We start from the raw sequence: 57,671 nt of genomic DNA on the forward strand, positions 1-57,671 counted from the left end.
AACAGCATGACTCATACTCTAGACCAAGAAAGGAGTCATTGGTTCGATTTTCAATCAAATCCTGATTATAGCGGCCTAAAAGTCGCCAATTATCTTTGATCGGCCAGGCAAAAGCCAGCTCTGCTTCTTCCTGCTTGCGGTCGAGCCGTTCGCGATAGCGATGGCCGAGATTGATAATATGGTTCGGCTCTGGCTCATAGTGCATATTAATGAGGCCATGGGTGGTGTTATTGGTCTGATCATCCCACTCGATAACCGACTTAAATTCGATGGAGTCGGTCCAACGCCAGTTGACCTCAGCCAGCAACCCTGACTGCTTATCCGTTTCGCGGCCAATGGTATCAACAAGCTGTACCTGACGGTCTGATAAATACACAATGCGTCCTAGCGACATGGAGACCTTTTCACGTCCCTGCGAGTCGAGGATACGGCTGGTCAGGGCGCCGCTGATCTGGTTGGCATCACCAATACGGTCAATACCGCTGAATCGGTTGCTGCTGAAAAGCTGAGTAAAGTTGAATGTCGGTAAGCTGGTGTCATAGACGCCAATCTCATTTTGCGCTTCGTAAGGCGTGTAAAGGTAGAACAAACGAGGCTCAAGTGTATGGGTATAACGCTCATCGTCTCCGTCAATGAAGCGTTCAAAGTAAAGACCGGTGTCCAGTGACGCGGTTGGCAGTGTACGAGTCAGGTGCTCCACATTGCCGGTCAGATCTTTCTGCTGATAATGAGTGACTGAATATTTCAGCTGTGGGCGAAAGAAGCTGTACAGCGTTTCGTGACTCCAGCCAATATTGGGCTCGAGGTGATAGCGATTGGAAGTGACCGCATTGTCTTTGTCGAAACGGGTCAACTCGGTATGAATAGTGGCATGAAATCCGTTTTCATCTGGTTCGAAAAAACGGGTCATTTGCATGCGTGGTGCTATCGTATAACGCTCCACGGGGCTGTTCAGCAGTTGCCAATCTTTGTATTCAGTGCGGAAGAACCAGTCCTTGCTGCGATGTTGTACATAGAGGTTCTGCGACAGAATATCCTGATTGCTGTTCTCGAGACTGCCGCCGAAATCCTGATAATAGCCGTCATCACTGACCTTGCGAGCATTAATACCCGTTGTCCAGTCATCCCCCAGATCAGAGAAATGCTTCACATCGTATTGCCAGCGTTTATCGCCCAGAGCATTAGGATCTTTATCATTGGGCAGAGCTTCAAAGAACAGCTCGCCATTACTGGCTTCAGTTAGATAACGAAATTCAGTGCCCAGCATGGAACCGCGTGAGGTCATGTAACGCGGGGTCAGGGTCAGGTCGTAGTTGGGAGCCAGATTAAAATAATAGGGCACACTGACATCGCGACCATTACGGTCTGAATTGCTAAAGGATGGAGGCAGAATTCCGCTTTTGCGGCGGTCATCGATTGGAAATGTAATGTAAGGTAGCCAGAATACCGGCACGTCGGCTACTTTGACTACGCTGTTGTAAGCCTTGCCCCAGCCACTTTCGCGGTCAATGACAATTTCATCAGACTCAAAGGCCCAGCTACGTTGATTGGTCGGACAGGTCGAAAACTCGGAGTTAGATAGTGTCAGAACCTGGTTATTATCAATGCTGATGGTTTCCGCCGAGCCATTGCCATTATTGCTATAAAGGTGAAACCGTGTATTGCTGATTTCAGTGCTGCCCTTTAATGCCTGGTAAGTCAGGTAATCAGCACCTACCACAAAATTTTGATTGGTAAACAGCAGATCGCCTTCGGCCTTGTAGCTTTGGGACAGGTTATCAGCGGTCAGGCTGTTGGCAGTCAGTTGCTGGCCATCCTGAGAGACGACAACATTTCCTGTTAACAGCGCTGTATCGCCTTCACGCACAGCGCTATCGGAGTAGACTCGTATCGGACCGGTTTCTTCACTTTTAACCGCTTGATAACGAATGGGCTCCATTGGCTCGCTGGGGCAGGTATAAAACTCAGGAAACTTAAAGCCAACCTCTTGACTGACCAGATCGTTAACTTCTTTGGTTTCGGTCTGAGTCACGACCTGATTCTCGGCAACTGATTCAGCATTAGTGACTTCTGATTCGCCAACCGGATTTTCAGCAGCCGAAGCAATTGCAGACATGCTTGATGCCGCAATCAGGAAGCCGGTCGCTAAAAAAGGGTGTACCCAGGGAGTTTTCTTGCTTACCATGTATCCGTTATTTTACCTTCCGCTATGCGCCACTATCGCTTTGTTACATAGGTTTCAAGGCGCGGAAAGTGACCAAGTGATAGAATGGCACAATGATAAACGCTTATTTGCAAGAATGAAAACCTATAATGGAAAAAGATAGCCGACAAGAAGCTCTTAAATTCTGGGCATACGCCGAAATTCGCAAGTTAAATCCCCGTGTTGCAACCATGCAATGGAGCATGGTCTCAGGAGATGCCAGTTTTAGGCGCTATTTTCGCTGGGGTAATGAGCAGGAAAGCTGGATCTGCGTTGATGCGCCGCCAGAGCACGAAAACTCCGAACAGTTCATTAAAGTGGCTAATATGCTTAAGCCAGTTAATGCCCCGCAGGTATTGGCTTATGACCTTACTGACGGCTTTATGTTGCTCTCTGATTTGGGCGATCAGCTTTATTTGCCACTGTTACAGAACCCTTCTGAATCAAACCAAGGTGTTGATGCGCTCTACAAAAGAGCCATTGAAAGCCTCGTCAGCATGCAGCTGATCCCAAACGCCAGCACACTGCCAGCCTATGACAGTACCTTATTAAATAACGAGATGGAGCTGTTCCGCGAATGGTTTCTGGGCCGCTATCTGAATTATCGCCTATCTGAAGATGAGCATCAGTTGCTGGATCGGACTTTCGCTCAGTTGACTCAAAGCGCTCTGGAACAGCCGCAGGTTTTTGTTCATCGCGATTACCATTCGCGCAATATCATGTACATTGAAGGCCAGAAGCCGGGTATTATTGATTTTCAGGATGCGGTGTATGGCCCGATTACTTACGACTTATTGTCCTTGCTGCGCGACTGTTATATCCAATGGCCGCAGGACAAAGTGTTGGAATGGGTCGATTACTATATTGAGCAGTCGCCGTTTCCGCTGGAAAAACAGGTCTTTATCAAATGGTTCGACTGGATGGGGTTGCAGCGCCATATCAAGGTAGCGGGTATCTTTTCTCGGCTGAATTTCCGTGACGGCAAATCCGGTTACTTGAAAGACATACCATTAACCCTCAGCTATATACTTCAACAAGCCGAAAACTATCCTGAAATGGCTAACTTTTATCAGTGGTTACAAGGCATCATCATGCCGCTCTATCGCAAACGTATTGAAGAAGATGCGTTGGGAGTTGATGTATGAAGGCCATGATTCTGGCAGCAGGACGCGGCGAGCGGATGCGCCCGCTGACTGACGAGCGCCCCAAGCCACTGCTCAAGGTCAATGGTAAGGCATTGATTGAATGGCACATCGAAGCGCTTAAAGACGCTGGCATTCGCGACATCATTATCAATACCTCATGGCTTGGTGATTTGATCCCGGAATATCTGGGTGACGGAGCCTACTGGGGGGTTAATCTGACTTTTTCACAGGAAGAGCAGGCATTGGAAACTGCCGGAGGAATCCGTAAGGCTTTGCACTTTTTCGAGGAGCAACCTTTTATTGTGGTTAATGGCGATGTCTGGACCGATATGGACTACACCCGTATCGCCAAAGCCCCTGAGAACAGTGCCCATATCGTTTTAGTGCCCAATCCTGAGCATCATCCTGAAGGCGATTTCTGCGTCACCGAAGGCGGCAGGGTAAAGTCAGAAGGCGAGCCGAAGCTAACCTTTTCGGGGATTGGGGTTTATCATCCGCACGTATTTAAAGAGTTGCCAGAAAATGAAGCTGTCCCATTAGGGCCGTTATTGCGAGAACTGATGGCGCAGGAAGAAGTGACTTATGAGTTGCATGAAGGACGTTGGCACGATATTGGCACGCCGGAGCGTTTGCAAAAACTCAACGAAAGTTTTCAGCGTAAATTGAAAACCATTGAATTTAATCTAGAGAACGATAATTAAACATGAGCTGGTTTGGAAAATTATTAGGTGGTGTCATTGGCTTTTCGTTGGGAGGCCCGATTGGTGCCATTCTCGGCGGCGTGGTCGGCCATCAAATCGATAAGAAGGGGCAGGAACATTTAGAGCCGGGTTCGCAGGAACGGGTGCAGGCCGCCTTTTTCACCGCCACGTTTTCTGTGATGGGGCATATTGCTAAAGCGGATGGCCGGGTAACTGAAACCGAGATTCGTCACGCAGAAGAAGTGATGCGCCGTATGGGGCTTGATCAAACTTCTCGCAAACTGGCGATTGATTTATTCAGCCAGGGTAAAGAGCCAGACTTCGATCTGCATGGGGTGCTTGAGCAGTTTAAGCGCGAGTGCCACAGGCGCCGCAACCTGATGCAGATGTTCATGGAAGTTCAGATCAGCATGGCCATGGCCGATGGCATTGTGCATCAACAGGAAAGAACCGTGTTGCATGAGGTGGGTAAGTCACTTGGCTTTCCTACATTTATGATCGACCAGTTAATTAAAATGGTGCAGGCTCAGCAAAGGTTCTATCAACATTCAAGACAACAGGGCGGTGAGCATGGCGGCCCGGGTTATCAGGCCGCCAGCGGGCCCAGTGTCGAACAGGCTTACCAAGTGTTAGGTGTGAAATCGAGCGATGATCAGCAGACCGTAAAAAAGGCGTATCGTCGGCTGATGTCACAGCACCATCCTGATAAACTGGTTGCTAAAGGCTTACCGGAACAGATGATCAAAATGGCCACCGAAAAGACGCAGGAAATTAAAGCCGCTTACGAACTTATTAAACGCCATAAAAATTGGTAAAAATACAGGAATACTCAGGGGTAAATTATGCCAGATAAACACACAATGATTAGACAGATTGCCGTGATGCTGGAAATGCAGAACGCAATGAATTCAAAAGTACATGAGCAATGGTTCGAACAGGGCTTTGAATGGTATCGAGCCATCTGGATCGAATGTGCTGAAATGTTGGAGCACTATGGCTGGAAATGGTGGAAGCATCAGAAGCCAGATGCGGAGCAGGTGAAAATGGAACTGGTGGATATTTTTCACTTCGGATTAAGTTCGCGTATTGATGGTGAAGCTTCTTTCGAAGACATCGCTGAAGAGCTGGCTAACGAGATGCTCGAGCCAACGGTTAAAGATGATTTTAAACAAACGCTTGAAGTGATGGCTGGTCAGGCAGTGATGTATCAGCATTTTGATGGCTCAAGTTTTGCAGGCTGTATGCAACAGATGGAAATGCCATTCGAAGAATTGTTTAAAAGCTATGTTGGTAAAAATACTCTTAATTTCTTCCGCCAGGACAATGGGTACAAAGAAGGTACTTACGTTAAAGAATGGCATGGCCGGGAAGATAATGAAGTGTTAGTGGAAATTCTCGACAAGTTAGATTCAACAGAAGAAGATTTCAGACACATGCTTTATCAGGAACTGGCCGATAACTATCCGCGTCCTGATAGCAAATAAACGTGATAGCAAATCAACTTAGATAGTAAAAAATAACCCAATGCACATCGAACAGGAAGTTATCGACTGCATCCAAAACGCCAGGCGCGTCTGTATCTTAACAGGCGCTGGCGTCTCCGCCGAAAGTGGTATTGCCACTTTTCGCGATGCTAAAGAAGGTAAAGGGCTTTGGAGTCAATACGACCCACAACAACTGGCCAGCATCGATGGCTTCCTCAAAGATCCACAAACCGTCTGGCAGTGGTATCAATGGCGAAGAGACGTCAACAAAGATAAACAACCCAATCCAGCCCACCTCGCCATAGCTCAATGGCAAAAACGCACACAGCAAAACGGCAATCAACTTGTCAGCTTAATTACCCAGAATGTCGATGGACTACATCAGAAAGCAGGCTCCAATCCTGTCACCGAATTACACGGAAATATCTGGCGTAATCATTGTCTGCAATGCGGTCAAACGCATCATGGTTCCGTTGAACGGATAGAGCAGGTTCCCGAGTGCCAGCACTGTGGCGGCCAAGTTAGACCTTCCGTCGTCTGGTTTGGCGAAGCTCTACCCGAACAAGCCTGGCGTGAAGCAGAAAGCGCCGCCTATTCCTGTGACCTCTTTTTATCCGTAGGAACATCCAGTCAGGTTTATCCCGCGGCAGGACTTGCCGCACTGGCCAAAAGCCAGGGTGCGAAAGTGATTGAAATTAATCCTGAGCCAACCAGTAGCCCGGTGGTGGATTACCAGATCGAAGGGAAAGCGGGCATACTATTGCCAATTCTATTTTAGGTTAGATAAATGCAGTATTACAAAGTTTTAAATATTTCAGATAGAGAAATAGATAATATCGAGCCACTTGGTACCAAGTGGAAGTTTTGGTATGACGATCCTGACGGCAGAGCCTATTTGTTTAAAGCTGCAAGAGCAGATGGGCCAGAAGGAAAACCAGTTTTAAGATATGGGGAGGATTGGGCTGAAAAAATTGTTTCAGAGGTTGCTCATAAGTTAGATATACCATGTGTTCAATACGAGTTAGCTACATATGAGGGTTGGAATGGAGTTATAACTCCAATTATGACGTCTGACGGTGAAGAACTAGTACATGGCAATCAGCTAATTAACAATTATCTTAATACGTCAAGTATGGTTCAAGCGGTAGATAATAGCGCTCATACTGTTCAGATTGTGATTGCAACACTAAGTGATGGGAAAATATTAAAGCCAAAGAATTGGAGAAGCTTACCAGGTATTAAGCTACCGCTGGACTTCTTTATTGGTTATTTGCTGCTAGATACGCTTGTTTCGAATCAAGATCGGCACCAACAAAACTGGGGTGTAATTCAAACAGCTGATGCAACCGTGCATTTATCTCCGACTTTTGATCATGCCGCTAGCTTAGGCCGTAATGAAAGTGATGAAAGGCGAGAACAAATATTAAAAGCTGGTGAACGTGGTTTTAATATTGAAAGGTATGTGAGAAGGGCGAAATCTCTTCTATATAGTAATGGAGTTAAACTAAAGACCATAGATGCTTTTCATGAATTTGCTGTAGTTTCAGAAAGTGCAAAAGACTCCTGGTTAGAAAAACTGGACAAATTGAAAGAATCAGAAATAGTAGATATTGTCCAAAAGGTTCCATGTGGTATTATGACTGACATGAGTAAAGATTTTTGCATTTCTCTAATTAAAGCCAATAAATCTAGGCTTTTAGGATAATTCTATGAAGCAGAATACAGTAAATGCCACCTATGACTTAGATACTATCTTTGTCGTTTGGCAAGACTCTGTGACTAGGTTGTGGCATCCGATTGGCAAGTTGACACATAAAAACAACTTGTATCGGTTTAATTACACTAGGGGATGTAAAACATCTCCTAGGTTTAAACCATTCATTCATATGGAACATATTGATTATGTGTATGAATCAGAGTCCTTGTTTCCTTTCTTTGAAAACAGAGTACTTGATCCGAGTAGAGAAGAATTTAGAGAAATAATTCGGTGGAGTGATATTAAAATTGATTCCGGAGACTTCAACCACTTAGAATTCTTAGCTAAAACTGGAGGGGAAAGGAAGACCGACAACTATCGTATCATTCCTTGTCCAAGTAGTGTTGATGGTTACTATGTCATGGATTTTTTTATTCATGGAATAAATTACCTAAATGAAAGTCAAAAAGGGAAGCTGGAAAAATTGGCTGCTGGAGACGAGTTAGACATGATTTTTGAAGATGAAAACCAAGTCGATCCCATGGCTATATTAATAAAAAAGGATGGTAGTAAGCTAGGTTATTGTCCTAAATATTTAGCTCACGACTTCAGAGAGGTTATTAATACAGAACAACTTACTGAGAAACACCTTGTTGTTCATAAGGTGAATATAGCCGCTCCTGCTAAGTATAAGGTTTTATGTCGCTTTATAACAAAATGGCCAAAAGATTTTGCACCTTTTAATAATCAGGATTATTTAGCTGTAAATAATAAGGCACACCTTGTTGCATAAAAAAAGGCGGGTTAACCCGCCTTTCTCTTTTCAGTTTTAAACTTTATTAATCAACCAGTTTAAACTCGTCTTTTAAGATTTTAATAATCTCTGCTTTTGGATTATCAGACAGTTCAATTTTCTTGCCGGTAATCTTTTCAGCAATGCCGATGTAGGTTCTGGAAACGTCCATCAGTGCGTCAACAGGAAGGGCGTTGTCGCGGGCTAGCGCCTGACGTTCGTCCATGCGATCTTTGTTGAGCAGAATATCCGAATCTTCGAAGTGATTTAGCAAGAATTGGCGGAAGCCTTCTTTTGAGTTTTCAACCACTTTTCCTTCTTCGCGGAATGCTTTGCCGTCCCAGATGCGCGATGAATCTGGCGTGCCCACTTCGTCCATGTAGATTAATTTTTCGTTGCCGTCTTTGTCGGTGACATAACCAAATTCAAATTTGGTATCAACGAACATCTGGTCTAATTTTTCCAGTTCGCTACTGATGACGTCGAAACCTTCTTTCAATAGTTTTTCGTACAGGTCAATGTCTTCTTTGTTGCGGAAGTTGAAGGCTTGATAGCTGTCTTCGATATTTTGACGCGTGATGTTGACGTCGTCTGCTTCTGGAACACCTGGGATGCCTTTTAGAATACCTTTGGTTGATGGCGTGATCAGTAGCTCATCAAGTTTCTGATCTTTTTGCAGGCCATCTGGAATACGAATGCCGCAGAATTCACGCTCGCCCTTGGCGTAGGCGCGCCACATGGAACCTGTGATGTATTGGCGGGCAATCGCTTCAATCATGACTGGGCGTGCTTTCTGTACGATCCAGACGAATGGGTGCGGAATTTCCAGAATGTGGCTGTCGGCCAGGCCGTTTTCACGGAATAGCTTGAACCAGTGGTTTGAGATGGCGTTTAGCGCTGCGCCTTTGCCTGGTACGCCGTTCAAGCCGTCTTCGCCGTGCCAGATGGCATCGAAGGCAGAGATACGGTCACTGATAACCATGATTGCCAGTGGCGCGTCAGCAGCCACGTTATAGCCACGTTCCTGAATCAGGCGTTTGCTGTCTTCTTCCGTCAGCCAATATACGGAGCGAACTTTTCCGCTATGGACAGGTTGGTTTGTACGAATGGGAAGGTCGTTATTAACGGCTAAAACTTTTTGTGCAAGGCTCATAACCAGGGTGTCCTATTCCAGAAATTGAAAAGCCACTCCCTGACTGGGATGGCTGGTGAATTTAAAGCGCATATGATACCAGAATCCTGTTGATAGGCTAGTTTTCGAGCAAGTTCACACTCATTTATTAAAACTATGATAAAGCTCGAATAAGCACACATTTTACAAGGCTTTATTTCCAAAATGGGGCCGGTTTGCGTTATAGTGGTGCTCATATAACTGTCTGATTTAACGATCTTTTAATGGATAGGGAGACAAGAATGAGCAACTTAGCGCAAGATTGTAAGCAGCAACTCAAAGTCGGTGGAAAAAGCTTTGATATATGGAGTTTGGCTGCTTTAGACCAGAAAGGTCATGGCATTAAAAAGCTTCCCTTTTCGATTCGAATACTTCTAGAAAATGCCCTGCGTAATCGAGACGGCCTCGGCGTTACAGATGAGCATATTGAAACCTTACTCAGCTGGGAACCGATGCCGAAGCAGGAAGAGATTCCTTTTAAGCCTGCGCGTGTTCTGATGCAGGATTTTACCGGCGTGCCGGCAGTGGTTGACTTGGCATCCTTGCGTCAGGAAGCTAGCCGCCATGGCGTCGATGCCAAGAAAATTAATCCACTGATTCCAGTGGATCTGGTGGTGGATCATTCGGTGCAGGTTGATTTCTTTGGTAGCAAAACATCGCTTGAACAGAATATTGATATGGAATATGAGCGCAACCGCGAGCGCTATCAATTCCTTAAGTGGGCACAAACGGCTTTTAACAATTTTACCGTAGTGCCTCCGGGTATGGGAATTTGCCACCAGGTTAACCTTGAGTATCTGGCTCAGGGCGTTGTTGAGCGTGATGGTGCTTTATTCCCGGATACTTTAGTTGGCACCGATTCGCATACGCCAATGGTGAACGGGATTGGCGTATTGGCCTGGGGGGTTGGCGGTATTGAGGCTGAAGCTTCGATTCTGGGACAGCCGATTTACTTCCTGATGCCAGAAGTGGTTGGCTTGAAGCTGACTGGTAATCTGCCTTTGGGAACAACCGCCACTGACTTGGTGTTAACCATTACAGAATTACTGCGTAAGCACGGTGTGGTTGGCAAATTTGTTGAAGTATTCGGTGATGGTTTGGATGGGCTGGCAGTCACTGATCGCGCAACTATTTCCAATATGTCGCCGGAATTTGGTTGTACCGTGACCTATTTCCCGATTGATAATCGCACCCTGGATTACATGCGTGATACCAATCGTGATGAATCAGTGATTAAGCGCGTTGAAACCTATTGCAAAAATAATATGTTGTGGCGTGCAGATGAAGACCAGATCCGTTATAGCAGTGTGGTTGAGTTGGACTTGAGTTCTGTCGTTCCGACGGTGTCTGGTCCAAAACGTCCGCAAGATAAAATTGAAGTGACCAATTTAAAAACTCAGTTCCAATCATTGATGGAGCTGAATTATGGTCGTAAGTATCAATTGCTGGAAGACCGCTCTACTGCGGATAACAAAAAAGGCTTGATTAAAACGGTTGATGTGCCGGGTGAAGGTTACCAATTGCACGATGGTTCGATTGCGATAGCTGCTATTACTTCCTGTACCAATACGTCCAATCCTAGCGTTATGTTAGGTGCCGGTTTGGTTGCAAAAAAAGCCAATGATTTAGGTTTAAAAGTAAAACCTTGGGTAAAAACTTCGTTAGCACCTGGCTCGAAAGTGGTTACCGACTATCTGGTGCACTCAGGCTTAATGGATGATCTGGAAGCACTTAACTTTTTCTTAGTGGGTTATGGCTGTACTTCCTGTATCGGTAATTCCGGACCTTTACCAGACCCCGTCGCTAAAGCGGTGAAAGAGAATGACCTGATCGTGTCATCGGTATTATCAGGTAACCGTAACTTCGAAGCTCGGGTGCATCCTGATGTCAAAATGAATTTCCTGATGTCGCCCATGTTGGTGGTTATTTACGCCTTAGCCGGGCGTGTCGATATTGATTTCAAAAGCGAACCTGTCACATACACGGTTGATGATAAGCCGGTTTATTTTAAGGATTTATGGCCATCCAATGAAGAAATCGGCGCAGTGATGAGTGAAGTATTAACGCCCGCCGATTATGCCAAAAGTTATGGCGAAATTTTCGAAGGGAATGAGCAATGGAAAAACCTCGAAGTTTCTAAAGACAAAGTCTATCAGTGGGATGACAAGTCGACTTATATCAAACAGGCTCCATTCTTCAAAGGCTTGAAGCCTGAGCTGGACAAAATCAGTAATATTGAAGGTGCAAGAGTGCTCCTTAAATTGGGTGACTCGATTACCACTGACCATATTTCACCAGCCGGTGGTTTTTCTGAGACCTCTCCTGCCGGGAAATACCTGCTTGAAAAAGGTGTAGAAAAGCGACTCTTTAACTCCTACGGCTCTCGTCGTGGTAACGATGAGGTCATGGTGCGCGGTACTTTTGCTAACGTACGCATTAAAAATCAGCTGGTGGATAAAGAGGGCGGCTACACACGTTTTATTCCAACTGGCGAAACCATGACCATATTTGATGCAGCTCAGAAATATCATGAGTCGAATACACCGTTAGTTGTGCTGGCTGGAAAAGAGTATGGCAGCGGTTCCTCGCGTGACTGGGCGGCTAAAGGAACTACTTTGCTTGGGATTAAGGCAGTGATTGCCGAAAGTTATGAGCGAATTCACCGTAGCAACCTGGTTGGCATGGGTGTTTTACCATTGCAATTCAAACTGGGCGAAGATGCCGAAACTTTAGGTCTACGTGGTGATGAAACCTTCAACATCCTTGGTTTGGATAAAGGTATTGAAACCGGACAAACGCTCCAGGTTGAAGCCATTGCCAATGATGAATCGGGCAAACTCATCAAGTTCGAAGTGGTTTCAAGACTCGACTCACGCGTAGAACTCGAATACTACAAAAACGGCGGTATTCTGCATTACGTACTGCGCCAGTTTATTAATCAGGCTTGATTAACTGCGGTTACTTCTAATATAAAAATAGAGACTAGGTGCTAAGATTTAGCACCAAAAACCCCTTTTGATTGAGCTAAGTAGTAGCCAAGGCACAGCAATTCAAATCTGTGACTGAAAGGAATCCCTTTAGGGAGATGATTTGAATAGTAAAATTCGGGTAAGTGACCAAAGGAAATCCCTTTAGGGAGATGGAACGTATTTTACGGTACCCAAGGGGGCAGATCCTGCGTTAAGTGACTTGGCGGATACGAAGGCAGTTGAGCAAAGCGAAACCTCAATCACGGGGTGGTCTTCTTTTATGAAGTACATCCCTGTACTTCACCCTTCGGGCTAGCTACGCTATCCAAAATCGTTCCTGACGATTTTGTGGTTACTTAAAGCAAGACAAATTTGAACAACGGAGTGAAACGACGCTGGCTTCAGCAGAATACAAGGATGTATTCTGTAAAAGTAACTCGCTAAGTAGCGAAAAATAGAAATTGCAATGAATAAGAAAAGTTAATGTGTTACCCAAGGCAGTTATCTTTGGCTAATGAAAAGAATTCATAATATTAATCTATCACAGGAGTTTTATGACTGAGTCATCAAAAGCTCAAGCAAACTCGAATGAAGCCGCCTCCACTCTGGAGGCGGTTTATCAATCCCTCACTTCAGAAGATGATGGGCGCGTCTGTAAAGATATTCCTGACTCGGCTTGTCGTCATCAACCTAAGAATGTTGTTACCCATGTTATCTCGCTAACCTCGACAAAAGTTGCGGATGGGTTGATTGATCCCAAATTGATTTTAAGTTGGTTGATGTCTGCCCTAGGTGCTTCTTCATTTATGATTGGTTTGTTGGTGCCAATTCGCGAGGCGGGCGCTTTGTTGCCGCAGTTGTTTACTGCGGGTGCGCTTCGCCAAATGCCACAACGCAAATGGGCCTGGGCCGCAGGTAGTTTTGTGCAGGGGGCCTGCGCGGCAGGAATGGCGTTAAGCGCTTTGTTTCTGGAAGCGAAAACGGCGGGTTGGGTAATTTTAATATTGCTGGCTATTCTGGCTGTGGCGAGAAGTGTGTGTTCAGTTTCCTACAAAGATGTTTTAGGCAAAACCGTTTCCAAATCCATGCGCGGACGCACTACGGGCTTGGCCGCATCAATTGCCGCCGGTGCTGTAATTGCTTATGCCTTACTGTTAAGTTCGGGCTGGCTGGAAAGACAAAGTCTGGTTATTGGTGGTTTATTGGTGGCCGGAGCTTTATGGATTTTTGCCAGCGTCATCTTCGCCAGTTTGGCCGAAGAAAAAGGTGCGACCGAAGGTGGCGGTAATCCGTTAACGGTAGCGCGTGAAAACTTTTCTCTATTAGCAAAAGATAAACAGCTGATTCGCTTTATTAGTGTACGAGGATTGCTTATTGCGACGGCACTTGCTCCTCCATTTATGGTGACTCTCGGTGGAGAGAGTACGAGAGGAGATAGTTTAGAGCAGAGCGGCATGGGCAATCTGCTGAGTGGTCTGGGGCCGCTGGTACTGGCTTCTGCGCTGGCAAGTTTATTAAGCAGTTATGTTTGGGGACATTTATCGGATCGCTCGAGTCGTAGAGTTTTGATTTACTCCGGACTGTTCGCAGCATTGGCTCTGGCTCTAACCGCCATCTTCCACTGGCAAGATTTATTGCAACAATCCATTATTCTCCCAGCGTTGCTATTCATATTGATGATTGCCTATCACGGAGTTCGACTGGGTCGCTCAACTCATCTGGTGGACATGGCTGACGCAGATAATCGTGCGGCTTATACCGCTTTATCTAATACCATCATTGGTCTATTGCTACTGGCTGGTGCTGTGTTCAGTGTCATTGCAGAATACTTTGGGTTAAGAGCTGTAATGGTTGTCATGACCGCCATGTGCTTACTGTCATCATGGATAGCGCTAGGTCTAAATGAAGTGCAGAAAGAAGTACAAAGTGACGAATCCGATTGATGGATGAATAAATATTAGGGTATAACGAAAGGGTTTATAAATAACAGTAACAGCAAAGGGGGAATAAAGATGAACAGATTACCTATGTGGTTTTGGATTATCGGGATACTGGCTTTAATCTGGAATCTGGTTGGGGTCTATCAATATATTAGTATGCGGCTGATTACACCTGAGCAGTTTGCGCAGATGGATGAGGCTTTGCAGCAGTTGCATAATGCAACACCGGCCTGGGTAGTAGCTGCTTTTGCCACGGCGGTTTTTTCGGGTGCTTTGGCGAGTGTGCTTTTGCTTCTTAAAAAGAGTGTGGCTCAGTTGTTCTTTCTGATCTCGTTGTTGGCAATTCTGGTTCAGGCAAGTTATATCCTGTTTATGAGTGAAAGCATCCAGCTACTTGGAACTCAAGCAGCAGTACTGCCAGCAGTATTGGCGATTGTGGGTATTTTCTTGCTGTGGTTCTCGAATTTCAGTAAAAATCGTGGCTGGCTTTCATAAGCAAGTTAAATAAAAGGCACTATCGGTGCCTTTTTTACTGAGAATGCTTTTGCTCTGTTAGAGATCTGATGTAACTACCTCTATAATACGCGACCACAGTCACTATTGAACTTTGCGTTCATCTTCTATGAATTATCTTCAGTTTGTTAAATCCAACAAATATTTACTGTTATTTGGCTTTCTATGTGTCTTCCTGGGCAACCTGGGGCAAACCTTTTTTATTTCGCTGTTTAATAAGGATTTAATCGCCAACCTGTTGTTAGAGAAGGATAACCTGAGTCTGGTTTATTCGGTGGCAACTTTAATTAGTGGTTTTACGCTGTTTTTTGTTGGCGCCAAGATTGATGATATTCCGGTGAAAAAATTCACTACCCTGGTGGTGATTGGTTTGGTTATCGCCTGTGTGATTTTTGCCAATAGCACAAACCTGTGGATGTTGTTTATAGCTTATCTGGGTATTCGATTATGTGGTCAGGGGCTGATGACGCATATTGCTGTGACCACTTTGATGCGCTATATCCCGAATCATCGCGGCAAAGCGGTGAGTTTAGCGTTGCAGGGTATGGGGGCTGGTGAGATTGTATTGCCGATTATGGCGGTGCATTTATTGCTGAACTATGGGCATACAAGCAGCTGGCATTTGTATGCTTTGGTCAGCAGTATTGTGATGTTCCCATTCATGATGTGGTGTTTGCACAAAGCCAGGCTGGAGCCAATTAAGCGTGACACGGATGGAGTGGAAGCGCTTGCTGAAAATAACGATTGGAGTCGCAGGCAGGTGATGGCTGATTGGCGTTTCTGGCTGATATTGCCAGCTATTATTGCACCGGCTTTTCTGATCACTGGTATTTTTTTCCATCAGACTTTGCTGGTCGATGGTAAAGGCTGGGAGATTGAGTGGCTGTCTATCACTCTGGCCACTTATGGCGTTATTCATGTGGTCGGAGCCTTAGTTACCGGTCCGCTGGTCGATGCCTCTCACCCGCGTAAATTTTTGCGCTGGTATTTACTGCCATTGATATTGGGCGTAGCCTGCCTCTGGTACGGTCAAAGTGATTGGTGGCTGTTGGCCTTTATGATTCTGGCAGGGACCACGGTTGCCGCCAATGGCCCAGTGGTCAATTCCTTTTATGCGGAAGTCTTTGGCAATACACATCTGGGCGCCATTCGCGCGTTAGTTTCAGCCGTTATGATTATTTCTACGGGAATCGCACCTTATCTGTTTTCACTGTTTGATGACATCAATTTATTTTTAGCCTTTGCTTTTGCTTATGGGGCTGTTTGCATGCTGCTGATTCAAAAGAAAATACTGGCGGAGAAGACGTAACAGAGTGGGCATAAAAAAAGCGCTCCAAAGAGCGCTTTTGTTTGTGTGAATTATTTACTGTGAAGCTTGCTGATTAATATACTCTTCAACTCCATCTGAATGGTGCTGGACCTTAGCTATACAAAGCTCGATGTTTTCAACTGCCTGATTGAAAGAGCGTGGAGCCCCCGCCAGTTCCTGCACAATCGGTTCAAAGAAGGCGATAAAGTCTTTCTTCTTTTCCTCGGAACAGAACATGTTGCCAACGACTGGCAAGCGATTTTGTCCAAATGGCGGAATTCTTGATTTCACGCCCTCAAAATTTTCCTTAAACCAGTCCCACATGGCATCCTGTAGATCCGGGTTTTGCATCTGCCCCATCAGAATGTAGTAGATCTCGTTATCACGCAATGAATCGGACACAATAAGTTCACGCAGCTCAGTTGCAAACTCAGCATCCTGTACTGAGCCCAGGCCGATTAACATGCGACCACGCACTGTGCCGTCGTTTGATTCGTTTAGCTGTGTCAACAAATGTTCCGCAAATGGAACGCCAAGCTCTTCGACAGCAACGACCATGGCGGTATTGATGACATTACTGTCAGCTTTATCCGGGTGCAGGCCATTGTCGCTTTGGTAGCCGGTGTAGTCGGTTGCCATCTTGGTCAGGTAATGACGCAGATTTTTATCCTGTCCTTTTTGTGACAGAAAAGCGACCAGCGCATTACGCATCTGAACCTGATCAACGGAATCTTCTTTGCGGGTACTAAGGCCCAACTCTTGAAGTTTATGTTGATATAAGTCGCGATTTAAACTGGCCAGGAGTTGCTTATCTTCATCAGTGCTTACGACTTTTTCATAAACAAAGCTCAACAAATCAGTGGGAGCCATAGCTACTCGAGGCGATTCGGAATCAATGATTTGTGGCGCAATGTTGATTAGATCCAGAAAGCTTAATTTGCCGGCGTTAATCGCTGCAGAGAAGCTGTCATTTACCGAGATCATGTCTTCTGTCGAAAGTTGGTCTTTGTTTTCCAGCAGCTTTTGCCAGTTCTGGCCAGACATCGAGAAGCGGTAATAACCCGCGCCTTCTGAGTTGGGCATAACATAATCAGGGCAGCCTGCTTCTGGAATCTCAAAGCTGTATTCAGCGCTGTCGATCACGCTGCAATATTGGTGCTGATTACCGTCAATGGCATATTCAATACAGGCCGGTACTTCCCAGCTTTGCTGACTGGAGCCTTTTGAGCCAATTGGCAGGTAACGCGACTGAGTGAGATTAACGGTAGCCTGTTCATTGTCGCAGCTCAAATCAACTTCTAAATATGGAATGCCCGGCTGCTCCAGAAAGCTATTGAAGGCGGAGCGAATGGTTTCAACCGGAACCTTGGTCGATTTCTCGCCAATCGCAGTAATGAAGTCATTGGCAGTCGCTACACCAAATTCGTGTTTCTTCATGTAGTGTTGAATGCCTGCCCGGAATTCTTCCGGCGTCATGAAGGACTCAATCATGCTCAGAACGCCACCGCCTTTTGAGTAGGTGATGCTGTCAAAAGCAGACTGAATATCATGGTTGCTGGCAATTGGTTGACGGATCTGACGCGCATGGATCAGGCTGTCCTGGCGCATCGCTCCCAGTGAGCGCTCCAACAAGGTCTGGCGGAATTTCTGTTCTGGATAAACATTGTTGTTGGACACATGAGCCATCCAGGTTGCGAAAGCCTCATTCAGCCAGATGTCGTCCCACCACTCAGGCGTGACCAGGTTGCCGAACCATTGGTGCGCCAACTCGTGAGCATGTACGTTGATGTAGGCACGCTTTTGATCCAGCGAGATAGTGTCGTCGAATAATAGTAGCTGTTCGCGGTAGGTAATCAGGCCAACATTCTCCATGGCCCCAAAGTTGAAGTCCGGTACCGCAACGATATCTAGCTTGGCGTAGGGGTAGGGAATCTGGAAGTAATCCTCAAGACCGTTCAAGATGTCTTTGGTGTTTTCAAGCGCAAAAGTTAACTTCTTGCCTTTACCCTTGGTCGCAATGCCGCGTAGAGGTATCTCGCGATCGCGCACTTCGGTTGGCGGAATGGCTTTCCACTCAACAACATCAAAATCACCAACGGCAAACGCCACCAGATAGGTCGGCATCGGCTTTGAGCGCGCATAGACAATTTTCTTCCAGCCATTACCCAGATCGGTTTCAGACACTGCCGGCGTGCTGGTAAATGCCTTATGGTCGGTGCGAACGGTTATCGTATAGTTGAAAGGAACTTTAAAGGCTGGCTCATCAAAGCCCGGAAATGCCAGACGGGCTGATGTGGCCTCAAACTGAGTAAAGGCATAATTTAAACCGCCATCATTCACGCGGTATAAACCTTCCAGAGACTCATTAAAAGGTGCCTGGTAACTGATAGTCAGATCAAACTGACCAGCAGGAAGTGGATTATCAAAAGTCAGTTTAGCAACGCCCGTTGGATCTACTTCTTCATAGCGGCCATTAATCATGGTGCCATCAGTCAGTTTGGCTGAAACGGCCTGGGCGGTAATATCGCGGCCATGCAGCCAGAGGTGCTGAGAGGGAGTGTCCAGCTCAACATTGATGGTGACTTTACCGCTAAAATTGGGCTGATCCGGATCGACAGTAAGCTCAAGCCAATACATGGTTGGGCGGGCCAGCTCAGGTAAGCGGCCGGTCGGTATTTCGGTTGGGTAATCGCTCTCAAAGGATGCAGTAGCTACATCAGATACCTCTTCCTGAGCTTCGGTTTCCGAATTGGCGATAGGCTTAACCAGGGTTTCATGCTCTGAAACCTGAGTCTTGTGGCTATCATCCTGTTGATTGTCGTCTGGCTGGCAACCTGCTGCCAATAAAGTAGCCAGAAAACAGATAGTGGGCAAATATGCTTTGCTCATTGTTATCCCCTTAAAGTGTGTTTTACCTCTTCATTTAGACTAACCCTCTGTTATTAGGTTTGTTTGAGAAGATAGTCTGACTCTCTTGCAAGCATAATACTCTATAGATGGTAAATTTGGAGAGGTTTCTTAATATCCTGTTACAATTAATGTTTCAGGGTGCCCATCAGATGAACAAGTTTCCAGTAAAATTGCCCCCTAAATTGATAAAGCCCATATCAGTCCTGGTGTTTCACGTTATTTTCATAACGGAGCACTATAGTGAGCTGAGCTAACCATGCACCATTTTTGGAAATTTTTGCCTTATGTCCGAGCCGAAATCATCTAGCAGCAAAGCCAGCACATCAACTATCTGGCTGAAATACATTTTGCCACTGCTTATTCTGGTGGTTGCTATTGTGGTTATCTACCGTATGTTGAACAGCAAGCCCGTTGCGTTTAATCGACCTGCTGTAGAGCAGGTGGAAGTGGTCGATGTTGAAGCATTGGAACTGGTCGATCATCAGATATTTGTTGATTCTTACAGAACCATCGAGCCGACGACTTCCGGTAATCTGATTGCTCAGGCTTCGGGTATAGTGACCTGGGTTGCCCCTAATTTTGAAAGTGGTCGCCCGTTTAGCAAGGGTGATGCATTGCTGCGAATCGACAGCCGCGACTATGAGATCGAAGTGACCATTGCGCGTGCAGAAGTAGCCACGGCTCAGTTGGCCTTGAATGAAGAAGTTGCCCGCTCCGAACAGGCCTTGAAAGACTGGAAAAAAATCAATCCCAACCGTGAGGCAACCGATCTGGTCTTGCGTAAACCACAATTAGCCTCAGCCCAGGCAAAATTGGCGGCTGCTCAGGCGCGCCTTAGTAAAGCACAACTCAATCTTAGCCGCACTGAAGTTAAAGCACCCTATGATGGATATCTGATTGAAAAACTGGCGGATCTGGGACAGCTCATCAGTTCCAATACTCCTGTGGCAAGTATCTTTGCCAGTGACTCACTGGAAGTGCGCTTACCGGTGCCTAGTAACCGAGTTCGTTTTTTGCAGTTGGGCGATGAAGAAGATAAACCGCAGGTGCGTCTGGTGGCTGATTTTGCTGGTGAGCAGAAAGTATGGCTGGCAGAGCTTGATCGCACCGATAGCGTGATTGATAACGCGACACGTCAATGGTTCGTTACGGCAAAACTACCCGGCTCGATTCTGAAAGAAGAAGCCTACTTGAAAGCGGGACAATTCGTCAGCGCACAAATTGAAGGTCGCTTGCTGGAAAATGTGTTTGTCATTCCTTCCAAGTTGATCTCGCAAAATAATGAAGTCTTTATCTTTAGCGAAGGCCGCCTACATCGACAAAAAGTCGCCGTAATCTGGAAAGGGGATGATCGCAGTGTTATTGATCCTGAGAGTTCAGGCGAACTGGTCAAAGAAGGCAGCTTGTTGGTCAGCAATGTTCTGAGTTTTGTGGCTGATGGTGCAAAAGCCAGAGTGCGTGGCGAAGCGGTCAAGAGTTCGTCCAAGGCGGGAGTTGAGAATGGACAGGAGGCGAAACTATGATCGCATGGTTTGCGCGTAATCCAGTGGCGGCCAACCTGTTGATGGTGGTCATTCTTGTCGCTGGCTTCTATACCATTACCAAACGCGTTCCGATTGAAACTTTCCCTACTACAGAACTTCAGTACATCAATGTGGTTGTGCCTTTTCGTGGTGCGACACCAGAAGAAGTAGAGCAGACTATTTCGACCCGAATTGAAGAGGCCATCTATGATCTCGATGGCATCAAACAATTAACTTCACGTTCTTCTGAAAATGTTTCGCGCGTAACGATTGAAGTCGAAGAAGACTTCGAAGTTAAAGAGTTGCTGGATGAAATCAAGAGTCGAGTGGGGGCGCTGAATACGCTTCCTTTAGAAGCTGAAAGACCGATAATTCAGCAGGTTGAAAGACGCCGTGAAACCATCAGTGTGGTAGTTAGTGGCAACCTGCCTGAGAAAGAATTGCGCCAGTACTCTGAAATTATTCAGGAAGAGCTTTCTTCGATACCTGGGCTGACGCAAATTGAAACGTCTGGTGCACGCGCTTTTGAAATTGCCATTGAGGTTAATCAGAGTCTACTCAATGAATATGGCTTAACGCTACAGGATATTGCCAACTCGATTAACAGTCGCTCGCTGGATTTATCCGCCGGACAGGTAAAGTCGGAACGTGGCGAAATTCTGTTAAGACTTAAAGCTCAGTCCTACACTCAGGACGAGTTTGAGCAGGTACCGATTCTGACTCGTGATGATGGCACTATCCTGCTGCTGAAAGATCTGGCAGTGATTAAAGATGGCTTTGAAGAAGAAAGCCTCAATACACGCTTTGATGGAAAACCTTCGGTTGAACTGGAAATATTCCGAACCGGTGATCAGAGTGCGATCGAAGTCGCTCAGCGAGTTAAGGATTATGTTGCAGCGAAGCAGGCGGATTTACCTGCAGGGGTTAACTTGTCCATCTGGCGCGATCGCTCCAAAAGTGTCAATGCTCGCCTGAATACTTTGGTCAGCAGCGCTGTGCAGGGCGGCTTGCTGGTTATTTTGTTGCTGGCATTATTCTTGCGACCCAGCATTGCCATGTGGGTCAGTCTTGGTATTCCGATTGCATTTGCTGGCGGTATGGCGCTGATGCCGGAAATGGGTGTGACGGTAAACCTGATCAGTCTATTTGCCTTTATTCTGGTGCTCGGTATTGTGGTTGATGATGCTATTGTGACGGGCGAAAATATTTATAATCACCTCAATCGTGGTGACAGTCCGTTGGATGCAGCGATTAACGGCACCAAGGAAGTCGCAGTGCCTGTGACCTTTGGTGTGATTACCACAATGGCTGCCTTTGTACCTTTGAGTTTTATCGGTGGCGGCTGGGGAACCTTCTATTCCTCGATTCCATTAATTGTGATTCCAGTTTTGATTTTCTCGCTGATTGAATCCAAGCTGATTTTGCCGGCTCATATCGGTCACATGAAAAAGCTCAATGCAAAAAATGATAATAAGCTGGTTCAGTATCAGCAAAAGTTTGCCAAAGGTTTTGAAGACTTTGTATTAAGGTTCTACAAGCCAGCGCTTAAATTTGCTCTGGCTCATTGGCAGCTGACACTGGCTATCTTTCTGGCCTTTGCCCTGTTTGTCTGGGCTGCGGTCAGTAGCGGACTAACGCGCTTTATCTTCTTCCCTCGGATTCAATCCGAAATTGCTCGCGCTACTCTGGTTATGCCAGAAGGAACACCATTTGAGCTGACCGACAGCTATATTGAGCGGATGACGGAAGCCGCACTAGAGCTTAAGGACAAGTATCGCGAAGAAGACGGTAGCAGTATCGTTGAGCATATTTTCTCGGTCAGTGGCTACGGTGGTGGCGGTGGTGCTGTCAGCTCTAGCAATGGCCTGGTGATGTTCGAAATAACTGCACCAGAAGAACGCGAGAGCGACATTACCAGTGCCGAGCTGGTCAACGAATGGCGTAACTTGATCGGGCCTTTACCAGGCGTGGAAAGCTTAACCTATCGAGCCGAAATTGGCCGAAATCGTGATCCGGTTGATGTGCAGTTGCGTGGTTCCAATATTCAGCGCTTAAGTGGCGCAGCATTGGAAGTCAAAGAAATGCTTGGTGATATTGATGGCGTATTTGATGTTGCTGACAGTTTCTCTAAAGGCAAGCAGGAAATTCAATTTCGCCTCAAGCCACAGGCAGAGACCCTTGGCCTGACCTTGAGCGATCTGGCGCGCCAGGTTCGCAGCTCCTACTTCGGGGTTGAGGTACAGCGTATTCAACGCGGGCGTGAAGATGTTCGTGTGATGTTGCGTTTGGCCAAAGAAGAGCGTAGTACCCTCGATGGCTTGAATAGCTTGCTGATTCAAACACCTTCTGGTGCCAAGGTTCCGTTGGAACAATTGGCAGAGTTATCTTATGGCAATAGCCCTTCAAGTATTACTCGAATCAATCGCCAGCGAACTTTGAATATTACTGCGGACGTGGAAAAAGAGACGGCTGACATTGAAGCGATTAAACGACGCATACACCAGGAAACGACGGAAATTCTTGAGCGTTATCCCGGAGTATCTTATTCGCTTGAAGGAGAAGCCCGTGAGCAGGAAGAGTCCACCAGCAGATTAACCACCAGCCTGTACTTTGTGCTGTTTGCGATCTATATTTTGCTGGCGATTCCATTTAAATCTTATATACAACCGTTCATAGTCATGTCGGTGATTCCATTCGGCGCCTGTATGGCAATTGTCGGTCACTGGATCATGGGTATGTCATTAAGTGTCATGAGTCTGATGGGCATGCTGGCACTGACCGGTGTAGTGGTCAACGACAGTCTGGTGTTGGTGGATTACATTAATCAGCAACGGCGCAAGCATGGCGAAAGTCTGCTTGATGCGGTGTTGCATGCTGGGGTAAGACGCTTACGTCCGGTAATGCTGACATCTCTGACTACTTTTGCTGGTTTGATGCCGTTGATTTTCGAAAAATCGACGCAGGCTCAATTCCTTATCCCAATGGGGGTTTCGCTTGGTTTTGGTATTTTGTTCTCCACCATGATCACTCTGGTACTGGTACCACTGCTTTACTATAAATCTGCGCAGGTAAAACACTTCTTTAAGCGCAAACTGGCTTAATTTCACATTGTTTAAAGTCTGGCTCTAAACCATACATGTTTTAGAGCCAGCACTAACCTATTTATTTATAAGCAAAAAATAGCTTCTTTCTATTCTTAAATTGCTCAAATCTATCAAAATAAATAAATTAATAGCTTTCACGGATATTTCACAAAAAAGGTGACATAGTTCACATCTATTGATTGGTCGGAGCAGAGCTTGAATCTACTCAAGTTCAATCCAACAGCCGATTTGTTGAATTATTAAAGCTGTGTGAGGCAATTATGTCATCCGTAAAAGATTATATGTGGAACACCATCTGCATGCCTGATTTGCATCCTGAATTGAAGGGCATGCTGTTCAAGCTGGAGCAGTGGCCAGATTTCGGAAGGCTAACCTATAACCAGAATTTCATCGATCTGTGTGCCTTACTGTCTACCCGATACGTAAGCCTGGGGCAGCTCAAGGCTTTCGCCGGATCGAATGATGACACTATTCATCATTTGCTCAACACACTTAAGGCTTCCAATCTGCTTAGCATCAGGCCGGGCGAAAATACCAATACGCACGGTAGCAAAGAATTAACCTGGGCAAGTTACAAGCAAAAGCTGATGAGCTTTATTCGCTCTGCGTATCGCAAGACCGAACAGCTCAATGCTAACGCAGCCTGAGGAAATAGCTGTGTATCGCAAGTTAGTGGTTATTGGTGATGTGGGCGCTGGGAAAAGCACCATGATCCGGACATTGAGCGAGATCGAAACGGTGGATACCGACGTTGCCTCAAGTAAAAACATAGGCAAGCCGTTGACCACTGTAGGTATTGATTATGGTCGCATTTCACTTGGCGAAGATGATGCCATTGGCCTTTACGGTGTGCCGGGACAGAAACGTTACTCCTTTATCTGGGACATGGTTAAAGAAGATATCTGGGGATGTGTCTTATTGCTGAAAAGTGGTCAGATGCCAAGCCCTGAGAAAATCCTGGAACTGGTTAATATCTTTATTGATGACCCTAACAAGACTCCATTGGTGATTGGGCTCACCCATACCGACATACAGGATGCAAATATAGGCGGCTTGCACGCTGCGCTAAAAGCTAAGGGTATAAATGCCCCCATTTACTCCGTGGATGCACGTAAAAAACAGAGTTCAACTTTGCTGCTACACACAGTACTAAGCATGCAAAACGCCTTTGAGTATTCACAAAAACAAACATTGTCATGATAAGAGAAACGAGCATGAAAAAAGAGGTTGTTAATCAGCTTTTTGAAGGCTTACTGGATAAGTACTTCGACCTGAAAATGGTGTCGCTGTGTACCAGTGATGGCTTTGGCGTATTACATAAAGCAAGACTGGATGATGAGGTCGAACTGGATCGCGTGTCAGCGATAACAAGCTCATTGGTCTCGTTGGGTAACGCCAGCTCCAAACAAATTATAGGCGGTAATTTACATTCCACCATAGTCGAAACCGATAGCGGAAATTTACTAATCAAAAAATTAAAGCTGGCTGAAAAAGAATTGGTTCTCTCAATAGTGACCAGCAAAAAGATGTTACTGGGAGAAGCGAATTATCTGATCAGCCAATGTGCGAAAAAACTGACGCAGTTATAAATCAACTGCACAAATATTCATTTTTAACTTCAAATCTATGAGGAAATACACATGTCAAATATTCAAGAATCTTTAAACGCATTGATGGGAATTGATGGTGCTGTGGGTACCGCATTGGTGGACTATGAGTCAGGCATGGTACTGGGAACTGAAGGCGGTGGTGTTGATCTGGAGCTAGCAGGCGCAGGTAATACCGAAGTGGTGAAAGCCAAAATGGCGACCATGGAATCATTGGGAATTGACGGCGGAATCGAAGATATTCTGATCACGCTCGACAAGCAGCTGCATATTATCCGCCCAACCGCTAATCCAGCAGGCCTGTTCATTTATCTGGTGCTGGATAAGGCAAAGGCAAACCTTGCGCTTGCCCGTCGTAAAGTACAAAGCATTGAAGCTAGCCTGGAAATTTAGACTAAGCTAAGTTAATAAAGCCGATGGTTGAAACAGCCATCGGCTTTTTTTATGGCTGACTCTAGCGAGGAACTTAATGTAGGCGTAGTATGATTGATTCCCGTCCAAATGGTTTGGGTAAGCTATGGAACGCACTCAGGAACAATCGACAAATCTAATTTTTTCTTCCCTTCCTGCTACTTTACAGCGACGGCTGATGACCAGCATAAAGCGGTCACAGTTACCGGCTGGGAAAGTACTTTTCGATACTCAGGAAGCGATAAACTATCTCTATTTTCCGATGGACTGTGTGATTAACCTGGTTTATGAACTGGATGATGGCGATGAAATTCAGACTGCCTGTCTCGGTGCGAATGAAATGTGTGGTGGTAGTATTTTTTCAGGGAGCAAGAGAGCTCTGCTGAGAGCAGAAGTGCTTTATTCGGGAGAAGCCATGTTGATGCCAGCAAAAGAGGCCCTGTATTGGTTTCACAACGAACGAGAGTTTCGGGAGCCTATATTGAAGTCCTGCGGCAGGATTGAACATCAGGTGATGGCTCGAGTTGCCTGCAACCGCTTCCACACGATTCAGCAGCAGTTGTGCTTTTGGCTTTTAGAAGTGTCAGATCAGATTCAAAACAAAGTCATTGATGTTACTCATGAGCATATAGCCGGATTGTTAGGCGTGCGCAGGGAAGGGGTTTCGGAAGCGGCTCATAAGCTCCAGCTACAGGGAGTTATCGACTATAAACGCGGCCACATCAAAATCTTAAATCGGCAGCGACTTGAGTTACTCAGCTGCGAGTGTTACCACAACCTCTATTCAACAAACTAACACTCCATCCTAACTCTCCGTCCTGGTTCTCAATCTTGGTTCTCCATAAATGAAAACGCCCCGAATTTGGGATTCGAGGCGTTGAATGTTTGAACTATGCTATTGAAAGGGATTATTTCTTGCCGCTGCGGCTAGGAGCACCTTTAGCTGCATTTTGTTTTGGTGCAGCTTGTTTAGGGGCGCTTTTGCTAGCTGGAGCTTGCTTCGCTTTATTACTCATAGGATTCTCCTTAAAGTTCATGAGTTACCAGCCCAACACCATGTTGAAACTGATGGATATACTGTCTTCCTAATTGCATCAATTATCTGTGCGCTAGCGTACACAGCTGATCAATTTTTAGTATTAAGTGGGGAGGGAGCAGGTAAAGGGGAGGGGCTGAGCACGAACTTGTGCTCAGCCCGCTTTCACAATCAAAGGTGGTTCAGATTAAGGCCAGGGGTAGTAGCCGTAGGCTTGTTCAATAAGTGGAGCTAGAGGTTCGACTGGTGTTGTTTGACTGTAACCCCCGAAGGCGTCTTCGTACTTAACTCCAATCAAGTAATCAACAAACCCATCGGGCATTTGATGAGATTCAATTTCTAGACCAATCGCATTGAACATATGGGCATCGGACATTGGGAATGGCGCTGGCAAATAGATAGTTCTTTGGCCATAGCCATGCCAGTTAGTGACTAACTTGAAGCCTTCACCTTCCATTCCTGACTTAGCGCGCTTGAACAGCTGAATAGTCATATTCTCGCCATCTAAAACAATGGTTTCCTGATCGACTAACACATCAGGTGTAACGTCCTCCAGAATTCCGTGCGCATCATAAATCGGTTGTCCATGACTCATGTTGACATCATCCAGTACACCCTCAAACTCAACAACGTTCAAGGAGACATAAATGTCCTTACCAGGTGCCAGCTGGTCTGGTGTCATGACCTCTACATACACCTTACGATAAATCCAGACATCCTCAACAATAGCTCTGTAGGAGCCATTAGTATTCTTGAAGTTGTTTGCTTTAAAGTTGGTAGCGTTTACGAAAACAATCTCAAGCTCATCAATCGCCAACATTGGGTCATAAAGCGAATTAGAAGCTTTGAGCTTAATTTTCTTGGCATAGTTTAAATCAAGGCCAGGATATGGTTGGCTGCTCCCTCCGGCAGGATGGGGAACTTCAAACTCGTAGTTTTCAGCTTGGGTGGTGGTAGAAAAAAGGGTTATTACAGTAAGAAAAGCAATAATAGCTTTCATGGTTTTCTCCTTCAATTATTTGAATAATTAGTCCTGATTGTGAAAGCAAAGGAATGCTAGCATGGATATTATGAGAAGGGGAGTGCATTAAATACACTTTATGCCCTTCACGTAAAATTGATTAGCTATTCTGTAAATACGAGGTGTAATAATTAGACACTTGTACGGTAGTGGTTAGGAGAATTTGGTTTTTGTGTTTAACTGAAAGGTCAAATTGCTAAAACTTGTTCGGTGTGGTAAAAAAACTGAACAGGGATATGAATAGATTGCGCACTGGGGATCACTCTGAAGAAATCACACTTCTTGCTGCTTGCACATCTGATGCTAACAGCCACAGTTAGCCAAGGTACTGAGTCAGCTGATGATTCAGCAAGTTCTCACACTATCATTTTTGTTGGCTCTGAGTATTACCCACCTCTTGAATCTCTTTCTGAAGACAAACTGCCTAAAGGTTTTATAACCGACCTACAATATGCGATGGCTAACTCTGCTGGATCTGGCATAGAAATTAAGCTTATGCGCTGGGAAGATGCTTTGCAGTCGGTACTAGATGGGCGTGCTGATGCGGTTGCTCTGATTGCCTCGAAGGAACGCAGCGAACATTATGACTTCACCGAACCATTCTATTATGTGGCACATGGACTGTTTACTCATAATGACAGCAAGGAATCGGTTACCCTCGCTGATATGCGAAGTCATAAAGTTGCAGTGGTTAAAAGCGCCTACGCAAAGAACACACTAGAAAATTCCGGTTACGACGTTGAGCTGGTTTTAGCGGACACAGAGTTAGAGTGCCTGAAACTCGTTTCAAGCAAGGAAGTGCAAGCCTGCATTGAAGTTATTGTCACATCCAAAAGTCTTGTGGAAAACTATAATCTGGATGTGAAATTGTCTAGCGCTCCTTTCTGGCCAAGACCCTACGCTTTTGGTGTAAAGAAGGGGAATTCGAAACTTCTGGAAGAACTGCAAAGTCAATTAGCGCAGATCATCGTGGATGGTACCTATAGCGATATCTATGCCGCGTGGGAGTCCGAACTGGAGTGGAAGCCACAAAGCTTCTGGAAAAGCTTTGGGCAGCTTTCCTGGTTGGTAGGAAGCTTACTGATCATTATTTCCGCTACATTTGTGCTGAATACTCTACTGAGACGTAAGGTCATGCATAAGACATTTCAGCTAGAAGAAGAGCTGAATAACAGTAGAGCACTGCACAAGAAATTCATGTTTAACGCAACTCATGATAGTACTACGAAGTTGTTAAACCGTAAGGCATTATTTGATCTTCTTGATAACAGAATAGAAAAAACCTCTGATAGTCAGAAAGAGATATTTGTCATTGCTATCAGAATCACCAATATCATTTCAATCATTAGCGTATTTGGATACCGAAAAGCGATAGATATCGTTGTCAGTGTTGCTAAGAAGCTTTCCAAGTTTGAACAGGCTCTTTCTGCACACTTCGGTGACGGAGTTTTTGTCGTTTCTACTGATAATCAGCAAAGTGTCGATGACATTATTCAAATCTTAAGCGATCATTCTGATTTGGATTCTAACCAAATCTACCCGGTACCAGTCATAGGTGTCTATGAGTTTGCAATAGCACCGGAAGAAAAGCCCCCTAGATCATCCGAGTTAGTTCGAAAAGCAATAACGGCGATGAACTATGCCGAGCGAAAGCATATCCTTGTCGCTGACTATAGTCCAGATATAGAACCTGACAGTCGAAACCTGAAACTGCTCAGCGATTTTTATAAAGTCGGTTGTGACCAGTTTGTCTTGCATTACCAGCCGCAAATTGATGTTAAAAGTGGCACCATTACACACGTTGAGGCATTAATCAGGTGGCAGCATCCAACTCTTGGCATGGTTTCTCCTTATCTTTTCATTCCACTACTCGAAGAGTCAGGCAATATTAACAGAGTAACACGATGGGTTATTCAGGAAGTTATCAGCTTTATAAACAGTCATAAACCACAAACTGACAACATCATGTTCAGCGTTAACATTACGACCAGAGACTTGGTCGATGACTCTTTTGTTGAATTTGTCAGAGAGGTAGTCGAAGACGTAGAAACTAACTGTTTGATTTTCGAAGTCACGGAAAGTGAATTGTTAGAAGAAAAAGACAAAGCTAAGTGGGTCATGTTAGAGCTGGAGTCTCTCGGCATCAGCTGCGCAGCTGATGATTTTGGCACAGGATACTCCTCATTATCCTATTTAAATGACTTATCAGTTGATGAAGTCAAACTCGATAGAAGCTTTATTATGTCTCTCCATAAAAATGATCGCACCCACAAAATTGTCAGTTCTACAATAGACTTAGCCCACGCGTTAGGGTTAGTTGTGGTAGCTGAAGGAGTGGAGGATAAAGAGACTTATCAGGTGTTATCAGACTTAAAGTGTGATCGAATTCAGGGGTACTTGATATCTAAGCCAGTACCAGGCAAAGATGTTTTGCCATTGCTGGGAGTTGTGCCCGAGTTTTGAGTTATTGAGTCTAAACTTTGAAACGAATCCTGAAGCTCATTATTGATGTAACCGCTTGAAGGTGACATTATGGCAAAAATTCCGCCCCTAAATTAGAACAGGCAATGCCCAAAATTATAACAAGCGTCTTGTTCATATTGAGCATATCAACAGCACTGGCCAACTCATGAACAATATTGTAAGAGTTGAAAGAGTCATTTTATAAATGAGCAAGCCGATTACGAATTAGTGCTTACTAGAAAGTAGAGTTTGCAATCCTTACTAAGGTGGGCATTTGCAAAACAGCCCCCCACTTATTACTATGACCTGAATAACACGAAGAAATATAGCCTGACAGGCTTTATGGATAATTATTCAGGACTACACATGAAAACTAAATATCTTTTAGCGCTTCTATTGGCTTTGCCGCTTTGCTCTAACGCGACCTCCGTCATTTTTTCAGATGAGGTACGATTCGACAATTGCAGTACACCCGAAAAAGTTCCTATTGTTTATTGCAAAGATGGCGATGATAGGGCGATCATTCAGCTTGATGAAAGTAATGCGCTAATGGGAGTCGTTCTTCGTCTGAGAGAGGCCCGCCCATTCTCTGTTAGGTCTGTAAAGGAAAATGGTACAACAAATTATTACAACCTTCTCAGTGGTGAAATCTACGAAGACATTAATCTTCCTGAATACGAAACACCCACAACTACATTGAATAAGCTTATCAATCATGCCAATAGACTTAGCAGCAATATTGAGGCTGCAAAGCAAGATCAGCCGGAGATTGTCAGTGAACTGACTGCTCTACAAGAGCTGCTTGTTGGTAATGCTCGAAAATTCGCAGGGCAGGTTGCCGGTCCAAGGGAACCTATGTTTTTATTCTCGAAGGGAAATGGTTATCAAGAATGCGAAGAACTTACTTACGACACCTGTCCTTTTATGTCCTGTGGTGACAACCATTATCTTTTATTTGATCGCGAAAAAAAGCTCTTTCTGCCTATAAGCTACACTCGAAACAGTAAGGGAGAAGCAAAGTTCACTAAAAATGACCCGGAAGCCTTGAAGGTTTGGGGCTTGCTTACAACGTTTATACGATATAACGAAGAGTATAAGCATTCTCGCCTTACTAAGGCCCGCAAGGTTCCTGAAAATCTGCAAAATAATGTCACCGCATATTTCACTTTCCAGGATCCAGACTTTAGCGATTACCTTAAAGAGATCATTCCTAACTGCCCAACAAAGTTCAAAGATGACATCATCTCTCTGGGTGTTCAGACCAATGAAGAGCGGGCTGCAATGCAGTTTGTTCACCTGGTTGAGAAAGTAAACGCCAAAATCACCAGCCAGTATATAAATAAGGCATTCCTACCCGCTGGCATTCGTCGTAAAGGGAATTCCTATTACACGCACACCGCCTTGGAAGATATGCCCAAATTTGAACCGGGATCCGTTAAGGCCATATCTGCAAACAAGGCCAAAACGCTTTTCAAAAAAGCTAAGGCAATGAAAAATATGGCCTGGTCACAACCTCAAGATGGTGCTTTTGCACGTACTGAGCTAATGGTGGATATGTTTGAAAAAGAGGGAGTCATTGCTGATAAGGCTTGGGCCTCAGGTTTCCTAAAAAGTAAAAAAAATAAAATTCCCTGGAGTTATCATGTGGCACCTGTCGTCTATGTTGAAGGTAGCAGCGGAAACGTTGATAAAATGGTCATTGACCCTCTAATCGCTGACCGTCCAGTAACAACCCTACAATGGTTATCCTTGATGGGCATTACCAATCCAGACTATCTGGATAATGTTGGATTCCCAGTTCCATTAGATGCCATGAATATAGGAAGGAATACATTATCCATAACCAACCGTGATGCATTCCACCCGACAGTGGTACAGAATTTTTCAAAAGAGGAAAGGCTAGAAGAAGCACGCAGAGTACTGGCTAACCTGGAGAAAGGGTAATAGCCGCACGAGGTAATACATTGCTGTTGCGGCCCATGTATTCTAAAAAGGAGTTTTAAAATGCCATACAAATCCAACGATGAACTTCCGGACAGCGTCCGGAACAATCTGCCCAAACATGCTCAGGAGATTTACCGAAAAGCCTTTAATTCTGCTTGGGAAGAGTACAAGAACCCAGAGGATCGCAGAGGTGATGACAGCCGCGAAGAAGTTGCCCACAAAGTCGCCTGGTCAGCTGTAAAGAAAGAGTATCACAAGGATGATGGCCAGTGGGTAAGAGATTAATCGCAGTGAAAATTATTGAGGCGGAGTAAGTTTGCTGATATCAATAACTTACTCTGACACCATTAACTTCTATTAAGGAAATATATTGGACTGGAAGAAATATCAGGAAAAAACTGCTGAGTATTTTCGATCTCTAGGTTTGGAGGCTAATACTGATATTACTATACAAGGGGTGAGGACTAAGCATGACATTGATGTATTAGTAAAATCTCACCATGCAGGGTTTGAAGTCATCTGGCTTATTGAGTGCAAGTATTGGAAGTCAAAAGTTACTAAGCTTCATGTACTCGCACTACGAGAAATTGTCAATGATACGGGCGCTGATCGTGGAATACTTTTGGCAGAACACGGGTTTCAGAGCGGCGCGAAAGAGGCGGCAGCCCTTACAAACGTCTATGTTACCTCTCTTGACGATGCAGCGAGTAAAGCTGGCCATGAAATCGACTCAATGAAGTTAATAGAAATATATGACAGATTACTTCGGTGCAAAGAAGAATATTGGAAGACTTCTAAGTCAAAGAGAATAGACTGTGGATTACGTCCAAACGTTACTGAAATTGGTTATTCTGGTGATTGGGTAATTAAGATCGGAGAGGAACTCATAACAAAAGGCTTGCGTGGTGATTACCCTATTAAGCCAGATGGAATGCATGTATCAATATCTGAGTCAATAATTGAACATAAGATTCCAAGAGAAATTGAAAACATTAGAAAACTATTGGCTATTTTGGAGTCGCTAGTTAGGAAACTAGAGCAAAAAATTAGTGCATGTAAAAAGGTCTAGCTCAGTGATAACTTACATGTTCAGAGTGCTTTAGTTATTGGATAATCTTTTCAGTATCATAGCCTACTTTTAAGGAACTGCAGGGGGGGCAGGATCAAAAGAATGTTCGTATTTAAGCATCTTGTTAGTTGGTTCTTCTGATATACAGTAAGGTGCTATTCACTAATACAAACGCTATATTGAAAACTAATCCTCACAATAGTATTTCACTTTCTTACGAAAAACGTAAAATAGGAAGAAAGGTACACTAATGATAAAACTACTAAGCATAGACCACGTTATTATATCTGGAGATGCGTCTTCTGGAAGCAGCTTATTTTGAATTTGGATTAAAGTTGCTACAAATAAAGCAGGACAAAGCCATAGAGAAAGGTTTCGTCGAGTTTTATACCAATTGTATTTATTTTTTTCAGAGCGTGAAAACTTTTCAATTAGGTCAGTAGAATCTGAAAAGGTTTGTTCATCCATGAACTTTTCAAGTCTAAATAACCCATTATCGTCAATTTCTTTAAATTTTTTCCTTAGGCTGTTTATTGCTTTACTTTCAAGTTGATTTTTGAAAACGTTCAAAGACAACTTTTTGACAAGTGCATCTCTCCACCATACTGAAGGTTCTCCTTCATCATCAATATATTTACTCTCATACTTTTCACTATTGTAAGAATCATCAATTTCGCCATAAACAGGCATAATGAAAACTTGGCATAGTGGTAAGTAAGGTCTTATATACATCACATTAGGCGTAGAATTTATTAATTCTAGTGGAACATGGCCGGAATATCCGGGGTTTATGAGATCACAATTGCAAGCCGTTGATAAACCTAATCTAGCATAAGAGCTCCTTGTATTGATTTTGCCAACATATTTATCAGGCATTGATATTTTTTCGTGAGTCCTTCCTAGAATCATTTCACCAGGTTTCAGTTTTATATACCCGCTGTCTTCTATAACACGTCTTTTCCACAAGCGAGTTGGCGATATTTCGAAAATATATCTAGAGCTAAGATCAATAGCTCGTGCTTGTTTTGTCATAACCCAGAATATATTACTAACCCTGATATCGATAGAGCATACTTTAATTTGACTATCAGGCTCGAATTTATGTTCAGTGTTTTCTACGTCAGAAATTACTTTCTCAACGACTTTCTTTAGCTCTATGTTTGACAGATACATAATTCGTGAGTAAACCTATATTGGAATAGTTCGATTAAATGTATCATATACTATAATGTTTTCAATTAGTTAAGTTTTTAAAGTTGTGTTTTATTTAAGGTAAGGTGTTATTATTGGATAGGTAGGATAATGATTATAACTATAAGTTTAGGAGGGCAAGTTTGGAACCGCGAATTATATTACCCACAAAGTATGGAGAGTTTGAAGTATTTTATTTTAAAAGATGTGGACAGGAAGGTGCTGTTATATTAAGTCCTTATGATGGAGACTGTCCATTCGTTCGGATACACTCTTCTTGCTTATTTAGTGAATCATTAAGAGCAACAAACTGTGATTGTTCCCGTCAATTAGAATCAGCTCTAAGATATATCGGAAATAATGGAGGTGTTGTTTTTTATTTATATCAAGAAGGTAGAGGGATCGGACTTGAAGATAAAATTAAAGCTATTAGCCTTGAACAAAATGAAGGAGTAAATACGGCTGAGGCTTTCGATAGATTAGGACACCCAAAAGACCCAAGAAATTATGACGCGGTTATTTCTATACTCCAAGAATTAAATATAAAAGAAATTTGTATAGGTACGAGCAACCCAAGAAAGGTTGATGCTTTAACAGATGCTGGCATTTTTATACGAGATCGAGTTCACTTGATGTTTGAGTCTAATGAAGTGATAGACGAGTATTTAACTAATAAAATCAGGTACTTAGGGCATCATGAAAAAAATTGAACAGATTTTGTCAACAGGCAATGCTTTCAAGGTTGATAATATTGCATGTATGCAGCATGCAGAAGTTCTAAAGCACTATCAAAGACCAGCCGAGTTCTTTACGTGGTCTGATAGATCATTAGAACTACAGTTAGCATTTAAGGTTGCTTTCATTTCTATTTGCCACCAATTTAATTGGGATTTTATGCAAGCTACCTTAGCAGCAAAACTTCTTAAGCATGAAACGGATTTTGCTGAATACTTATTATCTGTAAAGTCTACCGACTTAAGTGACTGGCTAAAAAAATACCCTAAACAAGAAAGAGTGAGAGCAAAAGAAAGAGCATTTATTTTAAGAGATGTGGGAAAAACCTTGAGCGAGGTTTATGCTGGAAGTTTAGAACGATTCTATGAGCATTGCTCACGGTCTTTTCTTGATAATTCAAACAATAAACAAGGAGAGAGTTTCCATGAGATTATGGATCAATTTGAGGGCTTTAGAAAAGATTCATTAAAAAAGAAAACTAATGTGCTCTCTCATGATTTAATCAAAGAGAATATTGTAAGCTTTGTGGATGAAGAGAACAGCCAACCCGCTATTGATTATCATATCATGCGTTTATATATCAGGACGGGCAGGGTTATTCCTACTGATCCCTCTCTTTTTAAATTTTTATCAGGAGCGCCTAACCCGCGAGGAACTTTGGTGCGTCTGTTAAGAGAAGCTGTTGCCCAAGCAGAACGTTTAACAGCTTACTATTCAGGCTTAAACGTTGCTGACTTGAATTACATCGAGTGGCAAATAGGCAGAAGCATTTGTAAAAACAAAGCTCCAGTTTGTCAATCTTTAAAATTCCCAAGTGGTTTTCCTGATGACGTTTCTAAGCTATGCGATAATAACTGTCCATACATTGAAATATGTTTATCTTATAATCAAATGTCTGAATTTATCAGCTTTGAAGAACCGCTATATGTATCTACAGATTACTAAAAATAACTAAAGGTTATTTTTCAAAATAAACAACATCTTCGCTAGCTTTCTTCTTTAACTTTTGTTTCTGGTGACTTGGGTTTAGCTGCCGCATATTAATTTTGACTTCACTTTTCTTTAATACATTAGCAGTAAACCCAATAGACTCTAGCATTTCTACTGCTATGCAACTTAAAGGGATATGAAGATCTTTATAGAAGGAATCTTGAAGTACAATTAGCCCCTTGGCATTTCTTTTCATTAACCGATAAATATTGTTAAAAGTTTCGTATAGGGATGAGAAATATTGATAGTAAGTCCAAATGTAATAGCTTTCACTCGCATAGCTATCATGAGATCTTATTTTGTTTAGTATATCTAAACATTTCTTGCCCCATAAAACTTCAAAGTCCCCCTTTTGTACAATTTTTGGAGTTCCGATCATTTTTTTTCGGAGTTCATCGATATTTATTGGAATCAAGCCACTTAAGATAGCAAGGTTTGGTAAATGTTTGACTACATAGTCGATACGAGTTAAATATGGCGGTGAAGTGATGATAAAGTCAGCAATACCTTCTTGTATATTTAAGCTGTTGTCTTTTACATCATAATTAATCAGTTTTACATGACTGTTTCTAGGAGTTATTTGTGTCAAGTCTTCTAATATCTTTTTTGATGCTTGGATAGTTGCTTTGTATAACGCCTCAAAGTTATCCTTTTCTCCTTCTACTGCCTTTCTAAACCAAGTAGGGTTGGAGCCTCTTACTAAATTAGCAGATTCAGAGGCACCTATGCAGAGAGCTACTAAAGCTACAGTTGCTGAGTCAAAGGTACCTTGGGTGTCATTTAGTAATGTGTGAAACACTTTTGATTGCTTAACACCAATAGCCCTGCTTAATCGTGTAAATACGGTTGATGCATAGCACAAACACTCATTATCAAATATGTTATAAGCTTCACTACAAAATGTTTTAAGTGATTTAGTTCTTTTAGAAGCGCGTAACAATTTATGCACTTCTTTGTGATTGGCATTGAGTGATACTTTCGCTTTAGATAAAAGACAAGAGAAAGGGTCTACATCAATTCCAATTGTAGTAACATTTGCTTTATATCCAGATACCACTGTTGTCCCTGAGCCTACAAATGGATCTAGTAGCGTTTGGTCGTGATTTATCCCTAAAGCTTTTATTGCATGATTAACAAATGACTCAGAGAAAGAGGCATAAAAATTAGTCCAAGAATGAACTCCTACTTTATCCTCTTTTTTTACTTTTGCTGATGGCAATGTGTTGAGAGTGTAGTCATCCTGCAAAATTGAAAGTTGTTTTGTCATTTTCCCATAATCTAATGCATGAAATAAAATATATAGTATATGTCTAATAATAGACACCTTATGCTTTTAGGATTATACCGACTATTTTTAAATAGTCATCAAGGGTAGCCTTGCTAAACATCTCAATATATTAAAGAGATATATTGAGCTTTAGACATTAATGTGATTTGTTTCTAATTAAATAGCTTTTCAACCGTAGAATCACTATAAAATGGTGAGCCCGCCGAGACTTGAACTAGGGACCTGCCTGCAAGGAAGTTTTGGGCACTCAAAACCCCAATTCAGCTTACTTGTGGTAATGAGCAGATAAAGTCATAGGGAGTAAAGGCTCATGAGGAAAAATGGTGGGCCTTCCCAGACTTGAACTGGGGACCTACCGATTATGAGTCGGGTGCTCTAACCAACTGAGCTAAAGGCCCATTTTTCCAAGAGTAGTCAATCAGGCGGTGCCTAATTGTTCTACTAATTTAGGATGTGTTTCTTGAAAAAGAACGCGCAGGAGTTTACGAGAAATCTCCTGCGCTTGCAATATTTATGCTTTGTTTTATTCGTTTAGGCTATTCGTCCGCTTATTCGTCTAGACTATTCGTCAAGGTACGTTCTAAGCTTTTCTGAACGGCTTGGGTGGCGTAGTTTACGCAGTGCCTTGGCTTCGATCTGACGAATACGCTCACGGGTTACGTCGAACTGTTTGCCGACTTCTTCGAGAGTGTGGTCTGTGTTCATGTCGATACCGAAACGCATACGCAAGACTTTCGCTTCACGTGCCGTTAGACCCGCCAGGATTTCATCAGTGACTTCTTTCAAGCTTTCGCCTGTTGCTGCGTCGACTGGTGAATCGATGGTGGTGTCTTCGATAAAGTCACCTAAATGCGAATCTTCGTCATCACCAATTGGTGTTTCCATTGAGATTGGCTCTTTGGCGATTTTAAGCACTTTACGAATTTTGTCTTCCGGCATTTCCATACGCTCTGCCAATTCTTCAGGCTGTGGCTCGCGGCCCATTTCCTGTAGCATCTGGCGAGAAATACGGTTTAATTTGTTGATAGTTTCAATCATGTGAACCGGAATACGGATGGTGCGTGCCTGGTCAGCAATCGAACGTGTGATTGCCTGACGAATCCACCAGGTGGCGTAAGTCGAGAACTTATAACCACGACGGTATTCGAACTTGTCTACCGCTTTCATCAGACCGATGTTACCTTCCTGAATCAGATCGAGGAATTGTAAACCGCGATTGGTGTATTTCTTAGCGATAGAGATAACCAGGCGTAGGTTAGCTTCGACCATTTCTTTCTTGGCGCGGCGTGCTTTGGCTTCACCAATCGACATTTCGCGGTTGGCTTCTTTAATTTCCATCACGCTCAGGCTACAGCTTTCTTCGATCAGCTGTAGTTTACGCTGTGCTTTTAGAATCTCTTCGGCGTGTTCGGCCAAAGCTTCTGAGTATTTGCTTTTCTTTTTGACGTGCTGCTCGATCCAGGTTGGATCGGCTTCTGAACCTGAGAAGGTTGAGATAAAGGTTTTACGCGGCATACGCGCACCGTTCACGGCAAGCATCATGATATAACGCTCTTGCTCACGGATACCGTCCATTTTCTCACGCAGGTTAGTCACCAGCTGCTCAAACATTCTTGGAGCAAGACGAAGCTGCATGAACATTTCTTTCATGGCATCCAGCTGCTTGATTGCTGATTTGTGCGTACGGCCATATTTCTCAACGGCTTTAACGGTTTTGTCGTATTGCTTTTTCAGTTCAGCAAAACGGGCTGCCGCTTCTTCTGGATCCGGGCCAGTATCGACTTCGGTTTCTTCTTCGTCGTCGTCATCGTCGTCATCTACATCTTCGTCAGTGTCCAGTTCTTCGCTGGCATTGGCGATTTGCGCTGCTTCGGATTCTTCCTGTACGAACTCGGCTTCTTCGCCGTCAGTGAAACCGGTTACGATCTCGGTCAGACGAACTTGCTCTTCTTCGTAAAGGGCATATTCTTCTAACAGGATACGGATGGTGTCGGGATAGTTGGCGATAGCGCCTAGAACCTGGCGGATGCCTTCTTCGATACGTTTGGCGATATCAATCTCGCCTTCGCGAGTCAGTAGCTCAACGCTACCCATTTCGCGCATGTACATACGAACCGGGTCAGTCGTACGACCAAATTCGCTGTCTACGCTGGCCAATGCAGCAGCAGCCTCTTCAGCGGCTTCTTCATCGGTTACCGATTCGTCATTCATCAACAGCTCATCAGCATCAGGAGTGGTTTCATACACCTGAATGCCCATGTCATTGATCATGCGAATAATGTCTTCGATTTGCTCGGGATCAACGATATCCGGTGGTAAGTGGTCATTCACTTCGGCATAAGTGAGGTAACCTTGTTCTTTACCGCGAGCGATAAGTAACTTTAATTGTGACTGTTGCGAATTCTCTGACATCTAGAATAACCTTTGTAGGGCTCGCAAGACATTTTGCGAGTCAAAAACCAAGCGGCGGCTTGCACATAGCGAACCGCAAATTATACAGAATGTGCCCCGTCTACAGCAAGCGCTACTTATTGGCGCTATTACCGTTGGAGCCTTGTTTGGCCAGCAATAGTAATTGCCGGTATTCAGACTTTTCCTGATTGGTTAGACCGTGTTCCGCTGCTTTCTGTTGCAGATAATCGACCCTAATTTTACGGGCATGCAATAACAGGCGATTCACACAGTCCTGTAATTCCTGCTGCTCCTGACCCTGGATGCGCTCTTCGCGCTCGGTCATGGCTAAACTGGCCAGGCGGTCATACAGCTTGGTATTGTCGCGCCAGTGCTCAAGCAACAGACTTGTATTGATCTTGGGGGTTTTATGAATAATTTCAAGTAATTGGTGCAAAAGTTTTGAGCCTTTATCGGGCAAGGTCAGCAACCAGTCGTAATTTTGAATAGTTAAGGCGAGGCTTGGCTTCTGCAACAGCAGGGTAATCGCCAGTTGCAGGGTTTTATTGGTTTTGTTGTTCTGTGGCTTGCTTTGCAAGGGTTTGCGCGCAGGCTGTGACTGGCTTGGCGTCTCAATAATGGCCGCCAGCTTGCTCTCCGAGAGCTTGGCTTTTTCGGCCAGAGCGCTGCTGAAGAACTCGTGATAGATAGGGTCGGTGATTTTATCAAGATAGGGTTTTGCCAGATGTACCAGCTGGCCGCGCCCTGACACTGAGCCTAAATCGACCTGCGCTGACAGGTGCTCAAGGATGAACTCAAATAAAGGGGTTGCCTTGCCGATCATTTCCTCGAACTGCTCTTTGCCCACTTTGCGAACCATGGAATCCGGATCTTCGCCATCGGGCAGGAACATCAGGCGGATTTCACGGCCTTCGCGCATCTGTTGTAGTCCGTGCTCAATGGCACGCAGGGCCGCATCACGACCGGCGCGGTCGCCATCAAAGCAAAGCACTAGCTCGCGCGTGGCGCGGAAGAGTTGCTGTAAATGGCTGGCGGTGGTCGCTGTACCAAGGGTTGCCACCGCATAGTTGATGCCAAACTGGGCCAGAGCGACAACGTCCATATAGCCTTCGACGATCAGTAATCGACTCAGTTTGCGATTAGCCTGACGTGCCTGATACAGGCCATAGAGCTCATTACTTTTATGGAAAATCGGGGTTTCCGGTGAGTTCAGGTATTTGGGCTCGCCCTGGCCCATCACGCGGCCACCAAAAGCAATCACACGACCACGCTTGTCCTTGATCGGGAACATGATGCGGTCGCGGAAACGGTCATACAGCGAATTGTCTTTGCGGATCATCAGGCCGCAGTCAACCAATTGCTGCTGTAGTTTCTTATCCTGTTGCAGTTTGGGGAAAACGGCTTCCAGATTACGCCATTCACCGGGTACATAGCCGATGGCAAACTGTTTGGCGATTTCGCCGCTCAGACCACGGCCTTTAAGGTAGTCTATGGCGCTTTTGTTGGATTTTAGCTGCTTTTGGTAGTAGTTAGCCGCTTTTTCCATGATGTCGTATAGCGTGGTATCCACTTTCGGCTTGTTGGATACCGTTTCTTCACGCGGCACTTCCATACCCATCATGGCTGCCAGTTCTTCGACCGCATCCGGGAACTCGAGGCGGTCATACTCCATCAAAAAGCCGATGGCATTACCATGCACACCACAACCGAAGCAGTGATAGAACTGCTTATCCTGACTTACCGTAAAAGAGGGGGTCTTCTCACCGTGAAATGGGCAGCAGGCCTTGTAATTGGCTCCCGCTTTTTTCAAAGGCACACGCGAATCAATCAGGTCAACAATATCAACCCGAGCTAATAATTCATGTATAAAGTGTTGCGGGATAAGGCCCATTGAGTATTTATAATTAGGTAAGGCTTAATTGGGCAATCATAGCAGAGCTACCGGTTTTTACATAGTACGCGGATTGGAATAGTTCTTTGCTTGAGGTGGTGGATGGGTAATTAGGTAATGGCAGATCGCACCAATAATCCCCTTTATATTGAGCTAAGCCATGTACAAAATATAGCAATCAAAATCTTGGAGGATTTTGATAAGAATTTTCAGCACAGGGATGTGATGTAAATTCTGGTGCGTTAAGTATTTTGGGAGTGGCGCAGGCAGTCACGCGAAGCGTGGCCTCAATATACGGGTGGTCTTCTTTTGGTTACTTTTCTTGACCACGCAAGAAAAGTAACTCGCTGAGTAGCGAAAACATTAATGTAGGAGTGGTAAAAGTCACTGGATACCGTGGTCAAGCCACGGTATGACGGAACAAAAATAAACAGGGAAAACTAACCCAGACGGCTTTTGATTTTTCCGCTGACTTGTCCCATATCGGCACGGCCTTGTAATTGTGGCTTTAAAATGCCCATTACTTTGCCCATGTCTTTGATGGATTCTGCGCCGGTGCTGCTGATGGCTTGCTCGATAAGTTCGGCAATTTCGTCATCAGTGAGTGGCTTTGGAAGGAATTCCTGGAGAACTTCGATCTCGGCGTGTTCGACGTCGGCTAGTTCTTGGCGGCCTGCATCTTCGTATTGCTTGATCGATTCGCGACGCTGTTTGACCATTTTATCTAGGATGGCAAGGATCGCGGTATCGTCTAACTCGGCTCGAGTATCGACTTCGACTTGTTTGATAGCAGACAGGATTAAACGGATGGTTGACAGGCGGGCCTTATCTTTGGCGCGCATGGCATCTTTCATGGCTTCTTTTATTTGATCATTAAGAGCAGACATGTGTTAATCCTTTATAGCTAATAGAATTTAGGCTCTTCTCTAGCTTCCTAAAGAAAAGCCCAAACAACTATTAATACAAGCGGATACGACGAGCGTTTTCGCGAGATACTTTTTTCGCTGCACGTTTTACTGCCGCAGCTTTTTCGCGCTTACGAACAGATGTTGGCTTCTCGTAGTATTCACGCTTACGAACTTCAGCCAAAATACCTGCTTTCTCGCACGAACGCTTGAAGCGACGTAATGCAACGTCAAATGGCTCGTTTTCTTTAACTCTTACGCTTGGCATTAAAAATCACCTAACCTTAAAATGTATGTTTATTAAAAAGTAAATAAAATCAGTACGTTACCATTGGCGAAACGAGAGAATCACCAAGAGGGCGCAAATTTTAATCATTTTTTGATCAAAAAGCAAAGATAAACCCATTAAATATTGATTTAATCCGGACTTAGAGTCGGTATGAGATATGGGGACGAAACTCGCTAAATAAAGCAAAGTCCATTAAAATTGCCGATTCTTTGGTGACCACTTAAGTCATCCTGGTAATTAATCTGCTTATATAAGGTAGTAACTTCATGAAAATCCTTGGTATTGAAACATCCTGTGATGAAACCGGTATTGCTATTTATGATAGCGAGCAGGGCATTATTGCAGATGCGTTGTTTAGCCAGGTGAAGCTGCATGCTGAATATGGCGGAGTGGTCCCTGAACTGGCTTCCCGTGACCATGTGCGCAAGACGATTCCGTTGATTAAAAAGGTTATGGCTGACTCAGGGTGTACGCCTGCTGATATCGACGCCATTGCCTACACCAAGGGCCCAGGCCTGATTGGGGCGCTGTTTGTCGGTGTCGGTATTGGTCGAAGTCTCGCTTATGCCTGGGATGTGCCAGCGATTGGCGTGCATCATATGGAAGGGCACTTGTTAGCACCGATGCTGGAGGATGATAAACCGGAATTCCCGTTCGTCGCTTTGTTGGTGTCAGGTGGGCATTCAATGCTGGTTGATGTGCAGGACCTTGGGCAGTACACCATTCTCGGTGAATCGATTGATGATGCGGCTGGCGAAGCCTTTGATAAGACGGCGAAAATTATGGGACTGGGTTATCCCGGTGGGCCAGCTTTGGCAAAGCTGGCGGAAAAAGGGCGTCCCGGGATCTATAAATTACCTCGTCCTATGACTGATAGGCCTGGACTGGATTTCAGTTTCAGCGGTTTGAAAACCGCAGTAGCCAATTTGTACCGTGATTCAGACAAGTCGCAACAGGATCTGGCTGATATTGCCCATGCTTTTCAGGAAGCCGTAGTGGATACTATTTATATCAAGTGTCGCCGTGCACTTGAACAGACAGGTTACAGGGCTCTGGTGGTTTCAGGTGGAGTAAGCGCCAACATTTCATTGCGCGAAAAGTTGTCTCATTTACTGGAAAGTAAAGGTGGAAAAGCCTATTACCCGAGACTGAAATTCTGCACCGATAATGGCGCAATGATAGCTTATGCCGGCTATTGTCGTTATCAGGCTATCCTTAAACAACAAGGGCAGTTTGAAGAGTCAGTGATTCGGGCACAACCACGGTGGCCGATAGCGGATTTGGGTTAGACTTTTTTTAAAATCAATTACAACATGGAGTAAAGAAATGAATATTGATGCGACTTTGGCTGTAAACGTAATATTTGTGTGGGTTTTGATTGCCACCCCTTTGGCCTATTATTTGGCAAAGACTCGGGTTAAAAGTGTTATCCCTGTAACTATCGTTCATTTTTTTCTGGCGTTTGTTCCACCGTTAAGCCTTATAGCACTGGTTATATTGAGCTTTATGAAGGAAAAAAACGCTGGCTCCACACCATCTGAGCAATCATAAGTTTTTAAGATTGAAGGATGGGTTACGGCTAGCGCCTGAGCCTTCTTCTACAGTCACATCACGGGCCTACATCAAGCATCATTCGTAGGGGCGACCTGCAGTCGCCCGATCCAATGTTGGAAGGCAACTCGTTCCGAGTCTTTTCCAACCTACAGGAAGATTATGCCGCCCAGTAAGTTTTAGATACGGCCCCAGGTTCGCAGCCTTCGGATGCTTTGCCTTTGATTGCTTACAGGCAATTCCAGTATCTCTTCTGCGGTCAATCCGTTCAGCGGGTTGCTGGTCGGAAGCAGACTATATTCTTTTTGGATTCTATAGCTTTCCAATGTATGCCGGATGGTTTTGTCAAAGCGCTTGAGTCTGGTTTCATCCACCTGTGAGCGAACCTGTTGCAGGCTTGATATGAAGGTTTGCTGACTACTGGTGTCAAGGCGAGGCTTTTCATTGTGTTGCTGACAGCCGGCTGTGATCCCAGTGCTGAAAATGAGTCCAATAAGTACTAATCGTGTTACTCCATTCATCCTTTTTCTCCGTTGCTATATGCTTCAATATCTTGCTGTTATGTTATATCGCAAGTTTGTGTCGTTAATTTTTAATTATTGTTGTCGTTGTATGACCGTTAAAAAAGCCGACTCGAAAGAGCCGGCGGGTTCACTGAAAATCAATCAGCGAGGGGTAGTTTCTATCTACTTTATGACTATGTCTTAAACTTCCTAATTCTGAACAACTGTATGTGTTTTGCGGCTGTTGATGTCCTGAATGACCCAGCCTAGGCTTTTGTCGTTGGCACGCATATAATCTTCTGCAGTCAGCTCAATCGCTACATCAGGGAAGACCGCGTCCATTTCACCATCTTTAAAACGGTACATTCTTTTAGAGTAGGTCACGATCAGGCCTGAGTTTGGCAGGTTGAATTGCCACATATCCTGATAGCCGCTTGGTTTTGAACCTGTCGGCTGGCCAACCAGGGTTGCATTAAGTAACTGAGAAAATTGAGCCGCGTTGGACATGGCCGCTGAATAGGTGTTGTTGTCGATCATGACATAAACACCTGACTTCCAGTTGATGCTGTTAGCAAGTACTAACACCTGTGCTAACTTAAGTCCTATAAAGAAGTCGCCACCTTGATTGCCGCGTAGGTCAATGATCAGGTTTTCGGTTCTGTAGTGATTGATGAAGCGCAATAACTCAGCTGACATCTCGTCCATTTTGGACATGGAGCTGTATTTTTCAAAGTTAATGTAAACAGTTTTGCCTTTGTCGGCAGCCCCATACCAGAGGTGATCATCAACACCCCCATAAGGTTTGAAAGGTAGTTTTTGCTTAAAATTGATGCGCTGCGTAATTTGATTCTGAGTACTGGCAGCCATGTTGTATTTGAAGTTTTGGTCAAAGTTCTTGAAGGTAAATTCAACCGAATCCAGGCTGTCGATAACACCGAAGCCACGTAATAGCTCGGCGGTTAACATATAGTCAGCTACTCGAATGGGGGTTGAGTACTCGTTTTCAGCAAATGGCACAATCTGTGCGAACAGCTCATAGACTTTTTCGATGGGCGTATCGTTAATCGCCACCAGTTGATTACCAATCAGGTTGGCGTACTCATTGGATGAGCCAGTCACAAGCACTTCATTATTAATGACTTTCAGCTCGAGCGGGAACTTGTGTAACTGCTGATCCCATAGTGGAATCGTAGTGTGGCCATCACCGACTTTGTGGGTCAGGCGCATCAGCTCAATAATGATTTCTTCATGAGTCAGCGCAGGAAGCTGGCTTTTGATGGTGTTGATTTCGCGCTCGAAATCTTTGTAGGTAAGCTTGTGGTAGAGATCGATATGCTTTTCTTCAAGGATTCTCCAGTATGCATCAATGTCCTGACTCCATTTTTCGGCAGCCACCTGATCAACAGCGCTGGCAGTATTAACGGTCAAGGCCGCCAATAGGGGTAGCGCGAAGAGAGCGGATAATGCTTTATTACTGAAAAACTTCATTTGGACCCTCCTGGTCGGTTACCTAATTGAAGAAGTTGTATTAATCACTAAAACTGTCAGGATTTTTTACATCTGTATGATGCTTATAATATACCTGTCAGAATTTTTTACAACTAATTCCATCCATAAAATGTAAAAAAGTTTGACACTTTTCTCGAAAGTTTCTTTCTCCTGTTAGAGAATTGTCTAATATTTAACCATGTAAGCATCGATCTAGTGTTAATATCAAATGAACTTTGCCGATCAAATGTAAAACTTGCTTGAGAACAGGGCGAGTTCGCAATTTTGAGAAATGATTATATTAAAAACAATGAGTTAGGTAAGGCGCAGCCGATGTCTGACTAATTGTACGATCATGACGATGGCAACGGATGCAAACATCAGAATGGCGAAATTTAGCGGTGTACCATCGAACAATAGGGCCAGAATTGGTCCGGCAAGGGCGCCGCTACCAAAGCGTAAGGTGCCGATCACTGCAGTGGCAGTACCGGTTTGCTGGGGGAATTGATTGAGAATCAGGCCATCTGAATTAACCGTTATCAGCGCCAGCGAGCCAATTAACGGGAATAAAGCAGCCACAGTCCAATACAAAGCCCAGTCAAATAGGGTGATCAGCAGCAGGCTCAGGGCGAAGATATTGGCGATAACCGTGCCAATCATTAGCATTCTGGCGGAGCCAGCCCGCTCAACGGTTCGTGTATTAATGATGTTGGTGATCATTAATGCGACCACATTGGCGCCAAACAAGATACTGAATTTCCCTTCGGTCACACCAAAATACTCAATATAGACGAAGGAAATGGTGGTGATATAGCAGAAGAAGCCAAAAGAACCCATCATGGAGCTGATGATGTTAAGTCTGGAGGCTGGATGACTGAAGACCAGCTTGTAGTTACTGGCGAACTCATGCAGCCATTTACGATTCGAGCGCAAAGGAAGGCCGTGCGGTAGTTTCCAAAAGACCAACAGTAGAATCAGAATCGCATATCCGGCAAGGCTCAGGAAAATGGTGCGCCAGGCCGATAGTTCCAGAATAAAGCTGCCAATACCGGGGGCGATCATCGGCGCCACCATCATAATCAGGCTGACGTAAGACAAACCTTTTGCAGTGTGCTCTTTATACAGATCACGAATAATGCCCGGCACAACCACCGTAGCGCCGCTACCGAAGGCTGCCTGTACGAAGCGATAAGCCAGGAATTGATTCACCGACTCGGTAAAGGCCAGTAGCAGGGAAGTGATAATAAAGCCGGTCAAACCGACCAGCGCAACCTTGCGCCGGCCAATGCGGTCAGCGATAGGACCGAACAACATCATGCCCAGCGCATAACCGGCGAGGTAGAGGCTCAGCGAAACCTGAATCGCGCTTGATGTAGTACCTAACTCTTTGGCGATAATTGGCATTGCTGGCAAGTACATATCAATAGCCAGTGGTGTGATAGCCACCATTGAGGCAAGCAGAGGTAACAGGTGCGCTATATTGATGTTATTGCGGGTCATTGCTTCTCTTATCAGTAATTTTGCGTTCGGTGCCGTTCCACAGGTTTCGGATGTTGCGATGATGTCTGGCGGTTAATATCAGGAACATGGCAAACAGTGGAAAGAAGTACCTATGATCCAGATAAAAACCGAAGGCGGCAACAGCAAAACTGGATAGTATGGATGCCAATGATGCATAACGGGTAAAGAAAGCGGTCACTAGCCAGGTCACAATGCAGTAGGCGAGTAATAATGGCGACAGCGCCACCAGAGCACCAAAGTAGGTGGCCATGCCTTTGCCGCCCTTGAAGCCAAAATAGATGGGGTACAGGTGGCCGATAAATGCCATAAAGCCAACCCAGCCCAGATTTCGGTTGTGCAACTCTAGAGCATAACCAATCAGGATCGGAATAATCGCTTTCAGCATATCACCGAGCAGAGTAAAAATTGCCGCCTTTTTACCGCCCAGCCTGAGCACATTGGTCGCGCCGGGGTTATGCGAGCCAAAATCACGTGGATCCGGCAAGCCCATAATCCGACAGACAATAACCGCACTTGAGATAGAGCCAGTCAGATAGGCCAGCACCCAAAGAGCAACGATTTCCCATTCCATTGTTAATTATTATCCCTTGCGCAGTGTTTCGTGATCACAACAGCAGACATTAGCCAGACAAACTCCATCTTATTGACCGACGTTCTGGCCGGTGGAACCAAAGCGTCAGTGGATTTGTTATAGGATACTGTTATTTTTTAATCAGGTCATGGGAATAGTGCCAATTAGTTAAAACCAAAGCATGTTCATTAGGTTAATTAAATGATCGAACGGAGTTGTTTAAGAACTCATGTTCAGGCATACGCCAACAACCCCCATTTGATTGAGCTGAGTAGTAGCCAAGACATAGCAATTCAAAACAGGAAGTTTTGAATAGTAAAATTCGGGCCAAGGATGGAACGTATTTTACGGTGCGTTAAGTGGCTTGGTGGAGACGAGGGGTGTTGAGCGAAGCGAAACCTCAATCACGGGGTGGCCTTTTCTTTGGTACCTTTCTTTTAGCCATATAAAAGAAAGGTACTCGCCGAGGGGCGAAAAGGTAAGTTTAGGAATGTGTCTAGGTAATAGGTGGATTATCGGCTTTACGGAATAATGGATTAGGATTTGTCTTTCTATTACTTAAATGTCAACTTTAGAGTCCTATTTGTGTAATCAAATGCCCGTTTCTTTGCTATCCTATGGCCCACATCAAATTTAATCATGACATCAAGAGACGCGTGTGGACATCGTTTTTATTGAAGATTTAAAAGTAGATACGGTCATTGGGATTTACGACTGGGAACGACAAATCCGTCAAACCATCAGCATTGATCTGGAAATGGCGCATGATATTCAGCCTGCGGCACAGGAAGATACCATTGATAAGTGTCTTGATTATAAGTCGGTGGCCAAACGAATAATTGCATTCGTTGAAGAGTCAGAGTTTCAGCTGGTGGAAACCCTGGCGGAAAAAATCGCTGAGATTGTGCGTAATGAATTCAATGTGCCGTGGCTTAGATTAAAACTCAGTAAACCTGGCGCTGTTCGTGGCTCAAAGAATGTTGGCGTTATTATCGAGCGTGGCACCAAATAACTTATGGCTACCATTTTTATCAGTATCGGCAGTAATCAGGATGCAGCGCGTCAGATTCGTTTTGGCGTGCAGCGGCTTGATGAGATGTTCAGTTATTTAAAACTGTCGAAGGTCTATGAAAGTGAAGCGGTGGGTTTTGAAGGCGATAATTTTCTTAATCTGGTGGCAAGAGCGGAAACCCAGATGACCATTGCTCAGGTCGAGCAGATTTTTAAAGCGATAGAAAAAGAAGCCGGACGTCGTCGCGATGTGCCTAAGTTTAGCGATCGGGCTTTGGATATTGATCTGTTGCTGTATGACGACACTGTTTGCGATAAGCCAATCCGTTTGCCGCGTGGTGAGATCTTGCATCATGCCTTTGTGTTGCAGCCTTTAGCGGAAATTGAGCCAGATAGAAAGCATCCGGTTGTGCAGCAAAGTTACCAGGACTTATGGCAGGCTTTCGATAAGAAAGACCAGCAGAAACTGTGGGCCATTGATTTCGATTGGCAATCAGAAAAAGGTCAATAAGCATGAGTCAGCAGAAAGTTGCAATCATAACAGGCGGTGCCATTCGCGTAGGGCGAGCCATCGCACTGGAGTTGGCCAAGCAGGGCTTTGCCATTGCGTTGCACTATAATCATTCCGCTGAGAAAGCTCGGCAAACTGCCAGCGAGATTGAAGCACTTGGCGCTCGTGTTAAATTGATTCAAGCAGATTTAGGCAATCCAGACAGTTGTGCAGAGAGCATTAATCAAGCCAGAGAGTTGGGTGATTTAGCTATCTTAATCAACAGCGCTGCAATTTTCCCGGATAATGATACCTTGGCTGATGACCTGTCCCATTGGGATCAGGTGATGAATCTTAACTTGCGCGCACCACTGTTATTAAGTCAGGCGTTTGCGGCAAGCAAGCCCCAGCATGCTCATATCATCAATATCCTTGATGCCCGTATCAATCATCCGGCAGGTGACCACATTGTATATCGTTTGTCGAAAGCTGGACTGTGGCATTTGACCGAGTCGCTGGCGCGTGAATTGGCACCAGAGATTCAGGTTAATGGACTGGCGTTGGGCGCTATCTTGCCACCGCCAGGCGCAGATGCTGATCACTTTGCGCGCATGGCCGAGCAGATCCCGCTCAAGCGAACCGGCGATCCACAGGCAATTGCAGACGCGGTCGCATTTCTGATTCAACAATCCTTTATCACCGGCACGGTCATTCCGGTCGATGGCGGTGAGTTTCTCTAATGAAGATTATTTAAAGCTATGGTGCAATTTTTAAAGGACTATCCAACCTATTTTGACTGGCTAACGCAGCAGTGTCGGGCATTGAAAGTGCCTTCGGTTAATGGCGTGCAGGGCAAAGCCAGCTATCGCCTGAGTCAGACGATTGCCGGCGAAATAGAAAAAACAGGCGCAATTCCCTTCAGTCAGTTTATGCACCACGCTCTATATGAACCCGGTTTGGGTTATTACAGCGCTGGTAGCCATAAGCTTGGCGAGGGCGGTGACTTCGTGACGGCGCCTGAACTGTCGCCTTTATTTGCTCAGACTTTGGCCAAGAGTTTTGTCAAGATTTTTGCACAAAGCGAGGCGGCTGTATTAGAGCTGGGTGCTGGCAGCGGAGCATTTGCGGTAGAGCTGATGAAAGAGCTCGAAGCGCAGAACCAGCTGCCGCACAAATACGCAATTCTGGAAGTATCAGCAGATTTAAAGCAGCGCCAAAGACAGGCTATTGAGCAGGCTATTCCACACCTGGTTGATCGTTTCGAATGGCTGGATAGATTGCCTAGCCAGTTTGCTGGTGTGATCTTTGCCAATGAGGTGGCGGACGCCTTGCCAGTAGACCTGGTGCGAAAGCAAAAAGAGGCAGCGCAAAAGGCGCAGGTCAAGCTGGATGACTCTGGCTTCAGACTAAGCTGGCAGGACGCAGGCTCGATCCTGGAAATTAATCCCTATATACGCCAGTGGTCGCATGGTTACACCACCGAACATCACCTACAAACCGAATTCTGGTTAGCCGAACTGGTGGAGTCGTTGACCAGCGGCGCTTTAATCCTGATTGATTATGGCTATAGCGCCGATGAGTATTATGCTCCGCAAAGAACGCAGGGTACTTTGCAATGTTATTACCGTCAGCACAAACACAATGACCCGCTGATGTTGCCCGGATTGCAGGACATAACTGCTTCGGTTAACTTCAGTCAGCTGGCCTATACAGCACACAAGTTAGGTGCTGAGATTATCGGTTACTGCGAGCAAGCCCTGTTTTTGATGTCCAGTGGCATCGAAAGACAAGCCGCAAAGCTAGCCGAAACCCTCGGATCTGATACAATGGCGCAGGTTAAAATCAGCCAGCAACTCAAAAAACTGCTGATGCCGGACGAGATGGGCGAAAACTGCAAGGTCCTGATCGCCGCTAAAAATTGTCCCGTTCAACTAAAAGGTTTTGCGCTGAGCAACAAATTACACCGACTATGAACATCATCATTAAACTACTGATCACCATTGCGCTATTGTTGTTACCCCAACTGGCGTTTGCCGCCAGCAGCAAAGATAACTGGTACTGGCTGGTCGGCCTGGCTGTCATCAACTCAGCTGTAATATCAACCATCCTGGTCTGGAAAAGTAAAAAACTCGATACCTTCACCACCAAAGCCGTCGGCTTCGGTGCCTGGTTTTGGTTTTTGATTTTTATTCAGGTGATGTTGTATGGGTTTTATGTCGGCTTAACTAAGTAACTAATATTACTGGTTATTTTGTCGTTATGGTTTGTTGGATTGATATTGATATAAATTTTGATAAAAAAATTAACTTTTGTGTTTAATTTGAGTTTGGTTTTCGCCCCTCGGCGAATTACTTTCTCTTGCATGGCGACCAGCGGGAATGCCTTTGGTGCAAGAGAAAGTAATCAAAGAGAAGGCCACCCCGATATTGAGGTCATTCATAGAATGACTACCTTCGACCAGCTCTAGCTACTTAACGCACCGTAAAATACGTTCCATCCCTGGCCCGAATTTTACTATTCAAAACGTCCTGTTTTGAATTGCTATAGCTAGTTCTGGTCTCAGCTCAATATAAGGGGATTGTTGGTGCAAACCTGAAACAATTATTGATTATAATAAGGTCATAGTTTTATAGGTTGGGAAAGGATAAGAGTTGATAGTTTTTTTACTTAAAAAAATTGCACGAGATGTTTTTAGAAAGGTTCACGCAAAGATTAATGGCTAAATGTTTTTGTAATGGCCTTACCGGCACCTCCAATTACCCCTGGAGTTAGCCGAGCGAAGAAAAGCTATAGCGTAAATTGGGTAGGACGCCCAATTTAGCCAATTCGGAACAGGACGTTACGTATTGGCGGCGCGTTATTAGCTTTGATGAGCGAGGGGAGTGCAGAGCACCTAACGATTGGGGCGTCTTTTCTTTTCGTCCTTTTCTTTGGACGCGCAAAGAAAAGGACAATTATGTAATACTAACCTAACTATTAGATTGATATTAAAGTTATAGAAAAAAATTAACCGGAAAATAATATGGATTGGCTTCAAGCATTATTTCTAGCATTAATTCAGGGCTTAACTGAATTCCTTCCGATCTCGAGTTCGGCACATTTGATTCTTACGTCGAAGGTTTTGCAGTGGCAGGATCAGGGTTTGGCGTTTGATGTGGCGGTTCATGTGGGTACGCTGACGGCGGTGTTGGTTTATTTCCGTAAGGAAGTGGCTGAGATGATTAGTGCCTGGTTTAAGGCGGTGCTTGGTGGTAAGCCAACGCCTAATTCGCGTCTGGCCTGGGCGGTGATTTTCGGTACCATTCCTGTCGGTTTATTCGGTTTGTTTTTGGAAGCGTTTGATATTGTCGATCTATATCTGCGTGAGACTTATGTGATCGCAATTACCACCATTATTTTTGGTTTGTTGTTGTGGTATGCGGAGCGTCAATACAAGGGCAAATCGCCTGAGCAGTTTAAGGATGAGTATCAACTGCGCTGGCGCGATATTTTTGCTATTGGTGGTGCGCAGGCATTGGCTTTGATTCCCGGCACATCGCGTTCCGGTATTACCATGACTGCGGCGGCTTTATTAGGTTTTTCTCGTACTGCTGCCGCTCGCTATTCTTTCCTGTTATCGATTCCGGCGATTGTCCTGCCCGGTGGTTTGAAAGGTATTCAATTGGCTCAGGAAGGTGCTAAGTTCGATTGGGATTTTTTAATTTTAGGCATTGTGGTTTCGGCGCTGAGTGCTTTTGCCTGTATTCACCTGTTCCTGAAATGGCTTGAGAAGATCGGCTTTATGCCATTCGTCTGGTATCGCCTGATTCTCGGTGTGGTTTTATTCGCTATCGTATTTATGAGCTAAGAGCCCTTTTATTGCTTTTAGTCGAGCTCGGTCGATGGCTTCACCGAGCTTGGCTCCTTCATACCCCTTCTCAATTAGCGACTGAACATCAACCGTTTCAGATACCTTGAAGCATTGTCTGAGTAAACCAGCTTGCGGATAAGGCTTATCTTCATTACCGAGGCGTCCGTTAAAATCTGCTTCACAGGTCAGAATAAAGGCTTCTAAAAAGTCAGGATTGCGATAAGCGCTCAGGCCTTTCAGCATTTTCAATATGGTACTGGGACGCAGCTCGAACATCTTATGACTATGCAAATGATAGCGTGATACCTGAGTCGCCAGCTGCTCATATACCTTGGGTATTTTTAATCGCTTACACAGTTTTTTGATCACAGGAATCCCTGACTCTTCATGTCCGCGGTGCTGTGGCCATTGTTCGCGAGGTGTAACCCCTTTGCCGAGGTCGTGCATGGCTGCAGCAAAACGGATTCGTATGTCAGTTGTTTTTTTTGCCGCCTGTTCTATGACCATCAGGGTATGAATGCCGGTATCAATTTCGGGGTGCCACTTTTCAGGATTGGGAATACCCCACAGGCAGTCCATTTCCGGCATCAGGACTGCCAGCGCACCGCATTGATGAAGCACATCAAAATAGACCTGGGGTGATTCGGTGGCTAAAGCTTTTTCCGTTTCTGCCCATACTCTCTCAGGAGTGAGGTGTTTTAGTTCATCACCAAAGGAAAGCTCTTGCATTAGAGCAAAGGTTTCATCGGCAATAATAAAACCAAGGTGAGCAAAGCGGGCAGCAAAACGCGCCACGCGCAGCACCCGCAAAGGGTCTTCGGCAAAGGCTGGAGATACATGGCGCAGAATTTTGGCCTTGAGATCCTGCTGGCCCTGAAACGGATCGATAATGTTGCCCGCTTCATCCTCTGCCATGGCGTTAATGGTCAGGTCGCGACGGATCAAATCCTGTTCCAGAGTAATATCAGGTGAGAAGTCGACGTTAAAGCCTTTGTAGCCCTTGCCGGACTTGCGCTCGGTTCTGGCCAGTGCATATTCTTCGCCAGTTTTTGGATGCAGATAGACAGGAAAATCTTTGCCCACTTCTTTGAATCCCTTGGCCAGCATCTGCTCAGGAGTCGCGCCAACCACCACATGGTCGTGATCGACAACCCTGAGTCCGAGTAATCTGTCTCTAACTGCGCCACCAACCAGGTAGATTTGCATATTGGCCTTATCGAATGAGCGAAAGGAGCTATTTAATACAGCTTCTAGCGTCTTTACTTTGTGCAATACAGTTTAGCAAAGAGCGGTCTTGAGATTCAGCTTTTCTGCAATTATCAGGGCTGGTGATGAGTTTTAAATCATCGAGTTTGGCCAGCCGTTGAGCAAACTGTTCATCATTAATCTCTTTTTTGGCCAGTTTTTCCACTAATTCACCGCGATACAGTGGCTCGGTATGCTTAAGATTATCAATGGCCGCCTGACATTGACCCGCAGTCAGCGGTGTCTGTCTCTGTGAACGAGGCATGCTGGTAACGGTCAATTTGCTACTATCGACTTTTTGCTCTTCGACTTTAATGGATTGATCTTTAGGAGGTTTGTCTGAAAAGTGGAGCTTGCCATCCTTGTCTTTCCATTTGTAAATTTTGCCTTCATAAGCCTTGCTACCTGCGGTGAGGCAGAGCATGATAATCAAAGTAAATGTGAGTAAAAGTCCGTGCATCTTCACACGCTATCCCTTAGATTGAGAGGTATTAATTTATGGGTCATAATATGCAAAGCACAATAACTATACAATATTCAATAGGGAACTTTGGGAAATAGGCCAGATATGTATAACGATTTCTTTGGATTAAAAGAAACACCCTTCACAATCGCGCCCGATCCTCGTTATCTGTTTATGAGCGAGCGGCATCGTGATGCCCTGGCGCACCTGTTGTATGGGATTGGTGCCGGTGGTGGTTTTGTACTGCTGACCGGGGAAGTAGGAACCGGTAAAACAACTGTTTGCCGCTGCCTGCTGGAGCAGTTGCCTGCCAATGTTCGTCTTGCCTATATTCTTAATCCAAAGCTCAATGCCATCGAGCTGATGGCGACCATGTGCGATGAGCTGGGCATTGAGTATGACCCCAAAGAATCGAGCCTGAAGGCTTTTACCGATTTACTGAGCCGTCGCTTGCTGGACAATCATGAGCAGGGTTTGAATACGGTGCTGATGATTGATGAAGCACAGAATTTAAGTGTGGAAGTTTTGGAACAGATACGCTTGCTGACCAATCTTGAAACCAATCAGAAAAAGCTATTACAGATCATCTTAATTGGTCAGCCTGAATTACAGGAGTTGCTGGCCAAAAAAGAGCTGCGTCAATTGGCTCAACGAATTACTGCCCGATATCACCTTCGTCCTTTATCCCTTAACGAAACCAAATCGTACCTTGAACATCGCTTACGAATTGCTGGCGTCATGCGTCCGGTTTTTAAAGGCAAGGCGATTAAGTTGATTCACAAGGCAAGTGCTGGCATTCCGCGCCTGATTAACGTCATCAGTGATCGTGCCATGCTGGGTGCCTTTGCTGAAAATCTGCATCACGTGGATGTGCGAACGGTTAATAAGGCAGTAACTGAAGTGCTGGGTGACAAGGCAGACACGCAACAGAAAAGCTCTGTCATCAATCATTGGAAATGGGCCGTGCCTGCGCTTGTGGTTGGTTTAACCCTGGGCGTGACTGCCTGGTCGTTTGGTTTGTTCAGCGAGAAACAAGAAAACGTTTCTGAGTTAACAACAGAGCAACCAGTTGTCAGTCAGAGCAAACAGCAAGTGACCGACTCAGACACTAATGTGGAGATAAACGAGTTAAGCCTGCCCACGGCAGAAGAATCCCTGTTAAACAGTTCCATCAGTAAAAGTCCAAGTGAGCTGGCGGAAGAGTTCTGGGGTGAGCAAAGCTGGGATCGTAGTGGCGCTATTGCCAAGCAAAATTTGCTCGCCCTGTGGGGTGTCAGTTATCTGCCGTTTCAGTCGACCGATGCTTGTGCTTATGCGGCAACTTATAACCTGGGTTGTGATCAGGGAACTACCAACTGGAAGTTTTTAACCCAGTTGAATCGTCCGGCAAACTTAAAATTTACAACCTCGCAGGGTGGCGATTTCTGGGGTACCTTGATTAAAATTGAGGAGCAGTCTGTGGTGATGCAGTTTGGTGATAACCAGGTCACCATTGAGCGGAAAAAACTCAACCCTATGTGGACGGGTGAGTATCAACTGTTCTGGAAAAAACCTTCTGGCTTTAGAGAGCCGGTTGGTATCGGTGGTCGTGGTACTGAAGTTGTCTGGCTGACCCGTTTCATTGAAAGCTCAGACGGTATCAGTCTGGAGCCAGCTAATCTTTTCACTGAACAGGTCGCAGATTGGTTAGCCCTGTTTCAGATGGAGCATGGATTGGTTTCTGACGGTATTCTTGGTAAGCATTCAATCATGATGATTAACAATTTTGCAGAGCCCGGTATTCCGAAGCTGTATGTGGAAAATCTACAGGTGCAAAACTGATGTCTTATATTCTAGATGCGATTAAAAAAACCGAATCAGGCCAGAAAGATGGTGATGTGCCAAATCTAAGTAGTGAGCACCAGCATACCGCCTTTATGGAAGACACTGACAATAAGCGATGGATTTTTCCGCTTTTGGTAGTTATTGCCATTCTGGCTGCCGTTGTGATCTGGTTATTGTTGAAGCCTGAGCACCAGCTGCCGGTTTCAGAGTCAGTAGTAATGAATCATCAACCCGTAGCTCAAGAGAGGCAGCCGCAGCTGACACCAGCAGAAACAACAACACAGGAAGCTGCGCCCGTTGAACAAATAAAGAGTCAGTCAGATAGGCTTACAAGCAATCCTCAATTGGTCATTAAAAAAGCTCCGCTGGAAGTTAAGCAGCCGGTGGTGCAAAAGCAACCAGAATCGGTTGTGGAAACGGTCAGTCGCCGTCCGGTAACCG

50 protein-coding genes and 1 tRNA gene (1 of these 51 running past the window's edge) are annotated in these 57,671 nt (G+C 44.8%); 34 read left to right on the forward strand and 17 right to left on the reverse strand.

The features are described 5' to 3' along the window. The coding region (locus HUJ19_RS07760; protein WP_290623146.1) for an LPS assembly protein LptD at nt 1–2,185 on the reverse strand (2,185 nt) is incomplete at its 3' end. Between the two features lie 128 nt (nt 2,186–2,313). Here HUJ19_RS07760 and HUJ19_RS07765 point away from each other — a divergent pair. The 7 genes from HUJ19_RS07765 to HUJ19_RS07795 are packed head-to-tail and all read left to right on the forward strand — an operon-like array spanning nt 2,314 to nt 8,022. After that, nucleotides 2,314–3,348 (forward strand): phosphotransferase, encoded by a 1,035-nt coding sequence (locus tag HUJ19_RS07765; protein ID WP_290623147.1) that lies wholly within the window; start codon nt 2,314–2,316, stop codon nt 3,346–3,348. After that, nucleotides 3,345–4,049, forward strand: coding sequence for an N-acetylmuramate alpha-1-phosphate uridylyltransferase MurU (murU, locus tag HUJ19_RS07770; RefSeq protein ID WP_290623148.1), 705 nt, complete (start codon nt 3,345–3,347; stop codon nt 4,047–4,049). The genes HUJ19_RS07765 and murU overlap by 4 nt, the downstream gene beginning before the upstream one ends. A 2-nt stretch (nt 4,050–4,051) precedes the next feature. Next, the gene (gene djlA, locus HUJ19_RS07775) at nt 4,052–4,864 is read left to right on the forward strand and encodes a co-chaperone DjlA (RefSeq protein WP_290623149.1); all 813 of its coding nucleotides are present in this window, start codon (nt 4,052–4,054) and stop codon (nt 4,862–4,864) included. Nucleotides 4,865–4,891: 27 nt separating this feature from the next. Further along, nucleotides 4,892–5,533: a dUTP diphosphatase gene (locus HUJ19_RS07780; RefSeq protein ID WP_290623150.1), complete on the forward strand. Its 642-nt coding sequence runs from the start codon at nt 4,892–4,894 to the stop codon at nt 5,531–5,533. 40 nt (nt 5,534–5,573) lie between these two features. Beyond that, nucleotides 5,574–6,311, forward strand: a complete 738-nt coding sequence (locus tag HUJ19_RS07785; RefSeq protein WP_290623151.1) for an NAD-dependent deacylase — start codon at nt 5,574–5,576, stop codon at nt 6,309–6,311. A gap of 9 nt (nt 6,312–6,320) precedes the next feature. Continuing rightward, complete coding sequence (locus tag HUJ19_RS07790) at nt 6,321–7,238, forward strand: hypothetical protein (protein ID WP_290623152.1); 918 nt, start codon at nt 6,321–6,323, stop codon at nt 7,236–7,238. A gap of 4 nt (nt 7,239–7,242) precedes the next feature. Continuing rightward, nucleotides 7,243–8,022, forward strand: a complete 780-nt coding sequence (locus HUJ19_RS07795) for an HIRAN domain-containing protein (protein ID WP_290623153.1) — start codon at nt 7,243–7,245, stop codon at nt 8,020–8,022. A gap of 46 nt (nt 8,023–8,068) precedes the next feature. Here the strand turns inward: HUJ19_RS07795 and HUJ19_RS07800 are convergent, their stop codons facing one another. Further along, entirely contained in the window at nt 8,069–9,175 is a 1,107-nt protein-coding gene (locus tag HUJ19_RS07800) for a phosphoribosylaminoimidazolesuccinocarboxamide synthase (RefSeq protein WP_290623154.1), read from the reverse strand. A 260-nt stretch (nt 9,176–9,435) separates the two neighbouring features. On the opposite strand from HUJ19_RS07800, the gene acnA reads away from it, so the two are divergent. The 4 genes from acnA to HUJ19_RS07820 all read left to right on the forward strand — a co-directional run bounded on the left by acnA (nt 9,436) and on the right by HUJ19_RS07820 (nt 15,924). Further along, the gene (gene acnA, locus HUJ19_RS07805; protein ID WP_290623155.1) at nt 9,436–12,141 is read left to right on the forward strand and encodes an aconitate hydratase AcnA; all 2,706 of its coding nucleotides are present in this window, start codon (nt 9,436–9,438) and stop codon (nt 12,139–12,141) included. A gap of 575 nt (nt 12,142–12,716) precedes the next feature. Beyond that, complete coding sequence (locus tag HUJ19_RS07810) at nt 12,717–14,105, forward strand: MFS transporter (protein WP_290623156.1); 1,389 nt, start codon at nt 12,717–12,719, stop codon at nt 14,103–14,105. 69 nt (nt 14,106–14,174) lie between these two features. Further along, nucleotides 14,175–14,597: a hypothetical protein gene (locus HUJ19_RS07815; RefSeq protein ID WP_290623157.1), complete on the forward strand. Its 423-nt coding sequence runs from the start codon at nt 14,175–14,177 to the stop codon at nt 14,595–14,597. A 127-nt stretch (nt 14,598–14,724) separates the two neighbouring features. Continuing rightward, nucleotides 14,725–15,924 carry an MFS transporter gene (locus HUJ19_RS07820; protein ID WP_290623158.1) on the forward strand — a complete coding sequence of 400 codons (1,200 nt, stop codon included), beginning with the start codon at nt 14,725–14,727 and terminating at the stop codon, nt 15,922–15,924. Between the two features lie 54 nt (nt 15,925–15,978). Here the strand turns inward: HUJ19_RS07820 and HUJ19_RS07825 are convergent, their stop codons facing one another. After that, a complete protein-coding gene (locus HUJ19_RS07825; RefSeq protein WP_290623159.1) occupies nt 15,979–18,813 on the reverse strand; it encodes a M1 family metallopeptidase in 2,835 nt (944 codons plus the stop codon). Nucleotides 18,814–19,118: 305 nt separating this feature from the next. Here HUJ19_RS07825 and HUJ19_RS07830 point away from each other — a divergent pair, with 305 nt between their 5' ends. From HUJ19_RS07830 to HUJ19_RS07860, 7 genes are all read left to right on the forward strand, one after another. Further along, nucleotides 19,119–20,357, forward strand: a complete 1,239-nt coding sequence (locus HUJ19_RS07830; RefSeq protein WP_290623160.1) for an efflux RND transporter periplasmic adaptor subunit — start codon at nt 19,119–19,121, stop codon at nt 20,355–20,357. Further along, on the forward strand, nt 20,354–23,458 hold the full coding sequence (locus HUJ19_RS07835; RefSeq protein ID WP_290623161.1) for an efflux RND transporter permease subunit: 3,105 nt from the start codon (nt 20,354–20,356) through the stop codon (nt 23,456–23,458). Before HUJ19_RS07830 ends, HUJ19_RS07835 begins: the two co-directional genes overlap by 4 nt. Before the next feature lie 263 nt (nt 23,459–23,721). Further along, a complete protein-coding gene (locus HUJ19_RS07840; protein ID WP_290623162.1) occupies nt 23,722–24,108 on the forward strand; it encodes a hypothetical protein in 387 nt (128 codons plus the stop codon). 10 nt (nt 24,109–24,118) lie between these two features. Beyond that, nucleotides 24,119–24,661 carry a hypothetical protein gene (locus tag HUJ19_RS07845; protein WP_290623163.1) on the forward strand — a complete coding sequence of 181 codons (543 nt, stop codon included), beginning with the start codon at nt 24,119–24,121 and terminating at the stop codon, nt 24,659–24,661. A gap of 14 nt (nt 24,662–24,675) precedes the next feature. After that, nucleotides 24,676–25,050 (forward strand): roadblock/LC7 domain-containing protein, encoded by a 375-nt coding sequence (locus HUJ19_RS07850; RefSeq protein ID WP_290623164.1) that lies wholly within the window; start codon nt 24,676–24,678, stop codon nt 25,048–25,050. A 51-nt stretch (nt 25,051–25,101) separates the two neighbouring features. After that, the gene (locus HUJ19_RS07855) at nt 25,102–25,461 is read left to right on the forward strand and encodes a hypothetical protein (RefSeq protein ID WP_290623166.1); all 360 of its coding nucleotides are present in this window, start codon (nt 25,102–25,104) and stop codon (nt 25,459–25,461) included. Between the two features lie 124 nt (nt 25,462–25,585). Next, a complete protein-coding gene (locus HUJ19_RS07860; protein ID WP_290623168.1) occupies nt 25,586–26,275 on the forward strand; it encodes a Crp/Fnr family transcriptional regulator in 690 nt (229 codons plus the stop codon). Between the two features lie 427 nt (nt 26,276–26,702). Here HUJ19_RS07860 and HUJ19_RS07865 read toward each other — a convergent pair whose 3' ends face one another. Beyond that, a complete protein-coding gene (locus HUJ19_RS07865) occupies nt 26,703–27,515 on the reverse strand; it encodes a hypothetical protein (protein WP_290623170.1) in 813 nt (270 codons plus the stop codon). A 321-nt stretch (nt 27,516–27,836) separates the two neighbouring features. Here HUJ19_RS07865 and HUJ19_RS07870 point away from each other — a divergent pair, with 321 nt between their 5' ends. The 4 genes from HUJ19_RS07870 to HUJ19_RS07885 all read left to right on the forward strand — a co-directional run bounded on the left by HUJ19_RS07870 (nt 27,837) and on the right by HUJ19_RS07885 (nt 33,012). After that, complete coding sequence (locus HUJ19_RS07870; protein ID WP_290623172.1) at nt 27,837–29,999, forward strand: EAL domain-containing protein; 2,163 nt, start codon at nt 27,837–27,839, stop codon at nt 29,997–29,999. A gap of 366 nt (nt 30,000–30,365) precedes the next feature. Further along, nucleotides 30,366–31,943, forward strand: a complete 1,578-nt coding sequence (locus tag HUJ19_RS07875) for a protein-glutamine glutaminase family protein (RefSeq protein ID WP_290623174.1) — start codon at nt 30,366–30,368, stop codon at nt 31,941–31,943. A 60-nt stretch (nt 31,944–32,003) separates the two neighbouring features. Beyond that, a complete protein-coding gene (locus HUJ19_RS07880; RefSeq protein ID WP_290623176.1) occupies nt 32,004–32,228 on the forward strand; it encodes a ChaB family protein in 225 nt (74 codons plus the stop codon). 85 nt (nt 32,229–32,313) lie between these two features. Further along, nucleotides 32,314–33,012 (forward strand): restriction endonuclease, encoded by a 699-nt coding sequence (locus HUJ19_RS07885; protein ID WP_290623178.1) that lies wholly within the window; start codon nt 32,314–32,316, stop codon nt 33,010–33,012. 186 nt (nt 33,013–33,198) lie between these two features. Here HUJ19_RS07885 and dcd read toward each other — a convergent pair whose 3' ends face one another. Then, nucleotides 33,199–34,185 (reverse strand): dCTP deaminase, encoded by a 987-nt coding sequence (gene dcd / locus HUJ19_RS07890; protein WP_290623180.1) that lies wholly within the window; start codon nt 34,183–34,185, stop codon nt 33,199–33,201. 161 nt (nt 34,186–34,346) lie between these two features. Between dcd and ribA the strand changes: the two genes are divergently transcribed. Beyond that, the gene (gene ribA, locus HUJ19_RS07895; protein ID WP_290623182.1) at nt 34,347–34,913 is read left to right on the forward strand and encodes a GTP cyclohydrolase II RibA; all 567 of its coding nucleotides are present in this window, start codon (nt 34,347–34,349) and stop codon (nt 34,911–34,913) included. After that, nucleotides 34,900–35,883 (forward strand): hypothetical protein, encoded by a 984-nt coding sequence (locus HUJ19_RS07900; protein WP_290623184.1) that lies wholly within the window; start codon nt 34,900–34,902, stop codon nt 35,881–35,883. Before ribA ends, HUJ19_RS07900 begins: the two co-directional genes overlap by 14 nt. A gap of 13 nt (nt 35,884–35,896) precedes the next feature. Here the strand turns inward: HUJ19_RS07900 and HUJ19_RS07905 are convergent, their stop codons facing one another. The 6 genes from HUJ19_RS07905 to rpsU all read right to left on the reverse strand — a co-directional run bounded on the left by HUJ19_RS07905 (nt 35,897) and on the right by rpsU (nt 42,692). Further along, complete coding sequence (locus tag HUJ19_RS07905) at nt 35,897–37,195, reverse strand: DNA methyltransferase (RefSeq protein WP_290623186.1); 1,299 nt, start codon at nt 37,193–37,195, stop codon at nt 35,897–35,899. A gap of 342 nt (nt 37,196–37,537) precedes the next feature. Continuing rightward, nucleotides 37,538–37,614 (reverse strand) — tRNA-Ile (locus HUJ19_RS07910). A 163-nt stretch (nt 37,615–37,777) separates the two neighbouring features. Beyond that, nucleotides 37,778–39,628 carry an RNA polymerase sigma factor RpoD gene (gene rpoD, locus HUJ19_RS07915; RefSeq protein ID WP_290623188.1) on the reverse strand — a complete coding sequence of 617 codons (1,851 nt, stop codon included), beginning with the start codon at nt 39,626–39,628 and terminating at the stop codon, nt 37,778–37,780. Nucleotides 39,629–39,740: 112 nt separating this feature from the next. Then, entirely contained in the window at nt 39,741–41,519 is a 1,779-nt protein-coding gene (gene dnaG, locus HUJ19_RS07920; RefSeq protein ID WP_290623191.1) for a DNA primase, read from the reverse strand. Nucleotides 41,520–41,959: 440 nt separating this feature from the next. Then, entirely contained in the window at nt 41,960–42,406 is a 447-nt protein-coding gene (locus HUJ19_RS07925; protein ID WP_290623195.1) for a GatB/YqeY domain-containing protein, read from the reverse strand. Nucleotides 42,407–42,476: 70 nt separating this feature from the next. After that, on the reverse strand, nt 42,477–42,692 hold the full coding sequence (gene rpsU, locus HUJ19_RS07930; RefSeq protein ID WP_290623199.1) for a 30S ribosomal protein S21: 216 nt from the start codon (nt 42,690–42,692) through the stop codon (nt 42,477–42,479). A 287-nt stretch (nt 42,693–42,979) separates the two neighbouring features. On the opposite strand from rpsU, the gene tsaD reads away from it, so the two are divergent. Together tsaD and HUJ19_RS07940 are read left to right on the forward strand one after the other, a co-directional pair. Beyond that, a complete protein-coding gene (gene tsaD / locus HUJ19_RS07935; RefSeq protein ID WP_290623202.1) occupies nt 42,980–44,002 on the forward strand; it encodes a tRNA (adenosine(37)-N6)-threonylcarbamoyltransferase complex transferase subunit TsaD in 1,023 nt (340 codons plus the stop codon). A gap of 37 nt (nt 44,003–44,039) precedes the next feature. After that, nucleotides 44,040–44,264, forward strand: a complete 225-nt coding sequence (locus tag HUJ19_RS07940; protein WP_290623204.1) for a hypothetical protein — start codon at nt 44,040–44,042, stop codon at nt 44,262–44,264. A 179-nt stretch (nt 44,265–44,443) separates the two neighbouring features. On the opposite strand, the gene HUJ19_RS07945 is transcribed toward HUJ19_RS07940, so the two are convergent. From HUJ19_RS07945 to plsY, 4 genes are all read right to left on the reverse strand, one after another. Further along, complete coding sequence (locus HUJ19_RS07945) at nt 44,444–44,785, reverse strand: hypothetical protein (RefSeq protein WP_290623207.1); 342 nt, start codon at nt 44,783–44,785, stop codon at nt 44,444–44,446. 192 nt (nt 44,786–44,977) lie between these two features. Continuing rightward, nucleotides 44,978–46,255, reverse strand: a complete 1,278-nt coding sequence (locus tag HUJ19_RS07950; protein ID WP_290623209.1) for a S41 family peptidase — start codon at nt 46,253–46,255, stop codon at nt 44,978–44,980. Nucleotides 46,256–46,570: 315 nt separating this feature from the next. Continuing rightward, nucleotides 46,571–47,755, reverse strand: coding sequence for a Bcr/CflA family efflux MFS transporter (locus HUJ19_RS07955; RefSeq protein WP_290623211.1), 1,185 nt, complete (start codon nt 47,753–47,755; stop codon nt 46,571–46,573). Then, nucleotides 47,742–48,347, reverse strand: coding sequence for a glycerol-3-phosphate 1-O-acyltransferase PlsY (gene plsY, locus HUJ19_RS07960; protein ID WP_290623213.1), 606 nt, complete (start codon nt 48,345–48,347; stop codon nt 47,742–47,744). Before plsY ends, HUJ19_RS07955 begins: the two co-directional genes overlap by 14 nt. A 658-nt stretch (nt 48,348–49,005) precedes the next feature. Here plsY and folB point away from each other — a divergent pair. The 6 genes from folB to HUJ19_RS07990 all read left to right on the forward strand — a co-directional run bounded on the left by folB (nt 49,006) and on the right by HUJ19_RS07990 (nt 53,695). Beyond that, nucleotides 49,006–49,359 carry a dihydroneopterin aldolase gene (gene folB / locus HUJ19_RS07965; protein WP_290623215.1) on the forward strand — a complete coding sequence of 118 codons (354 nt, stop codon included), beginning with the start codon at nt 49,006–49,008 and terminating at the stop codon, nt 49,357–49,359. A gap of 3 nt (nt 49,360–49,362) precedes the next feature. Continuing rightward, nucleotides 49,363–49,869 (forward strand): 2-amino-4-hydroxy-6-hydroxymethyldihydropteridine diphosphokinase, encoded by a 507-nt coding sequence (gene folK, locus HUJ19_RS07970; RefSeq protein WP_290623217.1) that lies wholly within the window; start codon nt 49,363–49,365, stop codon nt 49,867–49,869. Nucleotides 49,870–49,871: 2 nt separating this feature from the next. After that, nucleotides 49,872–50,588 carry an SDR family oxidoreductase gene (locus HUJ19_RS07975; RefSeq protein ID WP_290623218.1) on the forward strand — a complete coding sequence of 239 codons (717 nt, stop codon included), beginning with the start codon at nt 49,872–49,874 and terminating at the stop codon, nt 50,586–50,588. Nucleotides 50,589–50,606: 18 nt separating this feature from the next. Continuing rightward, nucleotides 50,607–51,821 (forward strand): SAM-dependent methyltransferase, encoded by a 1,215-nt coding sequence (locus tag HUJ19_RS07980; protein ID WP_290623220.1) that lies wholly within the window; start codon nt 50,607–50,609, stop codon nt 51,819–51,821. Beyond that, nucleotides 51,818–52,081, forward strand: coding sequence for a hypothetical protein (locus HUJ19_RS07985; RefSeq protein ID WP_290623222.1), 264 nt, complete (start codon nt 51,818–51,820; stop codon nt 52,079–52,081). Before HUJ19_RS07980 ends, HUJ19_RS07985 begins: the two co-directional genes overlap by 4 nt. A gap of 789 nt (nt 52,082–52,870) precedes the next feature. Next, nucleotides 52,871–53,695, forward strand: a complete 825-nt coding sequence (locus HUJ19_RS07990; protein ID WP_290623223.1) for an undecaprenyl-diphosphate phosphatase — start codon at nt 52,871–52,873, stop codon at nt 53,693–53,695. On the opposite strand, the gene HUJ19_RS07995 is transcribed toward HUJ19_RS07990, so the two are convergent. Continuing rightward, nucleotides 53,669–54,904 carry a multifunctional CCA addition/repair protein gene (locus HUJ19_RS07995; protein WP_290623224.1) on the reverse strand — a complete coding sequence of 412 codons (1,236 nt, stop codon included), beginning with the start codon at nt 54,902–54,904 and terminating at the stop codon, nt 53,669–53,671. The two genes, HUJ19_RS07990 and HUJ19_RS07995, sit on opposite strands and share 27 nt — an antisense overlap. 28 nt (nt 54,905–54,932) lie before the next feature. Beyond that, nucleotides 54,933–55,403, reverse strand: coding sequence for a DUF4124 domain-containing protein (locus HUJ19_RS08000; protein ID WP_290623234.1), 471 nt, complete (start codon nt 55,401–55,403; stop codon nt 54,933–54,935). 108 nt (nt 55,404–55,511) lie between these two features. On the opposite strand from HUJ19_RS08000, the gene HUJ19_RS08005 reads away from it, so the two are divergent. Both HUJ19_RS08005 and HUJ19_RS08010 read left to right on the forward strand, forming a co-directional pair. After that, nucleotides 55,512–57,227: an AAA family ATPase gene (locus tag HUJ19_RS08005; protein WP_290623226.1), complete on the forward strand. Its 1,716-nt coding sequence runs from the start codon at nt 55,512–55,514 to the stop codon at nt 57,225–57,227. Next, nucleotides 57,227–57,671, forward strand: partial view of a general secretion pathway protein GspB gene (locus tag HUJ19_RS08010; RefSeq protein WP_290623228.1) — the 5' portion only. It continues 293 nt past the right edge of the window; 445 of the gene's 738 nt are visible here — the first part of the coding sequence; the start codon lies at nt 57,227–57,229; its stop codon lies beyond the right edge, outside the window. The genes HUJ19_RS08005 and HUJ19_RS08010 overlap by 1 nt, the downstream gene beginning before the upstream one ends.

The organism is Kangiella sp. (assembly GCF_014762745.1).
Lineage (GTDB): Bacteria > Pseudomonadota > Gammaproteobacteria > Enterobacterales > Kangiellaceae > Kangiella.

What these genes read in the sequence shown, in the direction of transcription:
- HUJ19_RS07870 (WP_290623172.1), top strand. Translation starts at nt 27,837, where the DNA reads ATGCTAACAGCCACAGTTAGCCAAGGTACTGAGTCAGCTGATGATTCA.
- HUJ19_RS07900 (WP_290623184.1), top strand. Translation starts at nt 34,900, where the DNA reads ATGAAAAAAATTGAACAGATTTTGTCAACAGGCAATGCTTTCAAGGTT.
- HUJ19_RS07855 (WP_290623166.1), top strand. Translation starts at nt 25,102, where the DNA reads ATGTCAAATATTCAAGAATCTTTAAACGCATTGATGGGAATTGATGGT.
- HUJ19_RS07880 (WP_290623176.1), top strand. Translation starts at nt 32,004, where the DNA reads ATGCCATACAAATCCAACGATGAACTTCCGGACAGCGTCCGGAACAAT.
- HUJ19_RS07780 (WP_290623150.1), top strand. Translation starts at nt 4,892, where the DNA reads ATGCCAGATAAACACACAATGATTAGACAGATTGCCGTGATGCTGGAA.
- HUJ19_RS07835 (WP_290623161.1), top strand. Translation starts at nt 20,354, where the DNA reads ATGATCGCATGGTTTGCGCGTAATCCAGTGGCGGCCAACCTGTTGATG.
- dcd (WP_290623180.1), bottom strand. Translation starts at nt 34,185, where the DNA reads ATGTATCTGTCAAACATAGAGCTAAAGAAAGTCGTTGAGAAAGTAATT.
- rpoD (WP_290623188.1), bottom strand. Translation starts at nt 39,628, where the DNA reads ATGTCAGAGAATTCGCAACAGTCACAATTAAAGTTACTTATCGCTCGC.
- HUJ19_RS07850 (WP_290623164.1), top strand. Translation starts at nt 24,676, where the DNA reads ATGAAAAAAGAGGTTGTTAATCAGCTTTTTGAAGGCTTACTGGATAAG.
- HUJ19_RS07815 (WP_290623157.1), top strand. Translation starts at nt 14,175, where the DNA reads ATGAACAGATTACCTATGTGGTTTTGGATTATCGGGATACTGGCTTTA.
- HUJ19_RS07985 (WP_290623222.1), top strand. Translation starts at nt 51,818, where the DNA reads ATGAACATCATCATTAAACTACTGATCACCATTGCGCTATTGTTGTTA.
- HUJ19_RS07945 (WP_290623207.1), bottom strand. Translation starts at nt 44,785, where the DNA reads ATGAATGGAGTAACACGATTAGTACTTATTGGACTCATTTTCAGCACT.
- rpsU (WP_290623199.1), bottom strand. Translation starts at nt 42,692, where the DNA reads ATGCCAAGCGTAAGAGTTAAAGAAAACGAGCCATTTGACGTTGCATTA.
- HUJ19_RS07830 (WP_290623160.1), top strand. Translation starts at nt 19,119, where the DNA reads ATGTCCGAGCCGAAATCATCTAGCAGCAAAGCCAGCACATCAACTATC.
- HUJ19_RS07950 (WP_290623209.1), bottom strand. Translation starts at nt 46,255, where the DNA reads ATGAAGTTTTTCAGTAATAAAGCATTATCCGCTCTCTTCGCGCTACCC.
- HUJ19_RS07840 (WP_290623162.1), top strand. Translation starts at nt 23,722, where the DNA reads ATGTCATCCGTAAAAGATTATATGTGGAACACCATCTGCATGCCTGAT.
- HUJ19_RS07975 (WP_290623218.1), top strand. Translation starts at nt 49,872, where the DNA reads ATGAGTCAGCAGAAAGTTGCAATCATAACAGGCGGTGCCATTCGCGTA.
- HUJ19_RS07865 (WP_290623170.1), bottom strand. Translation starts at nt 27,515, where the DNA reads ATGAAAGCTATTATTGCTTTTCTTACTGTAATAACCCTTTTTTCTACC.
- HUJ19_RS07925 (WP_290623195.1), bottom strand. Translation starts at nt 42,406, where the DNA reads ATGTCTGCTCTTAATGATCAAATAAAAGAAGCCATGAAAGATGCCATG.
- HUJ19_RS07995 (WP_290623224.1), bottom strand. Translation starts at nt 54,904, where the DNA reads ATGCAAATCTACCTGGTTGGTGGCGCAGTTAGAGACAGATTACTCGGA.
- HUJ19_RS08005 (WP_290623226.1), top strand. Translation starts at nt 55,512, where the DNA reads ATGTATAACGATTTCTTTGGATTAAAAGAAACACCCTTCACAATCGCG.
- HUJ19_RS07820 (WP_290623158.1), top strand. Translation starts at nt 14,725, where the DNA reads ATGAATTATCTTCAGTTTGTTAAATCCAACAAATATTTACTGTTATTT.
- HUJ19_RS07795 (WP_290623153.1), top strand. Translation starts at nt 7,243, where the DNA reads ATGAAGCAGAATACAGTAAATGCCACCTATGACTTAGATACTATCTTT.
- plsY (WP_290623213.1), bottom strand. Translation starts at nt 48,347, where the DNA reads ATGGAATGGGAAATCGTTGCTCTTTGGGTGCTGGCCTATCTGACTGGC.
- HUJ19_RS07955 (WP_290623211.1), bottom strand. Translation starts at nt 47,755, where the DNA reads ATGACCCGCAATAACATCAATATAGCGCACCTGTTACCTCTGCTTGCC.
- HUJ19_RS08000 (WP_290623234.1), bottom strand. Translation starts at nt 55,403, where the DNA reads ATGCACGGACTTTTACTCACATTTACTTTGATTATCATGCTCTGCCTC.
- dnaG (WP_290623191.1), bottom strand. Translation starts at nt 41,519, where the DNA reads ATGGGCCTTATCCCGCAACACTTTATACATGAATTATTAGCTCGGGTT.
- HUJ19_RS07940 (WP_290623204.1), top strand. Translation starts at nt 44,040, where the DNA reads ATGAATATTGATGCGACTTTGGCTGTAAACGTAATATTTGTGTGGGTT.
- HUJ19_RS07800 (WP_290623154.1), bottom strand. Translation starts at nt 9,175, where the DNA reads ATGAGCCTTGCACAAAAAGTTTTAGCCGTTAATAACGACCTTCCCATT.
- HUJ19_RS07860 (WP_290623168.1), top strand. Translation starts at nt 25,586, where the DNA reads ATGGAACGCACTCAGGAACAATCGACAAATCTAATTTTTTCTTCCCTT.
- HUJ19_RS07980 (WP_290623220.1), top strand. Translation starts at nt 50,607, where the DNA reads ATGGTGCAATTTTTAAAGGACTATCCAACCTATTTTGACTGGCTAACG.
- HUJ19_RS07790 (WP_290623152.1), top strand. Translation starts at nt 6,321, where the DNA reads ATGCAGTATTACAAAGTTTTAAATATTTCAGATAGAGAAATAGATAAT.
- tsaD (WP_290623202.1), top strand. Translation starts at nt 42,980, where the DNA reads ATGAAAATCCTTGGTATTGAAACATCCTGTGATGAAACCGGTATTGCT.
- HUJ19_RS07765 (WP_290623147.1), top strand. Translation starts at nt 2,314, where the DNA reads ATGGAAAAAGATAGCCGACAAGAAGCTCTTAAATTCTGGGCATACGCC.
- folK (WP_290623217.1), top strand. Translation starts at nt 49,363, where the DNA reads ATGGCTACCATTTTTATCAGTATCGGCAGTAATCAGGATGCAGCGCGT.
- HUJ19_RS07875 (WP_290623174.1), top strand. Translation starts at nt 30,366, where the DNA reads ATGAAAACTAAATATCTTTTAGCGCTTCTATTGGCTTTGCCGCTTTGC.
- HUJ19_RS07810 (WP_290623156.1), top strand. Translation starts at nt 12,717, where the DNA reads ATGACTGAGTCATCAAAAGCTCAAGCAAACTCGAATGAAGCCGCCTCC.
- acnA (WP_290623155.1), top strand. Translation starts at nt 9,436, where the DNA reads ATGAGCAACTTAGCGCAAGATTGTAAGCAGCAACTCAAAGTCGGTGGA.
- djlA (WP_290623149.1), top strand. Translation starts at nt 4,052, where the DNA reads ATGAGCTGGTTTGGAAAATTATTAGGTGGTGTCATTGGCTTTTCGTTG.
- murU (WP_290623148.1), top strand. Translation starts at nt 3,345, where the DNA reads ATGAAGGCCATGATTCTGGCAGCAGGACGCGGCGAGCGGATGCGCCCG.
- HUJ19_RS07825 (WP_290623159.1), bottom strand. Translation starts at nt 18,813, where the DNA reads ATGAGCAAAGCATATTTGCCCACTATCTGTTTTCTGGCTACTTTATTG.
- HUJ19_RS07785 (WP_290623151.1), top strand. Translation starts at nt 5,574, where the DNA reads ATGCACATCGAACAGGAAGTTATCGACTGCATCCAAAACGCCAGGCGC.
- HUJ19_RS07905 (WP_290623186.1), bottom strand. Translation starts at nt 37,195, where the DNA reads ATGACAAAACAACTTTCAATTTTGCAGGATGACTACACTCTCAACACA.
- HUJ19_RS07990 (WP_290623223.1), top strand. Translation starts at nt 52,871, where the DNA reads ATGGATTGGCTTCAAGCATTATTTCTAGCATTAATTCAGGGCTTAACT.